The sequence below is a fragment of the Variovorax sp. HW608 genome, assembly GCF_900090195.1.
Classification (GTDB): Bacteria; Pseudomonadota; Gammaproteobacteria; order Burkholderiales; family Burkholderiaceae_C; genus Variovorax.
In genome coordinates this window covers 4,008,689-4,064,085 of record NZ_LT607803.1, presented here as the reverse complement: position 1 = coordinate 4,064,085, position 55,397 = coordinate 4,008,689, and the positions used below count along the sequence as shown (strand labels likewise).

The 55,397-nt window shown below is 67.9% G+C and carries 49 protein-coding genes, 1 pseudogene and 1 riboswitch (2 of these 51 running past the window's edge); of the genes and pseudogenes, 22 read left to right on the top strand and 28 right to left on the bottom strand.

What is annotated here, in order from left to right:
* From VAR608DRAFT_RS19175 to VAR608DRAFT_RS19155, 5 genes are all read left to right on the top strand, one after another.
* Positions 1-80, top strand: the end of a protein-coding gene (locus VAR608DRAFT_RS19175; RefSeq protein ID WP_088955491.1) for an electron transfer flavoprotein subunit alpha/FixB family protein. It extends 853 nt beyond the left edge of the window; 80 of the gene's 933 nt are visible here — the last part of the coding sequence; its start codon lies beyond the left edge, outside the window; its stop codon occupies positions 78-80.
* A gap of 26 nt (positions 81-106) precedes the next feature.
* Positions 107-1,078 carry an NAD(P)H-dependent flavin oxidoreductase gene (locus tag VAR608DRAFT_RS19170; protein ID WP_088955490.1) on the top strand — a complete coding sequence of 324 codons (972 nt, stop codon included), beginning with the start codon at positions 107-109 and terminating at the stop codon, positions 1,076-1,078.
* A gap of 86 nt (positions 1,079-1,164) precedes the next feature.
* Entirely contained in the window at positions 1,165-1,440 is a 276-nt protein-coding gene (locus VAR608DRAFT_RS19165) for a TRAP transporter small permease subunit (RefSeq protein ID WP_172843874.1), read from the top strand.
* A gap of 173 nt (positions 1,441-1,613) precedes the next feature.
* Positions 1,614-2,075 carry a tripartite tricarboxylate transporter TctB family protein gene (locus VAR608DRAFT_RS37135; protein WP_157731049.1) on the top strand — a complete coding sequence of 154 codons (462 nt, stop codon included), beginning with the start codon at positions 1,614-1,616 and terminating at the stop codon, positions 2,073-2,075.
* Between the two features lie 3 nt (positions 2,076-2,078).
* Positions 2,079-3,584 carry a tripartite tricarboxylate transporter permease gene (locus tag VAR608DRAFT_RS19155; protein ID WP_088955488.1) on the top strand — a complete coding sequence of 502 codons (1,506 nt, stop codon included), beginning with the start codon at positions 2,079-2,081 and terminating at the stop codon, positions 3,582-3,584.
* Between the two features lie 22 nt (positions 3,585-3,606).
* Here the strand turns inward: VAR608DRAFT_RS19155 and VAR608DRAFT_RS19150 are convergent, their stop codons facing one another.
* Together VAR608DRAFT_RS19150 and uvrA are read right to left on the bottom strand one after the other, a co-directional pair.
* Positions 3,607-4,653 (bottom strand): histone deacetylase family protein, encoded by a 1,047-nt coding sequence (locus tag VAR608DRAFT_RS19150; RefSeq protein ID WP_088958863.1) that lies wholly within the window; start codon positions 4,651-4,653, stop codon positions 3,607-3,609.
* Positions 4,654-5,227: 574 nt separating this feature from the next.
* The gene (uvrA, locus tag VAR608DRAFT_RS19145; RefSeq protein ID WP_231973572.1) at positions 5,228-11,047 is read right to left on the bottom strand and encodes an excinuclease ABC subunit UvrA; all 5,820 of its coding nucleotides are present in this window, start codon (positions 11,045-11,047) and stop codon (positions 5,228-5,230) included.
* Positions 11,048-11,197: 150 nt separating this feature from the next.
* On the opposite strand from uvrA, the gene VAR608DRAFT_RS19140 reads away from it, so the two are divergent.
* The 10 genes from VAR608DRAFT_RS19140 (at position 11,198) to VAR608DRAFT_RS19095 (ending at position 19,697) form a co-directional block, all read left to right on the top strand.
* Positions 11,198-12,112: a LysR substrate-binding domain-containing protein gene (locus VAR608DRAFT_RS19140; protein ID WP_088955487.1), complete on the top strand. Its 915-nt coding sequence runs from the start codon at positions 11,198-11,200 to the stop codon at positions 12,110-12,112.
* Positions 12,113-12,243: 131 nt separating this feature from the next.
* Positions 12,244-12,660, top strand: a complete 417-nt coding sequence (gene madL, locus VAR608DRAFT_RS19135; protein WP_088955486.1) for a malonate transporter subunit MadL — start codon at positions 12,244-12,246, stop codon at positions 12,658-12,660.
* Positions 12,661-12,680: 20 nt separating this feature from the next.
* Entirely contained in the window at positions 12,681-13,445 is a 765-nt protein-coding gene (gene madM / locus VAR608DRAFT_RS19130) for a malonate transporter subunit MadM (RefSeq protein ID WP_088955485.1), read from the top strand.
* A gap of 9 nt (positions 13,446-13,454) precedes the next feature.
* Complete coding sequence (gene mdcA, locus VAR608DRAFT_RS19125) at positions 13,455-15,140, top strand: malonate decarboxylase subunit alpha (protein ID WP_088955484.1); 1,686 nt, start codon at positions 13,455-13,457, stop codon at positions 15,138-15,140.
* A 161-nt stretch (positions 15,141-15,301) separates the two neighbouring features.
* Positions 15,302-15,643, top strand: a complete 342-nt coding sequence (mdcC, locus tag VAR608DRAFT_RS19120) for a malonate decarboxylase acyl carrier protein (protein ID WP_088955483.1) — start codon at positions 15,302-15,304, stop codon at positions 15,641-15,643.
* Positions 15,640-16,518, top strand: a complete 879-nt coding sequence (locus tag VAR608DRAFT_RS19115; RefSeq protein WP_088955482.1) for a biotin-independent malonate decarboxylase subunit beta — start codon at positions 15,640-15,642, stop codon at positions 16,516-16,518. The genes mdcC and VAR608DRAFT_RS19115 overlap by 4 nt, the downstream gene beginning before the upstream one ends.
* An 11-nt stretch (positions 16,519-16,529) precedes the next feature.
* Complete coding sequence (locus tag VAR608DRAFT_RS19110) at positions 16,530-17,231, top strand: biotin-independent malonate decarboxylase subunit gamma (protein WP_088955481.1); 702 nt, start codon at positions 16,530-16,532, stop codon at positions 17,229-17,231.
* Positions 17,232-17,239: 8 nt separating this feature from the next.
* Positions 17,240-17,923: a malonate decarboxylase holo-[acyl-carrier-protein] synthase gene (gene mdcG, locus VAR608DRAFT_RS19105; protein ID WP_088955480.1), complete on the top strand. Its 684-nt coding sequence runs from the start codon at positions 17,240-17,242 to the stop codon at positions 17,921-17,923.
* Positions 17,920-18,798 (top strand): triphosphoribosyl-dephospho-CoA synthase MdcB, encoded by an 879-nt coding sequence (gene mdcB / locus VAR608DRAFT_RS19100; RefSeq protein ID WP_088955479.1) that lies wholly within the window; start codon positions 17,920-17,922, stop codon positions 18,796-18,798. The genes mdcG and mdcB overlap by 4 nt, the downstream gene beginning before the upstream one ends.
* A complete protein-coding gene (locus VAR608DRAFT_RS19095; protein ID WP_088955478.1) occupies positions 18,795-19,697 on the top strand; it encodes a malonate decarboxylase subunit epsilon in 903 nt (300 codons plus the stop codon). The genes mdcB and VAR608DRAFT_RS19095 overlap by 4 nt, the downstream gene beginning before the upstream one ends.
* 93 nt (positions 19,698-19,790) lie before the next feature.
* Here the strand turns inward: VAR608DRAFT_RS19095 and VAR608DRAFT_RS19090 are convergent, their stop codons facing one another.
* The 13 genes from VAR608DRAFT_RS19090 to VAR608DRAFT_RS19030 all read right to left on the bottom strand — a co-directional run bounded on the left by VAR608DRAFT_RS19090 (position 19,791) and on the right by VAR608DRAFT_RS19030 (position 33,518).
* Positions 19,791-21,485 carry an MFS transporter gene (locus VAR608DRAFT_RS19090; protein ID WP_088955477.1) on the bottom strand — a complete coding sequence of 565 codons (1,695 nt, stop codon included), beginning with the start codon at positions 21,483-21,485 and terminating at the stop codon, positions 19,791-19,793.
* 145 nt (positions 21,486-21,630) lie between these two features.
* On the bottom strand, positions 21,631-22,272 hold the full coding sequence (locus tag VAR608DRAFT_RS19085; protein ID WP_088955476.1) for a 2-hydroxychromene-2-carboxylate isomerase: 642 nt from the start codon (positions 22,270-22,272) through the stop codon (positions 21,631-21,633).
* Complete coding sequence (locus tag VAR608DRAFT_RS19080) at positions 22,269-22,523, bottom strand: DUF1289 domain-containing protein (protein WP_088955475.1); 255 nt, start codon at positions 22,521-22,523, stop codon at positions 22,269-22,271. Before VAR608DRAFT_RS19080 ends, VAR608DRAFT_RS19085 begins: the two co-directional genes overlap by 4 nt.
* Complete coding sequence (locus VAR608DRAFT_RS19075) at positions 22,520-23,008, bottom strand: YbaK/EbsC family protein (protein ID WP_088955474.1); 489 nt, start codon at positions 23,006-23,008, stop codon at positions 22,520-22,522. Before VAR608DRAFT_RS19075 ends, VAR608DRAFT_RS19080 begins: the two co-directional genes overlap by 4 nt.
* Positions 23,008-23,928 (bottom strand): hydroxymethylglutaryl-CoA lyase, encoded by a 921-nt coding sequence (locus VAR608DRAFT_RS19070; RefSeq protein WP_088955473.1) that lies wholly within the window; start codon positions 23,926-23,928, stop codon positions 23,008-23,010. The genes VAR608DRAFT_RS19075 and VAR608DRAFT_RS19070 overlap by 1 nt, the downstream gene beginning before the upstream one ends.
* A gap of 22 nt (positions 23,929-23,950) precedes the next feature.
* Complete coding sequence (locus VAR608DRAFT_RS19065) at positions 23,951-24,880, bottom strand: 2-hydroxyacid dehydrogenase (protein WP_088955472.1); 930 nt, start codon at positions 24,878-24,880, stop codon at positions 23,951-23,953.
* 25 nt (positions 24,881-24,905) lie between these two features.
* Positions 24,906-26,900: an acetyl-CoA carboxylase biotin carboxylase subunit gene (locus VAR608DRAFT_RS19060; RefSeq protein WP_088958862.1), complete on the bottom strand. Its 1,995-nt coding sequence runs from the start codon at positions 26,898-26,900 to the stop codon at positions 24,906-24,908.
* A gap of 110 nt (positions 26,901-27,010) precedes the next feature.
* A complete protein-coding gene (locus VAR608DRAFT_RS19055) occupies positions 27,011-27,682 on the bottom strand; it encodes a DUF4126 domain-containing protein (protein ID WP_088955471.1) in 672 nt (223 codons plus the stop codon).
* 15 nt (positions 27,683-27,697) lie between these two features.
* Positions 27,698-28,489: an enoyl-CoA hydratase/isomerase family protein gene (locus VAR608DRAFT_RS19050; RefSeq protein WP_088955470.1), complete on the bottom strand. Its 792-nt coding sequence runs from the start codon at positions 28,487-28,489 to the stop codon at positions 27,698-27,700.
* Positions 28,486-29,001, bottom strand: coding sequence for a DinB family protein (locus VAR608DRAFT_RS19045; protein WP_088955469.1), 516 nt, complete (start codon positions 28,999-29,001; stop codon positions 28,486-28,488). The genes VAR608DRAFT_RS19050 and VAR608DRAFT_RS19045 overlap by 4 nt, the downstream gene beginning before the upstream one ends.
* A gap of 23 nt (positions 29,002-29,024) precedes the next feature.
* Positions 29,025-30,629, bottom strand: a complete 1,605-nt coding sequence (locus VAR608DRAFT_RS19040; protein WP_088955468.1) for a carboxyl transferase domain-containing protein — start codon at positions 30,627-30,629, stop codon at positions 29,025-29,027.
* A complete protein-coding gene (locus tag VAR608DRAFT_RS19035) occupies positions 30,626-32,329 on the bottom strand; it encodes an AMP-binding protein (protein WP_088955467.1) in 1,704 nt (567 codons plus the stop codon). The genes VAR608DRAFT_RS19040 and VAR608DRAFT_RS19035 overlap by 4 nt, the downstream gene beginning before the upstream one ends.
* Before the next feature lie 16 nt (positions 32,330-32,345).
* On the bottom strand, positions 32,346-33,518 hold the full coding sequence (locus tag VAR608DRAFT_RS19030) for an isovaleryl-CoA dehydrogenase (protein ID WP_088955466.1): 1,173 nt from the start codon (positions 33,516-33,518) through the stop codon (positions 32,346-32,348).
* Positions 33,519-33,646: 128 nt separating this feature from the next.
* Here VAR608DRAFT_RS19030 and VAR608DRAFT_RS19025 point away from each other — a divergent pair, with 128 nt between their 5' ends.
* Together VAR608DRAFT_RS19025 and VAR608DRAFT_RS19020 are read left to right on the top strand one after the other, a co-directional pair.
* Entirely contained in the window at positions 33,647-34,672 is a 1,026-nt protein-coding gene (locus VAR608DRAFT_RS19025; RefSeq protein ID WP_088955465.1) for an AraC family transcriptional regulator, read from the top strand.
* 125 nt (positions 34,673-34,797) lie between these two features.
* On the top strand, positions 34,798-35,001 hold the full coding sequence (locus VAR608DRAFT_RS19020) for a hypothetical protein (protein ID WP_157731048.1): 204 nt from the start codon (positions 34,798-34,800) through the stop codon (positions 34,999-35,001).
* Positions 35,002-35,046: 45 nt separating this feature from the next.
* Here VAR608DRAFT_RS19020 and VAR608DRAFT_RS19015 read toward each other — a convergent pair whose 3' ends face one another.
* From VAR608DRAFT_RS19015 to VAR608DRAFT_RS18990, 6 genes are all read right to left on the bottom strand, one after another.
* Positions 35,047-36,417 (bottom strand): patatin-like phospholipase family protein, encoded by a 1,371-nt coding sequence (locus tag VAR608DRAFT_RS19015; protein WP_088955463.1) that lies wholly within the window; start codon positions 36,415-36,417, stop codon positions 35,047-35,049.
* Positions 36,418-36,424: 7 nt separating this feature from the next.
* The gene (locus VAR608DRAFT_RS19010; RefSeq protein ID WP_088955462.1) at positions 36,425-37,117 is read right to left on the bottom strand and encodes an HAD family hydrolase; all 693 of its coding nucleotides are present in this window, start codon (positions 37,115-37,117) and stop codon (positions 36,425-36,427) included.
* Between the two features lie 39 nt (positions 37,118-37,156).
* Positions 37,157-39,040: a phosphomethylpyrimidine synthase ThiC gene (thiC, locus tag VAR608DRAFT_RS19005; RefSeq protein WP_088955461.1), complete on the bottom strand. Its 1,884-nt coding sequence runs from the start codon at positions 39,038-39,040 to the stop codon at positions 37,157-37,159.
* Between the two features lie 80 nt (positions 39,041-39,120).
* Positions 39,121-39,228, bottom strand: a riboswitch (TPP riboswitch).
* Between the two features lie 69 nt (positions 39,229-39,297).
* Complete coding sequence (locus VAR608DRAFT_RS19000; RefSeq protein ID WP_088955460.1) at positions 39,298-40,269, bottom strand: rhodanese-like domain-containing protein; 972 nt, start codon at positions 40,267-40,269, stop codon at positions 39,298-39,300.
* Between the two features lie 35 nt (positions 40,270-40,304).
* Positions 40,305-41,123, bottom strand: a complete 819-nt coding sequence (locus tag VAR608DRAFT_RS18995; RefSeq protein ID WP_088955459.1) for a DUF3047 domain-containing protein — start codon at positions 41,121-41,123, stop codon at positions 40,305-40,307.
* 169 nt (positions 41,124-41,292) lie between these two features.
* Entirely contained in the window at positions 41,293-41,730 is a 438-nt protein-coding gene (locus VAR608DRAFT_RS18990; RefSeq protein WP_088955458.1) for a YchJ family protein, read from the bottom strand.
* Positions 41,731-41,794: 64 nt separating this feature from the next.
* Here VAR608DRAFT_RS18990 and VAR608DRAFT_RS18985 point away from each other — a divergent pair, with 64 nt between their 5' ends.
* Complete coding sequence (locus VAR608DRAFT_RS18985; protein WP_088955457.1) at positions 41,795-42,553, top strand: helix-turn-helix transcriptional regulator; 759 nt, start codon at positions 41,795-41,797, stop codon at positions 42,551-42,553.
* Between the two features lie 24 nt (positions 42,554-42,577).
* Here VAR608DRAFT_RS18985 and iaaH read toward each other — a convergent pair whose 3' ends face one another.
* The 3 genes from iaaH to VAR608DRAFT_RS18970 all read right to left on the bottom strand — a co-directional run bounded on the left by iaaH (position 42,578) and on the right by VAR608DRAFT_RS18970 (position 46,600).
* On the bottom strand, positions 42,578-44,098 hold the full coding sequence (gene iaaH, locus VAR608DRAFT_RS18980) for an indoleacetamide hydrolase (protein WP_088955456.1): 1,521 nt from the start codon (positions 44,096-44,098) through the stop codon (positions 42,578-42,580).
* A gap of 85 nt (positions 44,099-44,183) precedes the next feature.
* Positions 44,184-45,314, bottom strand: a complete 1,131-nt coding sequence (locus VAR608DRAFT_RS18975; protein WP_088955455.1) for an acyl-CoA dehydrogenase family protein — start codon at positions 45,312-45,314, stop codon at positions 44,184-44,186.
* Positions 45,315-45,331: 17 nt separating this feature from the next.
* Positions 45,332-46,600 (bottom strand): glutamate carboxypeptidase, encoded by a 1,269-nt coding sequence (locus VAR608DRAFT_RS18970; protein WP_088955454.1) that lies wholly within the window; start codon positions 46,598-46,600, stop codon positions 45,332-45,334.
* 84 nt (positions 46,601-46,684) lie between these two features.
* Here VAR608DRAFT_RS18970 and VAR608DRAFT_RS38570 point away from each other — a divergent pair.
* Positions 46,685-47,712: pseudogene (locus VAR608DRAFT_RS38570) on the top strand (IS630 family transposase).
* A gap of 98 nt (positions 47,713-47,810) precedes the next feature.
* Here VAR608DRAFT_RS38570 and VAR608DRAFT_RS18955 read toward each other — a convergent pair.
* From VAR608DRAFT_RS18955 to VAR608DRAFT_RS18940, 4 genes are read right to left on the bottom strand one after another with little or no spacing between them, the layout of a single operon-like run.
* The gene (locus VAR608DRAFT_RS18955; protein ID WP_088955453.1) at positions 47,811-48,995 is read right to left on the bottom strand and encodes an acetyl-CoA C-acyltransferase; all 1,185 of its coding nucleotides are present in this window, start codon (positions 48,993-48,995) and stop codon (positions 47,811-47,813) included.
* A 24-nt stretch (positions 48,996-49,019) separates the two neighbouring features.
* A complete protein-coding gene (gene aceK / locus VAR608DRAFT_RS18950; protein WP_088955452.1) occupies positions 49,020-50,831 on the bottom strand; it encodes a bifunctional isocitrate dehydrogenase kinase/phosphatase in 1,812 nt (603 codons plus the stop codon).
* Between the two features lie 23 nt (positions 50,832-50,854).
* The gene (gene can / locus VAR608DRAFT_RS18945; RefSeq protein ID WP_088955451.1) at positions 50,855-51,553 is read right to left on the bottom strand and encodes a carbonate dehydratase; all 699 of its coding nucleotides are present in this window, start codon (positions 51,551-51,553) and stop codon (positions 50,855-50,857) included.
* Positions 51,554-51,602: 49 nt separating this feature from the next.
* Complete coding sequence (locus VAR608DRAFT_RS18940) at positions 51,603-51,998, bottom strand: MerR family transcriptional regulator (RefSeq protein ID WP_088955450.1); 396 nt, start codon at positions 51,996-51,998, stop codon at positions 51,603-51,605.
* A 96-nt stretch (positions 51,999-52,094) separates the two neighbouring features.
* On the opposite strand from VAR608DRAFT_RS18940, the gene VAR608DRAFT_RS18935 reads away from it, so the two are divergent.
* The 3 genes from VAR608DRAFT_RS18935 to VAR608DRAFT_RS18925 all read left to right on the top strand — a co-directional run.
* Positions 52,095-53,159 carry an MBL fold metallo-hydrolase gene (locus VAR608DRAFT_RS18935; RefSeq protein ID WP_088955449.1) on the top strand — a complete coding sequence of 355 codons (1,065 nt, stop codon included), beginning with the start codon at positions 52,095-52,097 and terminating at the stop codon, positions 53,157-53,159.
* Positions 53,156-54,481, top strand: coding sequence for a leucine-rich repeat-containing protein kinase family protein (locus tag VAR608DRAFT_RS18930; protein ID WP_088955448.1), 1,326 nt, complete (start codon positions 53,156-53,158; stop codon positions 54,479-54,481). The genes VAR608DRAFT_RS18935 and VAR608DRAFT_RS18930 overlap by 4 nt, the downstream gene beginning before the upstream one ends.
* A gap of 115 nt (positions 54,482-54,596) precedes the next feature.
* Positions 54,597-55,397, top strand: partial view of a pseudouridine synthase gene (locus tag VAR608DRAFT_RS18925; RefSeq protein WP_088955447.1) — the 5' portion only. Its footprint extends 111 nt past the window's final position; the window shows 801 of its 912 coding nt (coding positions 1-801); the start codon lies at positions 54,597-54,599; the stop codon falls past the right edge of the window.

Below are 55,397 nucleotides of genomic sequence, written 5' to 3'. Positions count from 1 at the left end.
CCCCGATCTTCTCGGTGGCCGACTACGGCCTCGTGGCCGACCTGTTCACGGCCGTGCCGGAGTTGGTGAAGGCACTCTGACCGCACCACACCCGAAAGGAAGCACCATGAAGACCCGCGTCACCGAACTGCTCGGCATCCGCTACCCGATCATCCAGGGCGGCATGCAATGGGTCGGGCTGGCGGAGCTCGCTTCGGCGGTCTCCAACGCCGGCGGCCTCGGCATCCTGACGGCGCTCACGCAGCAGACGCCCGACGACCTGCGCCGCGAGATCGAGCGCACGCGCACCATGACCGACCGGCCGTTCGGCGTGAACCTCACGATCCTGCCCGCGCTGAAGCCGCCGCCGTACGCCGAGTACGTGCAGGCCATCATCGACAGCGGCATCAAGATCGTCGAGACGGCCGGCAACAGCCCGCGGGACTTCATCGCGCAGTTCAAGGCGCACGACATCAGGATCGTCCACAAGTGCACTTCGGTGCGCCATGCGCTCTCGGCGGAGCGCAACGGCGTCGATGCCGTGTCGATCGACGGCTTCGAATGCGCGGGCCATCCGGGCGAGGACGACGTGCCCGGCCTCGTGCTGCTGCCGATCGCGGCGCGCGCGCTCAACATCCCGATCATCGCCTCGGGCGGCATCGCGGACGGGCGCGGCATGGCCGCGGCGCTGTCGCTCGGCGCCGAGGGCGTCAACATGGGCACCCGCTTCTGCGTCACGCAGGAAGCGCCGATCCACTACAACATCAAGCAGGCGCTGGTCGCGGCCTCGGAGCGCGACACCAAGCTGATGTTCCGCACCATGAAGAACACCGCGCGCGTGTTCAGGAACGCGATCTCCGAGGAAGTGGTCGCTACCGAGAACCGCCCCGGCGGCTGCCAGTTCGAAGACATCCGCCCGCTGGTCGCCGGCGTGCGCGGCCGGGCGGCGCTGCAGTCCGGCGAGGTCAATGGCGGCGTCGTTTCGGCGGGGCAGTGCATCGGCCTGATCGACGACGTGCCGACCTGCGCGGAACTGATCGAGCGCATGGTCCGGGAGTGCCGCGAGCACCTCGACCGGGCGCGCAGCTACTTCGACTGACGGGGTTGGGGGGGAAGCCGGCCCTCGGGGCCGGCTAAGGAAATCCCCCATGGATGCATGGTGATCGATCGTTAGGATCGATCACGATGACCACCCCCAACCAGTCCGACCCCGTGCTGGACGCCGCCAGCCCCCTCCGCCCCGAAATCGAAGCCGCCGACGAACCGGCGCGCATCCCGCTCGCCACCCTGGACTGGACGACCGTGGTCATCATGGGCCTCTTGGCCTGCATCACCTTCGCCAACGCCGCGCTGCGCCACTTCACCGCCCCCTCCTTCGCATGGACGGAGGAGTTCTCGGTGTTCCTCATGATCCTGCTCGCACTGATGGCCGGCTCGGCCGCCGTGGCACGCGCGAAGTAACGCGCGAATTAGGGCGCAACGCACCCGGAAAAAGCCCCGCGATGCGGGGCTTTTTCTCATTGGCCTTGGCATCCTCGCCCTACGTAATGTCCCCGATGACCGCGCTCCGAGCCTTCCTAGAATTCGGCGCGCCGGGCCGCTCGGGCTCGAAGCGAAAAAAGGGAGACGAAAAAATGAGAATCAGGATCGATCGGCGCGAGCTGACGTCTGCGGGATTGATGCTCGCCATCGGGCTGGCCACCATGGCCGGCGGATCCAACTACCACTTCGGCAGCGCGTCCCGCATGGGGCCGGGCTTCTATCCGATGCTGCTGGGCGCCTTGCTGTGCCTGGTGAGCCTGCTGATGGTGCTGTCGCCCTCGGCCGCGCCCGACACGTCACCGGAGGAAGCCCGGGGCGCACCCGAGTACCGCGCCTGGGCCTGCGTGACCGGCGGCGTGATCGCCTTCATCGTGCTCGGCAAATACGCCGGGCTGGTGCCCGCCACCTTCGGCCTGGTCTTTGTCTCGGCCCTGGGCGATCGGCGCAACACGTGGGTCACGGCCACGGTGCTGGGCCTGAGCATGAGTGCCTTGGCGGTGCTCGTGTTCTCCGTCCTGCTGAAGATCCAGTTCCCTCTCTTCTTCGGGGGCTGATCGATGGACGCACTGAACAACCTGTGGCAGGGCTTCGGGGTGGCCCTGCTGCCCAACAACCTGATGTGGTCCTTCATCGGCGTCTTCATGGGCAACCTGATCGGCGTGCTGCCCGGGATCGGCCCGCTGGCCGCCATCTCGCTGCTGCTGCCGGTGACCTACTCGCTCGACCCGACCGCCGCCCTGATGATGCTGGCCGGCATCTACTACGGCGCCCAGTACGGCGGCGCCACCACCTCGATCCTGCTGAACCTGCCCGGCGTCGCCTCGCATGCGGTGACCTGTCTCGACGGTCATCCCATGGCCAAGCAGGGCCGCGGCGGTGCGGCCCTGTTCATGGCCATGCTCGCCTCCTTCATCGGCGCCAGCATCGGCATCGCGCTGATGACCTTCTTCTCGCCGCTCCTGGTCGACGTGGCTTTCCGGTTCGGCCCGGCCGAATACTTCGCCATGATGCTGCTCGGGCTGCTTGCGGCCTCGACCCTGGCCAAGGGCTCGCCGCTCAAGGGCATCGCGATGGTGCTCGTGGGACTGATACTGGGTGTGGTGGGAACCGACGTGAACTCGGGCGTGGCGCGCTTCGCGCTCGACATCCCGGAACTGACCGACGGCCTGGCACTGGTCGCACTCGCCATGGGGCTGTTCGGCATCGCCGACACCCTGGCCAACGTCAACCGGATCGGCACCGGCGCGGTCGAGACCAAGGTCACGCTGCGCTCGCTGCGTCTGGCCAAGGGCGAGATGAAGCGCTCCTGGATGCCGATCCTGCGCGGCACGGCGATCGGCTCCTTCTTCGGCATCCTGCCCGGCACCGGTTCCACGATCGCCTCGTTCATCTCCTATGCCACCGAGAAGAAGGTCTCCAGGCATCCCGAGCAGTTCGGCCACGGCGCCATCGAAGGCATCGCGGGCCCCGAAGCCTCCAACAACGCGGCAGCCCAGACGGCCTTCATCCCCACCATGAGCCTGGGCATCCCGGGCGATGCCGTGATGGCCCTGATGCTGGGCGCCCTGATGATCCACAACATCCAGCCCGGCCCCCAGCTGATCAGCGAACACCCGCTGATCTTCTGGGGCCTGATTGCCAGCTTCTGGGTCGGCAACCTGCTGCTCCTGGTGCTGAACATTCCGCTCATCGGCATGTGGGTCAGGCTGCTCACGGTGCCCTACCGGATCATCTACCCCTGCGTGCTGTTCTTCATCTGCATCGGGGTCTACAGCGGCAACAACAACCTGTTCGACGTCGGCGTCGTCCTCGCGATCGGCGTCGGCGGCTATTTCACGACCCGGCTCGGCTTCGAGCCGGCGCCCGTGCTGCTGGGCTTCGTGCTCGGCCCGATGGTGGAGGAGAACTTCCGCCGCGCCCTGCTGCTCTCCAGGGGCGACCCGGGCATCTTCGTGACCCGCCCGATCAGCGCCGCCTTCGTGCTGGCGTGCTGCCTGATGCTCGCGGGCGTGGCTTATACGCGCTTGCGCAAGGGCCGCTCGGCACAGCGCGCGGCAGGCTGATCGTCATGCGCGCGGGCCGGGTTCAGCCCGCGTGCTGCATGAATCCCTCGAGCACGTTGACCGCATTTGCGCCCACCTCGGCCACCGCATAGCCGCCCTCGAAGACGAAGACGGTCGGCAGGCCGGCGCGCGCGAGGTCTTCGCCGATGCGCAGATAGTCGGGCGTGGCGAGCGTGAAGCCCGCGATCGGGTCGCCTTCGAAGGTGTCGAGGCCGAGCGAGACGACGAGCGCGCCGGCCTCGAACTTCGCAATGCCGCGCAATGCTTCCTTCAGCGCCTCGCGCCAGCGCGCGAATCCGGTGCCGCGCGGCAGCGGAAGGTTGTGGTTGAAGCCGAGGCCATCGCCCGCGCCGCGCTCGTCGGCATAGCCGAGGTAGTACGGATACTCGGTGTGCGGATCGCCGTGGATGCTGGTGAACTGCACATCGGCACGGTCGTAGAAGATGGCCTGGGTGCCGTTGCCGTGGTGGTAGTCGATGTCGAGCACCGCGACGCGCTCCACGCCCGCATCGCGCAATGCCTGTGCCGCAATGGCCGCGTTGTTGAGGAAGCAGTAGCCGCCGAAGAAATCCGCGCCGGCGTGATGCCCCGGTGGGCGCGTGAGCGCGAACGCGGCGCGCTCGCTGCGCAGCACGTGCGCCGCGGCGGTCAGCGCGCAGAAGGCGCCCGCACGGGCCGCCTGCCAGGTCCCGGCGGTCAGCGGCGTGCCCGCGTCGTACGAGAACAGGCCCATGCGCGCAGCGAAGCTCGCGGGCAGCACGTCGGAGCGGAAGGTGCGGATCGGCCAGTACGAAGGCAGCGCGTCGCGTTCGGCGTTGGCGGGGTCCAGCGCGATCCATTCGCTCCATGCACCGGCCAGGAAATCGAGGTAGCGCTGCGAATGAACTCGCGCGAATGCGGATTCATCCGATTCAACGGGCGATTCGATGGGCCCGAGGTTGCGCTCCTGCAATTCCCGCAGGACGTAGTCGGCACGCGCCGGGACCTCGAAGCACGGCAGCAGCTGACCCCGAAACATCTCGAACTTGCCGTGATGAACTGCGTGGAGGTGGTTGAAGACGGTGAGCATGGCGATAGGGTAGCGCTTGTCTTTCCGCTCGACCAATGGGCCGTCCTGATGGGTGGGGGTACTGAGATCGGAGGGGCGGTGGTGGGCGGTATGGGCTGGGCCGGCCGACGCCACCGGCCGCTTCGCGGCTGCCCTGCGCTGCTCACGGCACGCGGGGTCCGCGCGAAACTCGCTTCGCTCAGACACGCGCAGCCCTTTTTCCGCGTACCGCTGCGCTGCTCGGCGGCGTCTCAACGGCCGGCCCAGCCCATACCGCCCACCACCGTGGACACGGCAGGGAAAAACTGTCCACCTCTACTGGCACGGCGGTCACCGGGGAGCGGACCGCGACGTCGGAGCCGAACAATCCGTTGATCAATCACAGAGCCCGGTCTGCGATGCGGCGCTGCGGGCGCCTCTGCGCCGCCGAGGAGCGCAGCCTTTCGCGGATCAGGGCTCGCGCTTGTTTGAGCGAAGCGAGTTTGCGCGAGACCCCGCGAAAGGCGAGCACCGCAGGGCAGCCGCGAAGCGGCCGGCGCAGTGAAGCTCGCAGCGCCGCATCGCAGACCGGGCGGACGCCCCAGGGCCAACGGAATCAGGCCTCCCGCCGCAACCCTTCGGCTGACTCTTCCGCAACCGGCAAGGGCACGACCACCTTCGCCGAACGCCCCGCCCGCGCCAGCACGGGCGCCAGGGCCACGCCGGTGTGCGTGCGCAACGCCACGACGGCTTCCGGCGGCGCAGCAGCCACGATGCGCCCCCCCGCATTGCCGCCCTCAGGCCCCAGGTCGATCAGCCAGTCCGCCTCGGCGACCACGTCGAGATCGTGCTCGATCACCACCACGCTGTGCCCGCCGTTCACCAGCCGATGCAGCACATGGATCAGTTTCTCGACGTCGGCCATGTGCAGGCCGACCGTGGGCTCGTCGAGCACGTAGAGGGTGTGCGGCGTCTTGTTGCCCCGCCGCGTGACGTCGTCGCGCACCTTGCTCAGTTCGGTCACCAGCTTGATGCGCTGCGCCTCGCCGCCCGACAAGGTCGGCGAAGGCTGCCCCAGCGTGAGATAGCCCAGGCCCACGTCCTTCAGCAACTGCAACGGGTGGCTGATGTTCGGCATCGAGGCGAAGAACGCCACCGCCTCGTCGACCTCCATCTGCAACACGTCGCCGATGCTCTTGCCGCGCCAGCTCACCGCCAGCGTCTCGGGATTGAAGCGCGCGCCGTGGCACACCTCGCAAGGGACCTTCACGTCGGGCAGGAAGCTCATCTCAATCGTGCGCACGCCCGCGCCCTCGCAACCCGGGCACCGGCCCTCGCCGGTGTTGAAGCTGAAGCGCGCCGGACCATAGCCGCGCGCCTTCGCTTCCAGCGTGTCCGCGAACAGCTTGCGGATCGTGTCCCAGAAGCCGATGTAGGTGGCCGGGCAGCTGCGCGGCGTCTTGCCGATCGGCGTCTGGTCGACCTCGAGCACGCGGTCGATGGTCTCGTAGCCTTCGACCGCACGGCACCCGGCCCACGCGGGACGCTTGCCCGCCGCATCCGCATCGCGCCCCGCCTTCGTCATGCGCTGCGCCACGACGGCATGCACATTCGACAGCAGCACATCGCGCGCCAGCGTGGACTTGCCCGAACCGCTCACGCCCGTCACCGCGACCAGCCGCTTGAGCGGCAGCGACACCGTCACGTCCTGCAGGTTGTGCATGTCCGCGCCGCGCACCGTGAGCCAGTCCGGCGCACCGGGTTCAGGCGCCGGCACCGGCCGGCGCGCCTGCAGCGGATGCTTGATCGCATCGCGCAGATAGCGGCCCGTCTGCGAATCGTTCGCCGCCTGGATCTCGGCCACCGTGCCTTCGGCCACCAGGCGCCCGCCGCGCTTGCCCGCGCTCGGGCCGATGTCGATGATGTGATCGGCGCGGCGGATCGTGTCCTCGTCGTGCTCCACCACCACCAGCGTGTTGCCCTTGTCGCCCAGCTTGTGCAGCGCGTCGAGCAGGATCTGGTTGTCGCGCGCATGCAGGCCGATGGTCGGCTCGTCGAGCACGTAGCAGACGCCCTGCAGGTTGCTGCCGAGCTGCGCCGCGAGCCGGATGCGCTGCGCCTCGCCGCCGCTCAAGGTCGGCGCGCCGCGGTCGAGCGTGAGATAGCCGAGCCCCACCTCTTCGAGGAATTCGAGCCGGCTGCGGATCTCGGGCACGAGGTCGCGCGCGATCTCCGCCTCGCGCCCCGAAAGCTGCAAGCCCTCGAACCACACGCGGATGTCGCTCACGCTCATGCGCGCGAGCTGCGTGATGCCGATGCCGCCGTTGCCCGACGCATCCGAGGCGCCGAAGAGCACCGCGCGCGCGGTCGGATTGAGCCGCGTGCCCTCGCAGGTCGGGCACACCACGTCGCCCACGTCTTCGGCCTCGGGTTCGGCAAAGGTCTGCTCGCGCCCCTTCTGGTCGTCGGCCATCACCGAGTCGTCGTAGACCTTGCGCTGCTCCTTCGTGAGCTTGACGCCGGTGCCGACGCAATCGGGACACCAGCCATGCTTGCTGTTGTAGGAGAACAGGCGCGGATCGAGCTCGGCATAGCTGGTGCTGCACACCGGGCAGGCGCGCAGGGTCGAGAACACATGCGCACGCCCGATGCCGCGGGTCGGCGCGCCGGCCATCATCGCGCCGCGCAAACCGGTGAGATCGCTCAGCACGTGCACCACGCCCTTGCCATGCTCCAGCGCACGCGCAAGCGCCTGCCGCAGTTCGGTCTCCTGCGAGGGCAGAACGTCGAGGCTCGCCACCGGCAGCTCGATGCTGTGCTCCTTGAAGCGGTCGATGCGCGGGAAGCCCGTGGTCGGCAGGAATTCGCCGTCCACCCGCAGATGCGTGTAGCCGCGCGGACGCGCCCAGTCGGCCAGCTCGGTGTAGACGCCCTTGCGGTTGCTCACGAGCGGCGCGAGCAGTCCGATGTGCTGGCCCTTGAAGTTCTTCAGCAACTGCGCCGCGATGCTGTCCTGTGTCTGCGGCTGCACCGCCGCGCCGTCGTGGATGCAGTGCTGCACGCCGAGCTTCACATAGAGCAGCCGCAGGAAGTGCCACACCTCGGTGGTCGTGCCCACCGTGCTCTTGCGGCCGCCGCGCGACAGGCGCTGCTCGATCGCCACCGTCGGCGGAATGCCATACACCGCATCCACCTCGGGCCGGCCCGCCGGCTGCACGATGCTGCGCGCATAGGCATTGAGCGATTCGAGATAGCGCCGCTGCCCCTCGTTGAACAGGATGTCGAAGGCCAGCGTGGATTTGCCCGAGCCGCTGACGCCGGTCACGACGCTGAATTTGCCGCGCGGAACATCGACCGACAGGTGCTTGAGGTTGTGCTCGCGCGCATTGACGATCTGGATCGCATCGCGCCCCTGCACCGGCTGCGCATGGGCGGCATATTCGCGCGCCGCGCGCTCGGCCACCTTGAAGGCGCCGGGGCCGATCGCGAGTTCGTAGTCGGCCAGCGCCTCGCCGGTCAGCGAGGCGCGGTTCTCGCGCACCTGCTCGGGCGTGCCGACCGCGACGACCTGGCCGCCGCCCTCGCCGCCTTCGGGGCCGAGGTCGATGATCCAGTCGCTGGCTCGGATCACGTCGAGGTTGTGTTCGATCACCACCAGCGAATGCCCCGCATCGAGCAGCTTGCGCAGGGCGCGCATCAGGCGTGCGATGTCGTCGAAGTGCAGGCCGGTGGTCGGTTCGTCGAAGAGGAAGAGCTGGCCCTTGCGCGCCAGCGGCTGCTTGCTCGCGCTGCCGTTCTTCGCGGCCTCCGCAAGAAAGCCCGCGAGCTTCAGGCGCTGCGCCTCGCCGCCGCTGAGCGTCGGCACGGGCTGGCCGAGCTTCACGTAGTCGAGGCCGACATCGACGATCGGCTGCAGCATGCGCAGCACTTCGCGGTCCGCTTCGAACGTGGCGGCCGCCTCGGCCACCGTGAGTTCGAGCACGTCGGCCACGTTCATCGTGCGGCCCTTGCGCTCGATCGTGACTTCGAGGATCTCCGGCCGGTAGCGCTTGCCATCGCAATCGGGGCAGCGCAGGTAGACGTCGGACAGGAACTGCATCTCCACGTGCTCGAAGCCCGAGCCGCCGCAGGTCGGGCAGCGCCCGTCGCCGCTGTTGAAGCTGAACTTCGACGAGGTGTAGCCACGCTGCCGCGACAGCGCGGCGGTCGCGAAGATCTCGCGGATCGCGTCCCACGCGCCCACGTAGCTCGCGGGATTGGATCGCGCGGTCTTGCCGATCGGCGACTGGTCGACGAACACCACGTCGCTCAGATGGTCGGCGCCCAGCAGCCGGTCGTGCGCGCCCGGCGATTCGGTCGCGCGGCCGAAGTGCCGCATCAGCGCAGGCGCGAGCACGTCCTGCACCAGCGTCGACTTGCCCGAGCCGCTCACGCCGGTGATGCACACCAGGCGCGACAGCGGAATCTCCACCGTCACGTCCTTCAGGTTGTGCTCGCGCACGCCTTCGAGGATCAGGCGCGGCGTGTTGTCGCTCACCATGCGGCGGAAACCCATGCCGATCTGCTTGCGGCCGCCGAGGTACTGGCCGGTCAGCGTGTCGGCGTCGCGCAGTGCGTTGGTGCTGCCGTCGAACACCACGCGACCGCCGCGCACGCCGGGGCCCGGGCCCATGTCGATCACACGATCGGCCGCGAGCATCACGGCCGGGTCGTGCTCCACCACCACCAGCGTGTTGCCCGCATCGCGCAGGCGCAGCATCGCTTCGGTGATGCGGTTCATGTCGCGCGGATGCAATCCGATGCTGGGCTCGTCGAGCACGAAGAGCGTGTTCACGAGCGAGGTGCCGAGCGCGGTCGTGAGGTTGATGCGCTGCACCTCGCCGCCGCTCAGCGTGCGGCTCTGGCGGTCGAGCGTGAGATAGCCGATGCCGACGTCGTGCAGGTAGCGCAGCCGCGTCGTGATCTCCTCGAACAGCAGCTTGAGCGCCTGCACCTCGCCTTCGCTCGCGTTGCTCTGGTTGCCGTGGCTCTCCATGCCGTCGAAGAAGCGGCGCAGCCGCTCGATCGGCAGCAGCATCAGGTCGTGCAGGCACAGCCCCGGCAGCGCTTCGAGCTGCGCGCGCGACCACTTCGCGCCCTGCGGCATGAAGCGCTTCGAGGGCTCGAGCACCGCGTCGGCGTCTTCCTTGCTGCCGATGCGCCACAGCAGGCTTTCGAGCTTGAGCCGTGCGCCGGCGCAGGTCGGGCACGGCGTGTAGCTGCGGTACTTCGACAAGAGCACGCGGATGTGCATCTTGTAGGCCTTGCTCTCCAGGTAGCCGAAGAAGCGGCGGATGCCGTACCACTGCCGGCTCCAGTTGCCTTCCTTGTAGTTGGGCGTGCCCTCGATCACCCAGTGCCTCTGCGCGTCGGTGAGCTTGTTCCAGGGCGTGTCGCGCGGAATGCCGGCGGCCTCGGCGTGGCGCATGAGGTCGTCCTGCGCCTCTTTCCAGGCGGGCGTCTGGATGGTCTTGATCGCGCCGGCGCGCAAGGTGAGCTTGTCGTTCGGGATCACGAGGCCGAGGTCGACGCCGATCACGCGGCCGAAGCCGCGGCAGGTGTCGCAGGCGCCCACGGCCGAGTTGAACGAGAACATCGACGGGATCGGGTCCGCGTAGCGGATGTCGCTCTCGGGGCAATGCAGGCCGGTCGAAAACTTCCAAACATCTGGCTCAGCGCCCTCCTCCCCCGCCAGCGCATAGACGGTGAGCCGCCCGCTGCCACGCTTGAGCGCCACTTCGATCGCCTCGATCACGCGCGCGCGCTCGGCGCCGGCGATGCGGAAGCGGTCGGCCACCACGTCGAGCACCTTGCGCGGGCCGGTCGGCGTCGCGACCTCGCGCTCGGCCTGGACGCGCGTGAAGCCGCTCGCGGAAAGCCACTGCGTGACTTCGTCGGCGCTGGTGCTCGCAGGCAGCTCGACCGGGAAGGTCAACACCACCCGCGGATCGCCCGCCGCGGCCGCGCGCGAAACCAGCTCGGCATAGATCGAATCGGGCGAATCGTGCCGTACCGGCAGCGCGGTCTCGCGGTCGAACAACTGCGCCGCGCGGGCCAAGAGCAGCTTCAGGTGGTCGTTGAGCTCCGTCATCGTGCCGACGGTCGAGCGTGACGAGCGCACCGGGTTCGTCTGGTCGATCGCGATCGCGGGCGGCACGCCCTCGACCTTGTCGACCGCCGGCTTGTCCATGCGGTCGAGGAACTGCCGCGCGTAGGCCGAGAAGGTCTCGACATAGCGACGCTGGCCTTCGGCGTAGAGGGTGTCGAACACCAGGCTCGACTTGCCCGAGCCGCTCGGCCCGGTGACCACCGTCATCTCGCCGGTGCGGATGTCGAGATCGAGGTTCTGGAGGTTGTGCTGACGTGCGCCGCGAATGCGGATGGAGCCCTGTGTCATGAATGCCTTGCGGGATGGGGCAGACATTCTAGGAATTCGGGCGCGGCTTCGCTTGCGGTGGCCCAAGGCGAATCGCTTACACACCGACACACATCCGGCAGCGCCGCAAGCAGCCCACAATCCGGCTCAGATCCGACATCCCGCCAGTTCATGACATTCCTCGTCGACGAAGAAATCACCTTCCGCAAGCTGGAGATCCTGCTGGCCTTCATGGAGACCGGCAATCTCGCGCGCACCGCCGAAAAGCTCGACATCAGCACCGTGAGCGTGCATCGCGCCTTGCACTCGCTGGAGACGGGCGCGCGCTGCGCGCTGTTCCGGCTCGAAGGCCGCAACCTGCTGCCCACGGAAGCCGCCCGGGCGCTGGCCGACGTGGCGCGCGAGGTGGTGCGCACGATGTCCGAGGGCATCCGCGCCACGCGCGAAGTGGCGGGCTATTCGGCGGACCGCATCCGCATCGGTTCGCTCTATTCGCTGACCAGCCGCACCGTGCCGAAGGTCATCATGGGCATGAAGCTGCGCAAGCCCGATCTGCACACCGAGCTGGTGCTGGGCTCGAACGCCGACCTGCTGCAGAAGCTGCGCGACGGCGCGGTCGATGCGGTGCTGATGGCGATCCCCGACGAAGCGCCCGACGTCGAATCCGAGCCGCTCTTCGAGGACGACATCTTCTTCGCCGCGCCCGTCGGCTCGCGCTACGCGGAGATGGCCGAGGTCGACCTCGGCGCCTGCCGGCACGAGCGCTTCGTGAGCCTCTCCGAAGGCTTCGTGACCTACAACGGCTTCATGGCGTCGTTCCGCATCGCGGACTTCACGCCCGACGTGGTCATGCGCACCGGCGACATCTTCTCGCTCATGAACCTCGTGAGCGGCGACGTCGGCTATACGCTGCTGCCGGGGCGGGTGCGCGGGGCGCTGCCGCACAACGTGCGGCTGGTGCCGCTGCAGCCGAAATACCTCGTGCGCCAGACGATCGCCGTGAACTTCCTGCGCACCCGCGAGCGCGACCCGAACCTGCTGGCGCTGCTGGCGCTCTGCCGCAGCTCGAAGGCGGATCTGGCCTAAGGGTTTACCCACGATCGTTTCACAGCGCGTAAGCATCGCCGCTCCCCCTTAATTGATCCAGCAAGGGGCCACCGATACCTTCTGTCTCCACGACACCGCAGCTTCGAGCGGTGCATTTCCAGGAGACGCACATGATCATTTTCGGTACCGCCCTGCTGGCCGTCTGCCATCTGCTGGGCATCTTTCTCGGCGATCTGCTGGGCCAGGCGCTCGGCGTGAAGACCAATGTCGGCGGTGTCGGCATCGCGATGCTGCTCCTGATCTTCGCGCGGCTCTACATGCAGAAGCGAAACATGCTGCCCAAGCTGACCGAGCTCGGCGTGGAGTACTGGGGCGCGATGTACATCCCGGTCGTCGTCGCCATGGCGGCGCAGCAGGACATGGTGTCGGCGCTGCGCGGCGGCCCGGTCGCGGTGCTCTCGGCCATCGCCGCGGTGGTGGTCTGCGCCTGTGTCATTGCCGCGATCAACCGCTCCGAACGGCCGGAGGCGGAAGCGGAGACGACGCCGAAGCTCCACGACAACCCCCTGCTGACCGAAGCGGAATAACCGGATCGCGGAGCGACACCATGATCGAAATCCTCGAAAAAGCCGCCCTCCAGAATGGCCTCGTGACCGCCTTCGCGGTGGTCGGCCTGGTCATCCTGGTCTCGGGCCAGATTTCCCGCCGGCTGACCTTCGGCCGGGTGCACGGTTCGGCCATCGCGATCGTGATCGGCCTCGCGCTCGCCTACTGGGGCGGCACGCAGACCGGCGGCCACAAGGGCCTGGCCGACATGTCGCTGTTCGGCGGCATCGGCCTCATGGGCGGCGCGATGCTGCGCGACTTCGCGATCGTGGCGACCGCCTTCGAAGTGCAGGCCACCGAGGCGCGCAAGGCGGGCCTGATCGGCGCGGTGTCGCTGCTGCTCGGCACGGTGCTGCCCTTCGTCGTCGGCGCCGCCATCGCATGGAGCTTCGGCTACTCCGACGCGGTGAGCATGACCACCATCGGCGCGGGCGCGGTCACCTACATCGTCGGCCCCGTGACCGGCGCTGCCATCGGCGCGAGCCCCGACGTGATGGCGCTGAGCATCGCGACGGGGCTCGTCAAAGCCATCATCGTGATGGTCGGCACGCCGATCGCGGCGCGCTTCCTGGCCCTGAAGACACCGCGCTCGGCGATGGTGTTCGGCGGCCTCGCAGGCACCGTGAGCGGGGTGTCCGCCGGCCTCGCCGCCACCGACCGCAAGCTGGTGCCCTACGGCGCACTGGTGGCGACCTTCCATACCGGCCTCGGCTGCCTGATGGGCCCGTCGGTGCTGTTTTTTGCCACCAGGGCACTGGTGGGTTGAGGAATCCCCATGGATCGCATGAAGAACTGGAACACCAAGGCCGAGAACCGCGCCTCGCGCCTCGCGCGAGCGGCCCATGCCCTCGGCGCCGACCTGGCCGGCAAGCGCGTCGCCACCGAGGCGGTCGGCCAGCTGCTGGAGGCCGTGCTGGAGCCGGGCGACCGCGTCTGCCTCGAAGGCAACAACCAGAAGCAGGCCGACTTCCTGGCGCGCGCGCTGGTGCAGGTCGACCCGGCCAGGGTGCGCGGCCTGCACATGGTGCAGTCGGTGCTCGCGCTGCCGGAGCATCTGGACGTGTTCGAGAACGGCATCGCCGCGCGGCTCGATTTCAGCTTCTCGGGCCCGCAGGGCGGGCGGCTGGCCAAGCTGGTGTCGGGCGGGCGCATCGAGATCGGCGCGATCCACACCTACCTCGAACTCTTCGCGCGCTACTTCGTCGACCTCACGCCGCAGGTGGCGCTGGTGGCCGCGCACGCGGCCGACGCCGAGGGCAACCTCTACACCGGCCCCAACACCGAGGACACGCCGGTCATCGCGGAAGCCACCGCCTTCTCGGGCGGCATCCTGATCGCGCAGGTCAACGAGCTGGTCGACGGCAGGACCACCACGCTGCCGCGCGTGGACATTCCGGCCGACTGGGTCTCATTCGTCGTCAAGGCGCCGCGTCCCAACTTCATCGAACCGCTGTTCACGCGCGATCCGGCGCAGATCAGCGAGATTCAGGTGCTGATGGCGATGATGGCCATCAAGGGCATCTACGCCGAGTACGGCGTGCAGCGGCTCAACCACGGCATCGGCTTCGACACCGCCGCGATCGAGCTGCTGCTGCCGACCTATGCCGAGTCGCTCGGCCTCAAGGGGAAGATCGGCAGGCACTGGGCGCTGAATCCGCACCCGGCGCTGATTCCCGCGATCGAGGCGGGCTGGGTCGAGTCGGTGCACTCCTTCGGCTCCGAGCTGGGCATGGAGGACTACATCCGCGCGCGCTCCGACGTCTTCTTCACCGGCCCCGACGGCAGCCTGCGCAGCAACCGCGCGCTGTGCCAGGCGGCCGGCCACTATGCCTGCGACCTGTTCATCGGCTCGACCTTGCAGATCGACCTCGACGGCAACAGCTCGACCGCGACCCTGGGCCGCATCGCCGGCTTCGGCGGCGCGCCCAACATGGGCGCGGATGCGCGCGGCCGCCGCCATGCGAGCCCGGCGTGGCTCAAGGCCGGCCGCGAGGCACGCCATGGCCGCGGCGGCGCGGCCGGCACGCCGCGCGGGCAGAAGCTGGTGGTGCAGATGGTCGAGACCTTCCGCGAACACATGCAGCCGGCCTTCGTCGACAAGCTCGATGCCTGGCAGCTCGCGGAGCAGGCCGGCATGGAACTGCCGCCGATCATGATCTACGGCGACGACGTCACGCACATCCTGACCGAGGAAGGCATCGCCAACCTGCTCTTGTGCCGCACCGACGCCGAGCGCGAGCAGGCCATTCGCGGCGTCGCCGGCTACACGGCCATCGGCCTGGGACGCGACCGCCGCGCGGTGGAGAACCTGCGCGACCGCGGCGTGATCCGGCGGCCGGAAGACCTCGGCATCGATCCGCGCGAGGCCACGCGCAATCTGCTGGCCGCGCGCAGCATGCGCGACCTGGTGCGTGCATCAGGCGGCCTCTACGTTCCGCCCAAGCGTTTCAGAAACTGGTGAATGGAACTCACCCCCAGCCTCGCCCACTTCGTGTGGCTCAGACACCCCCTCTCCGGGGGCAACCCCGGCGGCCCGGCGAAGCCGGTTCCGCGGGGTTCCTGGCCTCGCGTGTTTCGGTTTCACGCGTCGCGCAAGACGCGCAACATCATGGAGCATTCGTCATGACCCTTCCCGCGGGGCTCGAAGCCCTCGATTTCTCCTTCACCGGCACACGCCCGGCCGGCGCCTTCGCGCCCGTGCTGGTGGGCGTCGTCGGCTCGGGCAACCTGGAGGTGCTGCTCGAAGCGGCCGGCGGCGACGGCTGCACCGTGCGCGTCGAGACCTCGGCGCGCGGCTTCGGGCCGATCTGGGAAGCCGTGCTCGGCGACTTCCACGCGCGGCATCCGCTGGCCGGCGTGCGCATCTCGATCAACGACATGGGCGCGACGCCGGCCGTCGTGAGCCTGCGGCTCGACCAGGCCGTGGCGGAACTGCCGGGCACGGCGCAAGGAGGACGGCCATGATCAGCTACGCCGAATGCTCGGCGCGCGAGCGGCTCGCGCGTGTGCTCGATGCCGGCAGCTTCCACGAATGGCTGCCGCCGTCCGAACGGCTGACCAGCCCGCATCTCGCGCAGCTCGGCGTGCCGTCTTCCTTCGACGACGGTGTCGCGATCGGCCGCGCGAAGCTCGGCGGGCTGGAGGTGTTCGTCGCGGCGCAGGAAGGCGCCTTCATGGGCGGCGGCGTCGGCGAGGTGCATGGCGCCAAGCTGGTGGGCCTGCTGCGACGCGCCCTGCGCGACCGCCCGGCCGCCGTGCTGCTTCTGGCCGAATCGGGCGGCGTACGGCTGCACGAGGCCAACGCGGGGCTGATCGCGGTGTCGGAAGTCATGCGCGCGGTACTCGACGTGCGCGCGGCCGGCGTGCCGGTGATCACGCTGATCGGCGGCGCCAACGGCTGCTTCGGCGGCATGGGCATCGTCGCGCGCTGCACCGACCACATCGTGATGAGCGACGTGGGCCGGCTCGCCATGTCGGGCCCCGAAGTGATCGAAGCCTCCTTCGGCGTGGAGGAGTTCGATTCGCGCGACCGCGCCCTCGTGTGGCGCACGACCGGCGGCAAGCACCGCTGGCTGACCGGCGATTGCGACGTGCTCGTCGAGGACGACGTGGCGGCCTTCCGCGCAGCGGCGCTCGATGCGATCGGTGCGGCTGCGCCCGTGACGCTCGACGCGCTCGAACGCGAACACGCCCTGCTCGCGGCGCGCCTCTGCCTGCTGCCGCCCGCGGACGAAGGTGGCGACGACGCGATCGCGCTGTGGTCGCGCCTGGGCATCGCCGACGCCGCGCGCATTCCCGAACTGGACGTGGCCGCCGTGCGCGCGCTGCGTCCCGCATGAGGAGCGAAACGATGGACTGGAACCTTCTCGCCACCCGGCTCTTCGGCGCCGACCACGGCATCGCCGCCGACGGCGATTTCCTGCACGGCAGCGCGCGCTTCGAGGGCCAGCCGATCACGGTGGTCGGCACCACGAACCACGCGCCCATCGGCGTGCGGCTGGCGCTGGCGCAGGCGCGCGTGGTGCTCGACACCGTTGCGCGGCATCCGGAGCGGCCGATCCTGCTCCTCATCGACACGCAGGGCCAGCAGCTGCGGCGGCGCGACGAGCTGCTCGGCATCAACCGCGCGATGGCGCACCTCGGCGCGAGCATCGATCTCGCGCGGCGGCGCGGCCATCGCGTGATCGGGCTGGTGTACGACCAGGCGCTGTCCGGCGGCTTCATCACCTCGGGCCTGATCGCCGATGCCTGCTATGCGCTGCCCGAAGCCGAGATCCGCGTGATGCGCATCCCCGCGATGGCGCGCGTGACCAAGCTGCCCGAGGCGATGCTCGAAGCGCTGTCGAAATCGAATCCCGTGTTCGCACCCGGCGTGTCGAACTACGTCGCCATGGGCGGCGTGCGCGCGCTGTGGGAAGGCGATCTGGCCGCCGCCCTGCGTGACGCGCTGGCGCACACGCCCAGGGAGGACATGCGCGCCATCGACGGCGCCGCGCGCGGCGGGCGCCGCCTCGCCGCCGCCATCGCACAGCGCGTGCTGGACGCCGCCTGAGACGCGCCATGATGCCGCTGCGCCGCCATCGGCTGGCCTTTCTCTCGGACGCAGGCTGGGCCGGCGTCCGCGCCCGGGCCTGGGACGCACAGGCGCAGGCCTGCATCGACCACTGGGCCGCACATCGCCTGCCGCTCGTGGTCACGCGCCAGCCCGCGGACGCATCGGGCGATCGGCCGATCGCGCTCGGCCTGCCGGCGCCGCTGCAATGGGATCGGCGACGCCTCGCGGTCCAGGTGCCCCGCAATGCGCTCGCGTGGTTCGACGAGTTCCCGCGCTTCGGCGATGCCGCCGGCCTGCTGCCGCGCATTCCCCGTGCGGCCTGGCGAATGCTGGGCCGGCAACTCGCGGCTTGCGATGCATCGGCACGCATCTACGGCGCCTACGGCTGGCAGTTGCTGACCGGACTCCCCTACGTGCGCGAGAGCTCCGATATCGACCTGTGGATCGGCGTGCGCGATGCCGAGCAGGCGGACACCGTCGCGCACCACCTCGAACGCTTCGCGCCCCGCCATCCGCGGCTCGATGGCGAACTGGTCTTCGAGGACGGCACCGCCGTCGCATGGCGCGAATGGCATGCCTGGCGCGCAGGCCGGGCGCGGCACCTGCTCGTGAAGCGCCTGCACGGCGCATCGATGGCGGATGCGTCCTTCGTGCGCAGGTATGCACCAGCGCTGGAGATGGCGGCATGACCGTGCTCGCGAAGTTGCGCTACGCGCATCAGGCGACGCATGCGCCGCACCTCACTCCGGCCGACATCGGACGCGCCGCGACGCTCGCGCTGCACGACGAACTCGAACTCGCACCCAAGCCGGGGCTGGTGTCCTTCATCGACAGCGGCAGCCATGACGACATGGACGCCCACACCTTCATGCAGAGCCTGTTCGCGCTGCGCCACTACTTCGTGCAGATCGCGGCCCTGGGCGAGGCCCACGCGCCCTTCGAAGCATTGGAGCGCTGCGGCATCGCGGCCGAAGCGCGGATGCTCGCGGCCACCGGCGGCATCAACACGCATCGCGGTGCGATCTTCACGCTCGGCCTTCTTTGCGCATCCGCGGGTGCCCTGGTGCGCGACGGCCAAGCACCCTGCCCGGCTGGGCTGCGCGCTGCGCTGCATCGGCATTGGGGCGACGCGCTCCATGCGCGCAGCCGCCGCGTATCGATGTTGCCCGGCGGCATTGCCGCGCGCCGATACGGACTGCGCAGCGCCTCGGAAGAAGCAGCGCTCGGATTCCCCGTGCTGTTCGACATCGCCGTGCCGGCAATCGATGCAGCGACGAAGCGCGGGCTGGACTCGCAGCGCGCACGCCTCGATACGCTGTTCGCGATCATGGCTTCGCTCGACGACAGCAACCTCGCGCATCGCGGCGGCCTCGCGGGATTGCAGCACGCGCGGCACGCGGCGCGCGGTTATCTCGAACGCGGTGGCGCGGCGCACGATGAAGACTTCGATGCCGCATGGGCCATCCATCGCGATTTCGTGGCGCGGCGTTTGTCACCCGGCGGCGCGGCCGACACGCTGGCAGCGGCCTGCTGGATACGGCGCATCTGCGCGCGTCTGGCATGAGCTACGCGCTGATCTTCTCGGGCCAGGGCATGCAGCATCCCGCCATGCTGGCCTGGCTGGCTGAAGATGATTTGCTGCGAGGCGTGCAACGCCGGCTGGGCCACGACTGGCGCGAGCGCCTGCGCGATCCCGATTGGGCAGGCCGCAACGCGAATGCCCAGCTGCTGCTCACCGGGGCGGGGCTCGCCGCCTGGACTGCACTTGCGCCGCACCTGCCCGCGCCGGCGGTGGTCGCAGGCTACAGCGTCGGCGAAGTGGCGGCTTTCGCGGCCGCCGGCGTCTATGACGCACCGACCGCCATCGAACTGGTGCAGCAGCGCGCGGATCGGATGGACCGCGATGCCGAACGATGCGCCTGCGGCCTGATCGCGGTGAGCGGCCTCGGGGCCGAGGTGCTCGATCGCCTGTGCGCGGACTTCGGTCTTGCAGTGGCGATTCGCAACGATCCGGTCAGCGTGGTCCTCGGCGGCCCCAGGGCAGCGCTGGCGCCTGCGGCCGATGAAGCGCAAAGCCTCGGCGGCCATGTCACGCGGCTCAATGTCCACGTGGCGTCGCACACGCCATGGATGAGCGACGCAGCGCGCTCCTTCGAAGCCCTGCTCGCCGCGCGCACGCTCGAAGCGCCGCGACTCCCTTTGCTCAGCAACGTCGCCGGCCGCGTTCGCGATGCCGATCAGGCCCGGGCCGCACTCGCGCGCCAGATCGACCACACCGTGCGCTGGGACGAGTGCATGGAGGGCATCGCGTCACGGCGCGTACGATGCGTGCTCGAGATCGGTCCCGGGCAGGCGCTGGCGCGCATGTGGAACGAGCGGCACACGGAAATCCCCGCACGCTCGGCGGATGAATTCCGCAGCATCGAGGGCGTGATCCGCTGGATCGAGCGGCACGCCGACTGAGCGAGTTGCGCCGCGTTTCTGTGGATAAAAAGAAAAAGCCCCGAGCCGTTGCCAGCACGAGGCCTTTGGTCTTAGCACGGGGGCTGAGGACGCTCAGTCATTTGCGTAGATATCGACGTCCTTCGTCTCGCGGACAAAGATCGTGCCGATCACCAGCGTCACCGCAGCGATCACGATCGGATACCACAGGCCGTTGTACATGTTGCCGGTGCTGGCCACGATCGCGAACGCGGTGGTGGGCAGCAGGCCGCCGAACCAGCCGTTGCCGATGTGATAGGGCAGGCTCATCGAGGTGTAGCGGATCCGCGTGGGGAACAGTTCCACCAGCATGGCGGCGATCGGGCCGTAGACCATCGTCACCAGCAGCACCAGCCAGAACAGCAGCGCCACGGTCAGGACCTTGTTCATCTTGGCGGGGTCGGCCTTGCTCGGGTAGCCGGCGGACTTGAGCTGCTCGGTCACGCTCTTCTTGAAGGCGGCGATTTCCTTGCTCGATGCTTCGTCGAACTTGTGGTTGACCACGTTGCCGGCCGGCGAGGTGATCGCCACCTCGCCGATCTTCACCACGGCCGGTGAGCCGGCCGGGGCGTCGATGCGCTCGTAGCTCACCGAGTTCTGCACCAGGAAGCGCTTGGCGATGTCGCAGGAGCTGCGGAAGTCGATTTCGCGCGCCACCGGGTTGCCCTGGAACGAGCAGGAGCTCGGGTCGGCGGTGACCGTGACGCCCGCGGTGGCCTGGGCCTTCGCGAGGTCGGGGTTGGCGGCTTCGGTCAGCATCTTGAAGACCGGGAAGTAGGTCACCACCGCCAGCAGGCAGCCGGCCATGATGATCGACTTGCGGCCGATCTTGTCGGACAGCGTGCCGAACACCACGAAGAACGGCGTGCCGATCAGCAGCGCGGCCGCGATCATCAGGTTGGCGGTGGTCGCGTCGACCTTGAGCTGCTGCGTCAGGAAGAACAGCGAGTAGAACTGGCCCGAATACCAGACCACGGCCTGGCCGGCGGTGAGGCCGAGGAGCGCCAGGATCACGATCTTGAGGTTCTTCCACTGGCCGAAGGACTCGGACAGCGGCGCCTTCGAGGTCTTGCCCTCGGCCTTCATGCGCTGGAACGCCGGCGACTCGGACAGCGACAGGCGGATCCACACGGAGATGCCCAGCAGCAGGATCGAGACGAGGAACGGAATGCGCCATGCCCAGTCGGCGAAGGCGGCCTCGCCCACGCCTTCGCGCACGCCGAGGATGACCAGGAGGCTCAGGAACAGGCCGAGCGTGGCGGTGGTCTGGATCCACGAGGTGTAGGCGCCGCGCTTGCCGTGCGGCGAGTGCTCGGCCACGTAGGTGGCCGCACCGCCGTACTCGCCGCCGAGCGCGAGGCCCTGCAGCAGTCGCAGCGCGATGAGGATCACCGGCGCCGCGACGCCGATGGTGGCGTAGCTGGGCAAGAGGCCGACGATGAAGGTCGACAGACCCATGATCAGGATCGTGACCAGGAAGGTGTACTTGCGCCCGATCATGTCGCCGAGACGGCCGAACACGATGGCGCCGAAGGGACGCACCAGGAAGCCGGCCGCGAAGGCGAGCAACGCGAAGATGAAGGCCGCGCCGGCCTCGAGGCCGCTGAAGAACTGCTTGGCAATGATCGCCGCGAGCGAACCGTAGAGGTAGAAGTCGTACCACTCGAACACCGTTCCGAGGGAGGAAGCGAAGATGACCTTCTTCTCCTCGCCGGTCATGGGACGGGGCGTGCCCGTGGGCACTCCTCGTGAATCTAGTGTGGCTGCCATGTCGTCTCCTTCTAGTGTTTGCGCCCACGGCGTGGGACATCATGCATTCTTGGAGCGCCGACTGACCCGAGGCTGTCGCCAAACTTAATCGTGGCTGACAACCTAGGGTCTAACCCGCGGATTGCTTTTCAGCCTGCAGAAAATATCAGCGATTGCTGCGACGCAACGCAGGGCGCTGGTCAGCAGTGGCCCACTCAGCGCTGTCGAACCAGTCGTCGCCGGCGAGGTAGGCGCGCAGCATGCCGAGGCCATCGAAACCCCAGAACTGCCGGCCGTCGACCTCGAAGGTGGGCACGCCGAACACGCCATCGGCAATCGCTTCGTCGGTGTTCTGCTTGAGTTGCGCCTTCACCTCGTCGCCCGCCGGATCGCGCAGCAGCCGCAGCTGAGCGGCCAGCGCAGCGAGCCGGGCTTCGTCGCCGGGATCGCCGCCGCTTCGCCACAGGTCGCGGAAGATCGTCTCGGTCACGTGGCGGTTGATGTCGCCATCGGTCGACGTCGCAAGCGCCAGCCGCAGGTAGGGCAGCGGATTGAAGGGATGCGTCGCCGGCATCTGCACCGGAATGCCCCTCTCGCGGCCCAGCCAGAGGATGTGCCGGTAGGTCCACGTGCGCTTCGGCGCAATCTCGGCCGGACCGAGCTGGCCATGGTGCTTGAGCAGCGCACCGAAGAGCAGCGGCCTGTACGCCACGTTGTAGGTCAGCCCTTCGAGCGCCTGCGGCAGATGCTCGAAGGCGAGATAGGCATACGGCGAGATGAAGTCGAGATGGAAGGTGATGTGCTTCATGGCTTGTCTCCGGCGCCGGCGAGGAAGCCGGCCTCGGCGCGCAGCTCGATCGCGCGCCACACGCCGCGCTTGTCCGCATCGCCCATGCGGCTCCACGCCGCGATCTCGTCGATGGTGCGGAGGCACCCTTCGCAGAAGCCGCTCTCGGGGTCGATGCGGCAGATCGAGATGCAGGGCGACGGGACGCCGCTCGCCACAGCTCGCGCAGCGACGGCGCGTTCGACGATCGAAGGCACGGCTTCGGTGGTCACACGACGTCGGCGACGGGAGCGCCGGTGAGTCCTTCGAGATCCTGCGGACGCAGCCGCACCACCGCATGCGGATGGCCTGCCGCGGCCCAGATCTCGTCGAAGCGGAACAGCTCGCGATCGATCAGCATCACCGGCTCGGTCGCATGCCCGAACGGCGACACGCCGCCGATCGAAAAACCGGTGCGCGACTTCACGAAGTCCGCGTCGGCGCGGCCCAGCTTGCCGACGATGGCCTCGACCTTCTTCTCGTTCACGCGCCTGTCGCCCGAGGTCACGACCAGCACCGCGCTCTCGTCGGACTTGCGGCGGAAGACGATGCTCTTGGCGATCTGCCCGAGCTCGATGCCCAGCGCATCGGCCGCCTGCTGCGCGGTGCGCGCGGCATCGTCGAGCATGCGCGGCGAATGGGGATGGCCCTTGTCCTGCAGCACCCGCGCGACGCGCTGCACGCCTTCGGGCAACGAAGTCAATTCAGCGCCACACATCAACCATTCCTCTTCGTACGGATCGCCTTCGATGCGCGCGAGTTCGGCTCGCGGCCCAGCGCATCGCTGATGTACACGCCCGCATCGATCAGCTTGTCGAGATCGATCCCGGTCTCGATGCCCATGCCGTGCAGCATGTAGACCACGTCCTCGGTCGCGACGTTGCCGGTCGCGCCCTTGGCGTAGGGACAGCCGCCCAGGCCCGCCACCGAGGATTGGAAGTTCCACACGCCCAGTTCCAGCGCGGCCAGCGTATTGGCGAGCGCCTGGCCGTAGGTGTCGTGAAAGTGGCCCGAGACCTCGTCGATGCCGAAGTGCGCGAGCGTGGCCTCGATGGCGCGCTGCACCTTGCGCGGCGTGCCCACGCCGATCGTGTCGGCCACATCCACGCGCTGCACGCCGATGCCCTTCATCAGCCTGGCGAGGTAGTCCACCTTGTCGGGTGCGATGTCGCCCTCGTAGGGACACCCCACCGTGCAGCTCATGGCGCCCCGCACCTGGACGCCCTTGGCGCGTGCGGCTGCGGCGACGGGCGCGAAACGCTCGATGCTTTCGGCGATCGAGCAGTTGATGTTCTTCTGGCTGAAGGCCTCGCTCGCGGCGCCGAACACCACGATCTCGTCGGGCCATTCCTCGCGCGGTGCGGCGCTCGCGGCCTCGAAGCCCTTCATGTTCGGCGTCAGCACCGAGTAGCGCACGCCCGGCTTGCGCCGGATGCCGTGCATCACCTCGGAGTTGTCCGCCATCTGCGGGACCCACTTGGGGGAGACGAAGCTGGTGACCTCGATTTCCCGCACGCCGGCGTCCTGCAGGCGATGCACGAGGCCGATCTTGACCTCGGCGGGCACCGGCTGCTTCTCGTTCTGCAGACCGTCGCGCGGGCCGACGTCGACGATCCTGACCTTGCTGGGAAGTTTCATGGGGGAGTTCTCCGTGAACGGATCAGTATCCGCGTTCCGTGTCGACCACGCCGGCAATGGGTTCTCCGCGCACCATCGCGCGGATCTTGCCGGCGATCTGCGCGATCGATGCTTCGCGCATCGTGCGCGCCGAGCCGTGCGGCGTGACGTTGATCTTCGGGTGCCGCCAGAAGGGATGCTCGGCAGGCAGCGGCTCGACCTCGAACACATCGAGCGTCGCGCCCGCGAGTTGCCTGCTGTCGAGCAGCGGGATCAGGTCGGCTTCCACCAGATGCGCGCCGCGCGCGACGTTGATGACATAGCCGCCCGGTTGGCCGCCGTTGATCTTCGAGAGCGTCTCGCGGTTCATGATGCCGCGCGTGTCGGGCGTCAGCGGCAGCAGGTTGACCAGCACGCGGCTCGCGCCGAGGAAGGCATCGAAGTTGCTCTCGCCGGCAAAGCAGCGCACGCCGGGCAGATCCTTCGGCGAACGGCTCCAGCCGTTGACCGGAAACTCGAAGTGCCGAACCGCCTTCGCGACCCGCTCGCCAAGCACGCCGAGCCCCATGACGCCGACCGGAAAGTCCTCGCGCTCGCGCGGCTTGCGGAAGCTCCAGCGGCCCGCACGCGACTCGGCCTCGTAGGCATCGAACTCGCGGAAGTGCCGGATCAGGTAGTGGCAGACATACTCGGCCATCTGCACCGCCATGCCTGCGTCGTCGAGCCGCACGATGCGGGTCCGGGGCGGCACCTTGAGCTTGAGCAGCGCATCGACGCCGGCGCCGATGTTGAAGAGGCCCTGCAGCCCGGGCTGCTCGTCCAGCATCTGCTGAGGCGGCGCCCAGACGACTGCATGGTCGGCCGGCGCGGCGCCGGGTTGCCAGTTCTCCACCTCGGCCTCGGGGAAAGCGGCGCGAAGCCCTTCGATCCACGCATCGGGACGAAGATCGGTCAGGCACACCAGGATTCGCATTCGGGAAGTCATCCCCCGAGCTTAATCAACCAGCAATCCGAAGCAGCTCCGCGCCCTCGGTGACCTGGTCGCCCGGCGCGAAGAGTAACTCCTCGACCGTGCCATCGGCGGGTGCGGCGATGGTGTGCTCCATCTTCATCGCCTCCATCACCGCGAGCGCCTGTCCGCGGCTCACCTTGTCGCCGGCCTTGACCGCAAAGGACACCACCTTGCCCGGCATCGGCGCGGTGAGACGCCCGCCTTCGGCATGGGTGTCGCCGGCATGCGCGAGGCGATCGATGGCGGTGATCCTCGTCGCGCCATCGGCAGCGAAGACGTGCGCCGTCGACTGATCCTCGTAGACATTGAGCGTGTGCCGGTGGCCGTTGAACATCAGTTCGACTTCGCCCGTCGGGAAGCTGCCGATCTCCAGCGGACCCGAGACATCGCCGACGCTGAGCGCAAGCGCGCCGTCGTGCAGGTAGCGCAGCTCGGCGGTCTTCGTCTCGCCGCGGAATTCGAATTCGAAAGGCCGCGTGGCGGTGCCGTGCGACTGCCAGCCGTCGCGACGGCTGAAGGGATCGGCATTGGCGGTCGCCCGCTCGGCGAGCAGCGTGTTCGCGATCGATGCCGCGGCCGCGAGCGGCAGGCCCAGCGGCTCCTGGTCGAACAGCACTGCGCGCTCGCGCTCGATCAGCGCGGTGTCCAGCTTCGCATTGGCGAAGGAATCGGTGCGCAGGATGCCGCGCAGGAACTGCACATTGGTCGCCACGCCCACGATGTGGGTCTGCGCCAGCGCCTGGTCGAGCCGCGCGAGCGCCTCTTCGCGGGTCGCGCCGTGCACGATGAGCTTGGCGATCATGGAGTCGTAGAAGGGCGAGATGACGCCGCCTTCGCGCACGCCGTCGTCGATGCGCACACGGCTGCGCTGGAAGGCGGTCGCGTGCGGCTTGCGGTAGACGTGCAGCGTTCCGGTGGCGGGCAGGAAGTTGTTGTCGGGGTTCTCGGCGCAGATGCGCGCCTCGATCGCATGGCCGTGGATCTGAAGCTGCTCCTGCTTGAGCGGCAGGGGCTCGCCAGACGCCACGCGCAGTTGCCACTCGACGAGGTCGAGGCCCGTGATCGCCTCCGTCACCGGATGCTCCACCTGCAGGCGGGTGTTCATCTCCATGAAGAAAAAACTCATGCGGCCGTCGTCGCGCTGCTCGACGATGAATTCCACCGTGCCTGCGCCGACATAGTTGACCGCACGCGCGGCCGCCACCGCCGCTTCGCCCATCTGCCTGCGCATCGCCTCGGTCATGCCGGGCGCGGGGGCTTCTTCCAGCACCTTCTGGTGCCGCCGCTGCACCGAGCAGTCGCGCTCGAACAGGTAGACATAGTTGCCGTGCGTGTCGCCAAAGACCTGGATCTCGATGTGGCGCGGGCGCTGCACGTACTTCTCGATCAGCACCGCGTCATCGCCGAAGCTGTTGATCGCCTCGCGCTGGCAGGAGGCGAGCGCGGCGGCGAAATCGCCCCTCTTCTCGACGATGCGCATGCCTTTGCCGCCGCCGCCCGCGCTGGCCTTGATGAGCACCGGATAGCCGATGCGGTCCGCTTCGCGCTGCAGCAGCTCGGGGTTCTGGTCTGCGCCGTGGTAGCCGGGCACCAGCGGCACGTCGGCCCTTTCCATCAGTTGCTTGGATTCGGCCTTCAGGCCCATCGCCTTGATCGCCGAAGGCGGCGGGCCGATGAAGACCAGTCCGGCATCGGCGCAGGCCTGCGCGAACTCCTCGTTCTCGCTCAGGAAGCCATAGCCGGGGTGCACCGCTTCGGCCCCCTTGGCCTTCGCGGCTTCGAGGATCTTTTCCCAGCGCAGGTAGCTGTCCTTCGGCGCGCTGCCGCCGAGGTGGACCGATTCGTCGCAGGCGCGCACGTGGCTGGCATGCGCGTCGGCGTCCGAGTACACCGCGACGCTGCGCACTGCCATGCGACGCGCGGTCGCCGCCACTCTGCAGGCGATTTCACCGCGGTTTGCAATCAGGATCTTCTTAAACATGCTGCGCCCCCGCGGTGAAATCGCCTCCGCACGCTTCGCGTGCCATGCAATTTGGCTCTGCCGCTGCGCCGCTTCGCGGCTGGTCTCCACGGTTTGCGATCAGGATCTTCTTAAACATTCGATGAGTCTCCAGGGGGATTCTTCTTGAGCTGGAACGCCGGCGTCACGCCGGGATCGGGCCGCCCGCTGAAGATGCGGGCGACACGGCCAAAGAGCGATCGCAGGAACCGCCAGCTCTTTCGGATCAGCCACACGCTGAGCACGAGCACGGCGATGAAGAGAATGCCGAACACCAGCGGATGCACGACCGCGAGCCACAGGCCGGTCGGCACCAAGCCGTCCTCCACCAGCGACGCGCCGATGTTGCTGAACGGTTCGGGCGACGTGTTGATCGCCGCGCGGGTGGTGGCCTTGGCGGCATGCGCAGTGGCCGCGAAGCCGCCGCCCAGCAGCGCCGCCACGAGCGCCATCGCCGCATGGTCGGCACCGAACACAGCCGCTGCCAGAGCGGCTCCGGCGGGGATGCGGATCACGGTGTGGACCATGTCCCAGAGCGAATCGAGGCCGGGGATCTTGTCGGCGAAGAACTCGACGAAGACCATGAAGCCGCTTGCAACCAGTACCACTGGATGCGCCAGAAGCTGCAAGCCCCCCGGAAGCTGGACCCAGCCGAGATAGCCCGCAAGCCCCGTGAGCAGCACCACGAGGTACAGCCGCACGCCGCTGGCCCAGCCCAATGCCGCGGCCAGAGCCAGCAGTTGGGGCATGTCCAGCGAGTCCATGATCCGTCCGATGCTTCAGGCGAGCCACGAAGGCTTGCGCTTTTCGAGGAAGGACCGCACGCCTTCGCGGCCTTCTTCGCTCGCGCGGATGTCGGCGATGCCCTGAACCGTCTTCGCGATCAGCGCGTCGTCGATCTCCTGCCCTGCCACGTCCGCGATCAGCGTCTTGCAGGCACGCACCGCCGCCGGGCTCGCGCTGGTCAGCGCCTTCACGATCTCGGCCACCTTGGCGTCGAGTGCATCGGCTGGCACCACTTCATGCACGAAGCCGATGCGATGCGCCTGCGTCGCGTTGAAGCGTTCCGCCGTCAGGAAATAGCGTTGCGCCGCGCGCGTGCCCATCGCGCGCAGCACGTAGGGGCTGATGGTGGCCGGGATCAGGCCGATCTTCACTTCGCTCAGGCAATACCACGCGGTGTCCACGCTGACCGCGACATCGCATGCGGCCACGAGCCCCATGCCGCCCGCGTACACATCGCCCTGCACGCGCGCGATCACCGGCTTCGGGCTTTCGTGGATCGCGCGCAGCATCGCGGCGAGGTTGCCGGCATCGGCGAGGTTCTCTGCATGCGTGAAGTCCGCCGCGCGCCGCATCCAGTTGAGGTTGGCGCCGGCGCAGAAGGCCGGTCCGTTCGCGCCGAGCACGATCGCGCGCACCGCGGGCGCCGCAACCGCCTCTGCGAACGCATCGCCGAGCTCGCGGATGACCACGTCATCGAACGCATTGCGCAGCTCGGGCCGGTTGAGCCAGATGCGCGCGACCGCGCCTTCGATGGACAGTTCGAGTGTGGTGAACGATGTGCTCATGTCGGGGAACGTGCCTCTTGTTGAAGGAGATAGACCCAGTCGAGCTCGGGTCCGGGGTGGACCATGGCCGTCAGCGCCGCCGTGAGCTGGCCGCGGTGATGGGTCGCATGGTTGAAGACATGGCCGAGCGCCGGCGCGAAGGGGATGCGCACCTCTTCGCCGTTGTTGCGCACATAGACCAGCTCGCCATCGAAGCGATCGGGCGTGAGCGTCGCGAGCCACGGGCTCCAGCGCATCACCGCCTCGCCGAGCGCCTTGCACACTTCGGCGCGTTCCTGATGCAGTTCCGTGTCCAGCGGCACGCGCAGCGAACGCCCTTCGGCGAAGCGAGAGAACCAGATGTTGTCGGTCAAGAGAAGATGGTTCACCGTGCGGTGCACCGACCGGAAGTACAGGCCGCAATCGCGGTGCCAGTCATCGTCCGAAAGCCCGCGCAGATTCGTGTCGATCAGCTTGTGCGTGGCCCAGACGTGATAGCGCGCGAGGCTCGCGAAGTAGTTCGGCAGTGTCATGACGGACCCCTTCCTTCTATGTCTTACATGCGGAAGACACCGAACTTCGGCTCGGCGATCGGCGCGTTGCGCGCGGCGGCGAGCCCCAGCGCCAGCACGCGGCGCGTGTCGGCAGGGTCGATGATGCCGTCGTCCCACAGGCGCGCGGTGGCGTAGTACGGATGGCCCTGCAGCTCGTACTGCTGGCGGATCGGCGCCTTGAAGGCTTCTTCCTCCTCCGCGCTCCATTGGCCGCCCTTGGCCTCGATGCCGTCGCGCTTGACGGTGGCGAGCACGCTCGCGGCCTGCTCGCCGCCCATCACGCTGATGCGCGCATTCGGCCACATCCAGAGGAAGCGCGGCGAATAGGCGCGGCCGCACATGCCGTAGTTGCCCGCGCCGAAGCTGCCGCCGATGATGATCGTGAACTTGGGCACGTTGGCGGTGGCCACTGCGGTCACCATTTTGGCGCCGTGGCGCGCGATGCCTTCGTTCTCGTACTTGCGCCCGACCATGAAGCCGGTGATGTTCTGCAGGAACACCAGCGGGATCTTGCGCTGGCAGCACAGCTCGATGAAATGCGCGCCCTTCTGCGCCGATTCGGAGAACAGGATGCCGTTGTTGGCGACGATGCCCACCGGCATGCCCTCGATCTCGGCGAAGCCGCACACCAGCGTGTTGCCGTAGCGCGCCTTGAATTCGTGGAACTCGCTGCCGTCGACGATGCGGGCGATGATCTCGCGCACGTCGAAGGGCTTGCGGGTGTCGACGGGGATCACGCCGTAGAGCTCCTCCGCAGGATAAGCGGGGGCGCTGACCACGGAAGGACCGGGCGCTTGCGCCCGGTTATCCCCTAAATTTTTTACGGCGGTGCGCGCGAGTGCGAGCGCATGCAGGTCGTTCTGCGCCAGGTGATCGGCCACGCCCGAGAGCCGCGTGTGCACGTCGCCCCCACCCAGGTCTTCGGCCGTCACGACCTCGCCGGTCGCCGCCTTCACCAGCGGCGGGCCGCCCAGGAAGATGGTGCCCTGGTTCTTGACGATGATGCTTTCGTCGCTCATCGCCGGCACATACGCGCCACCCGCGGTGCACGAACCCATCACCACCGCGATCTGCGCGATGCCCTGCGCGCTCATGTTCGCCTGGTTGTAGAAGATGCGGCCGAAGTGCTCGCGGTCCGGGAACACCTCGTCCTGGTTCGGCAGGTTCGCGCCGCCCGAGTCGACCAGGTAGATGCACGGCAGGCGGTTCTGCTCGGCGATCTCCTGCGCCCGCAGGTGCTTCTTGACGGTCATCGGGTAGTAGGTGCCGCCCTTCACCGTCGCGTCGTTGCACACGATCATGCAGTCCACGCCGCTCACGCGGCCGATGCCGGCGATCAGGCCCGCGCCGGGCGCTGCGCCGTGGTACATCGCGTGCGCGGCGAGCGGGGAGATCTCCAGGAACGGCGTGCCGGGGTCGAGCAGTTGCGCGACACGGTCGCGCGGCAGCAGCTTGCCGCGTGCGGTGTGCTTGCTGCGCGCGGCCTCGCCGCCGCCGGCCTCGACCTTGGCGAACTGGGCGTGCAGGTCGTCGACCAGCGTGCGCATCGCGCTGGCATTGGCCTGGAATTCGGCCGAACGGGCGTTGAGTTTCGTCTCCAGCTTCATGCGGTTCTTTCTTCGTCGAGGCCCAGGCGGCCCTTCATCGCTTCGCGGATCTTGAACTTCTGGATCTTGCCGGTCACCGTCATCGGGAATTCGGTGACGAACTCGATGTAGCGCGGCACCTTGTAGTGGGCGATCTGGCCCTTGCAGAAGTCGCGGATCTCGTCGGCGGTCACGCTCTGGCCGGGCTTGGCGATGATCCACGCGCACAGCTCTTCGCCGTACTTCTTGTCGGGCAACCCGACCACCTGTACGTCCTGCACCTTCGGATGCCGGTAGAGGAACTCCTCGATCTCGCGCGGATAGATGTTCTCGCCGCCGCGAATCACGAGGTCCTTGATGCGGCCGACGATGTTGACGTAGCCCTCGTCGTCCATCGTCGCGAGGTCGCCGGTGTGCATCCAGCCGTCCGCGTCGATGGCCTCGCGCGTCTTCTCCGGGTCTTCCCAGTAGCCGTGCATCACCGAATAGCCGCGCGTGCAGAACTCGCCCGAGCTGCCGCGCGGCACGATGTCGCCGCTGATCGGATCGACGATCTTGATCTCCAGCTGCGGCTGCACCGTGCCGACGGTGGAGACGCGCTTTTCGAGCGGCGTATCGGTGGAGCTCTGGCAACTCACCGGGCTGGTCTCGGTCATGCCGTAGGCGATGGTGATCTCGCGCAGGTGCATCTGCTCCACCACGCGCTTCATCACTTCGGTCGGGCACGGCGAGCCGGCCATGATGCCGGTGCGCAATGTCGAAAGGTCGAACTCCCTGAAGCGCGGGTGGTCGAGCTCGGCGATGAACATCGTCGGCACACCATGCAGGCCGGTGCACTTCTCGTCCTGCACCGTCTGCAGCACCGTGATCGGGTCGAAGCCGTCATTGGGGTAGACGATGGTGCTGCCGTGCGTGATGCACGCGAGGTTGCCCAGCACCATGCCGAAGCAGTGATAGAGCGGCACCGGGATGCAGAGGCGATCCTTTGGCGTGAGCTTCATGCATTCGCCGATGAAGAAGCCGTTGTTGAGGATGTTGCGGTGCGTGAGCGTCGCGCCCTTCGGGAAGCCGGTGGTGCCGCTGGTGAACTGGATGTTGATCGGGTCCGTCGCCTTCAGCGTCTTCGCGGTGGCCGCGAGCTTGGGGTCGTCGGCCGAACCGCTTTCGAGCAGCGCCGAGAAGCGCACCAGCCCCGGCAGCTCGCCGCTGTCGGCCGGGGTATCGATCCACGCCACGGTGCGCAGGTGCGGCAGGCGCGCGGCCTTGAGTTCACCGGGCTTCGATGACGCGAGCTCGGGCGCCAGCTCGCGCAGCATGCCGACGTAGTCGCTGGTCTTGAAGCTCTTCATCGTCACCAGCGCCTTGCACGCGACCTTGTTGAGCGCGTATTCGAGCTCCGAGGTTCGATACGCCGGGTTGATGTTGACCAGGATGATCCCGGCCTTGGCGGTCGCGAGCTGCATCAGCACCCACGGCACGTTGTTGTGCGACCAGATGCCCACGCGGTCGCCGGGCACGAGGCCGAGCTTCAGCAGCGCACTTGCAAGGCGGTTCGACTCGCGCTGGAGCTCAAGATAGCTCAGGCGCTTCTTTTCATGCGCGCTGACCAGCGCATCGCGGTCACCTTGCCGCGCCGCCATGTCGTCGAAGAAATCGCCGAGGGTCTGCTCGATCAGCGGCACGTCGGTGGCGCCTTGCGCCAGGCTCAGCTTCGAGGTCATGTGCGCCTCCTTCGGATCAGGCGGTTTCGGAGAACAGCTCGCGGCCGATCAGCATGCGGCGGATCTCGCTGGTGCCGGCGCCGATCTCGTACAGCTTGGCATCGCGCCACAGCCGCTCGACCGGGAATTCCTTGGTATAGCCCACGCCGCCGAGGGCCTGGATCGCCTCGCCGGCCATCCAGGTGGCCTTCTCGGCCGAATAGAGGATTGCGCCGGCCGCATCCTTGCGGAAGGTGCGCGCATGGTCGTTGCGGTCGCAGGCCTTGCCGACCGCGTAGACGTAGGCGCGCGTGGCCTGCCAGGTCGAATACATGTCGGCCACCTTGCCCTGCATGAGCTGGAACTCGCCGATGCTCTGGCCGAACTGCTTGCGCTCGTGGATGAAGGGCAGCACCGTATCCATGCACGCGGCCATGATGCCGAGCGGGCCGCCGGAAAGCACCGCGCGCTCGTAGTCGAGGCCGCTCATCAGCACCTTGGCGCCCATGCCCTCGCCGCCGAGCACGTTCTCTTCAGGCACCTCGCAGTTGTCGAAGAAGAGCGGGAAGGTGTTCGATCCGCGCATGCCGAGCTTGTCGAGCTTGCTGCCGGCCGAGAAGCCCTTGAAGCCCTTCTCGACGATGAAGGCCGTCATGCCGCGCGCGCCCATCTCGGGCTCGGTCTTGGCATAGATGACCAGCGTGTCGGCGTCGCCGCCGTTGGTGATCCACATCTTGCCGCCGTTGAGCACGTAGCGGTCGCCCTTCTTCTCGGCGCGCAGCTTCATGCTGACCACGTCGGAGCCGGCATTGGGCTCGCTCATCGCGAGTGCGCCGACGTGTTCGCCGCTCACCAGCTTGGGCAGGTACTTCTTCTTCTGCGCCTCGCTGCCATTGCGGTGGATCTGGTTCACGCACAGGTTGGAGTGCGCGCCGTACGACAGGCCGACCGAGGCCGACGCGCGCGAGACCTCTTCCATCGCCACGATGTGCGCGAGGTAGCCGAGCTGGGTGCCGCCGTATTCCTCGCTCACGGTCATGCCGTGCAGGCCGAGGTCGCCGAGCTTCTTCCAGAGGTCGTGCGGGAAGAGGTTGTCGCGGTCGATGGCGGCCGCGCGCGGCGCGATTTCTTCGGCGGCGAAGTGCTGGATCGCGTCGCGCAGCGAATCGATGGTCTCGCCCAGGTCGAAGTTCAGGCCGGGATCGTGCATGGGGTTGTCTCCTTTCGGGTCGTCGGCGGCGCGCGGAAAGTCGTGCGCGGAAAGCCGCAGCTTACGCCGTGTGCCGTTGCAATTGGCGCCACAATGGTTGCAAATCCAGCCACCATGTTCACCTCTCGATGAGCTCGTCCCCGCTTCGCGGCTCCAGCCGCGCCGCCACCCCGATGGCCTTTGTCAGAGCCATTGTCCGAGGCTACGAGCGCTACGGGATGGACCCCGCCGGCGCCCTGGCGGAGGCACAGATTCCGCCGCATGAGATCGAAAATCCCAACGCCCGCGTGACGGCCGCGCAGTTCGAGACGCTGTCCGGCCACGCGATGCAGGAACTCGACGACGAGGCGCTCGGCTGGTTCTCGCGCCGGCTGCCGTGGGGCACCTACGGCATGCTGTGCCGGGCCTCGAACGCCTCGCCCGACCTCGGCGTGGCGATCAAGCGCTGGTGCCGGCACCACCGGCTGCTGACCGAGGACATCACGCTCGACCTCGACGTGGCGGACGGGCTGGCCACGCTGACGATCACCGAACACCGCGACCTGGGCGTCTTCCGCGAGTTCTGCCTCGTCTCCAGCCTGCGCTTTTTGCACGGCTATGCCTGCTGGGCGATCGATTCGCGCGTCTCGCTCAGCGCGGCCTCGTTCCCGTTCGAGGCGCCGCCGCACCGCGACGCCTATCCACTGATGTTCGGCGGCGAACTGCGCTTCGGCGCCGACCGGGCCCGCTACAGCTTCGACGAACGGTACCTCGCGATGCCGCTGCTGCGCGACGAGCGCGCGCTGCGGACGATGCTGCGCCGCGCCCTGCCGCTGACGGTGCTGCAATACCGGCGCGACCGGCTGCTGGGCCAGCGCGTGCGCGAGCTGTTGCGCACCCGCGGGCCGGAAGCCGGCAACGCCGAATCGATCGCCGCGCTGCTGAACCTCTCCACCCGCACCCTGCACCGGCAGTTGCAGGAAGAAGGCATGTCGCTGCAGACGCTGAAGGACGAGGTCCGCCACGAACTGGCGGCGGAGCAGCTCCGGCGCACCGAGCGCCCGATCAAGCAGATCGCACTGGCGGTGGGTTTCCGCAACGAAAAGAGCTTTTCCCGTGCATTTCGCGCCTGGAGCGGGCTGACGCCCGGGGCGTTCAGGCGCCGGGATCTGTAACAGCGCGGCGGGTGACAATTGCGTTGCACTTTTCAGGGGCTAATCCGTGAACAATTGCGCGCCGGATGCACTCCAGGAGTGGCTCGCAGCCCGGCGACGCCTCCAGCCAGCCCTACGATTACCAAATGCAACAAATTCCCGACACCAACAGTTCCGACTTCGCGGATCTCATGGACTTCATCGCCACGTCGGGACGCACGCGCAACGGCGCCTTCGTGAACGAGAACGCCGACCGGCTCGTCATGGACATGTGGGCCGGCCGCGCCCAGGCGATGACCCAGTCGCTCGTCGCGATGGCCAAGGCCTCCTCGGTGCTCGGCAAGCACTGATTTCCCTCTCCGGGCGGCCCTCGCCGCACCCCGCCCGCGTCCGGTTCAATCGTCCTTCACGCCCAGCGACCGCTTCAGCGCCTGGAAATCGGCCGAACGCTGCAATGCGCTTCGACCGGCGGCGATCAGCCGGGTGACCTCCTCGTCGCTGATCGAGAACGCGGTCGGCACTTGTAACAACCGAAGCCGCAACTCGCCATCCGCCGCATCGCGCAGGTTGGCCTGCACCACATGGATCTCGGCGTCGGGCGCGAAGGCGTCCGCGCCGGTGCCGCGGCGGCGCAGGTCCTCGCGCCACTGCCTGGCGGTATCCAGAAGGAACTCCTGTGTCTCGAGCGTGGCGCGCGCACCGGCGCCGAAAAGCAGCGTGTCCGCCACCTGGCGGATGCCGGGCACCTCGCCGCTCTGGTCGATGTTGTTCGCCGGATCGCGCGCGGAGTTCACGCTGATCACCACCAGCTTGTGGACGCTGCCGGGCGGGATGCCGACCTCCTCGAAGCTCTCGGCCAAACCGCCGCCGAGCAGCGCCCGGTCGAGCAGCCGCCGCACCGCGAGGTTGTCGGCCACGCCCCCGTCGACCAGGTGGATGAAAGGCCGCGCCTGGGCGTCGAGGTAGCTGTTCGCCTGCATGCGGAACATGCGCGCCCGGTAGTTCACGCCGCCCACCGTCGCGAGCCGGGGCGTGATGCCCCGGTCGCGGCAGACCTGGGCGTGGTTCTTGAGCGTCAGGGGGCTCAGGAGGACCGGCACCGCCGACGAGGCCGCGACAGCGAACGACAGCGGCACGCTTTGCAGATCGGAGCAGATCAGCTCGAACTGGTCCTGCGTGAACTCGAACGGGGTTCCGAGCGACATGTCCGTCGCCGCGATCACCAGTTGCGGGTGCCGCGGGTCGTTCTCGAGGTCGCCATAGGTCTTGCCCTGGTAGATCTCGTCGAGCCGCCGCGCGAGCAGGTGCGCGCGGCCGTACCAGGGCGATGTCAGGTCATGCAGGCTGCTCGGCCGCAGCGCCTTCAGGATGAGGCTGTTCTGGAAGTTCTGGCGCAGGAAGGCGCTTTCGAAGTTCGGCAGCCCCAGGACGCCGAAGGCGGCGTAGTACGCCGCCAGGATGCTGCCGCCCGACACGCCACTGATGACGTCGGTGGCATCGAGCAGATCGGTCTCGCGGCCGTTCAGCTGGAACCGGGTGTGGTGGAGCTCCTCGAGCACGCCGTAGCCGAAGGCCGCCGCGCGCGCGCCGCCGCCGGACAGCGTGACCGCGACGAGGATGGTCGGATCGCGCTGCGCCGTCGAGATCACGACCGATCGCGGCGGCGGGGTCTCGGGCAGGGGCTCGTTGATCCATGGCCGCAGCGACGAGCAGGCCGAAAGGCACGCGGCGACCAGGACGACCCAGAGCGCGCGCAGGGCCCGCATGGGAATCTCAGGCGGGCACGAGACGCCAGCCGGAAAGCAGCCCGGGGAGCTCTGCCATGTCGGTGAACACATGTGCCACGCCGACCGCGCGCAAGGCCTCGGGCCCGCTGTGGCCCAGGTCGCTCGGGCTGTAGCCGAAGACCGTGGCGCCGGCCGCGACCCCGGCGCTGGCGCCGGTGACCGTGTCCTCGACCACCGCGCAGCGCGCCGGATCGACGCCGAGCGCCTGCGCCGCGGCGAGGTAGACGTCGGGCGCGGGCTTGGAACGCGGCATTTCGTGCCCGCTGAACACGCGCCCCTCGAAGCAGTCGAGGATGCCGATCTTGTCGAGCTGCAGTTCGACCTTGAAGCGATCGGCGCCCGAGGCGCAGGCGATGCGGCCGTCGAGCGCCGCATGCAGCCCGCGGACGGCCATCTCGGCGCCGGAAATGGCGACCAGTTCGCGCTCCAGCGCGATGTTGCGCCGCTCGCGGAAGCCGACCAGCCATTCCGGCGTCAGCGTGAAGCCGGTGCGCGCCTCGATCAGCGTCGCCTCGTCCTTGACCGCCTTGCCGGTGAAGATGCGCATGCATTCCTCAGCGCTCAGCTCCCAGCCCAGTTCGCCGAGCATTTCTGCCAGGACGCGATTGGTGATGGGCTCGGAGTCGACCAGGACGCCGTCGCAATCGAAAAGGACGGCGTCGAAGGGGAAGGCATTCATAAAGGGCGATCGTATCAACGAAGCCCTTTCAGCCCGATGTCAGACGACGGGCTTGACGGGGATGTAGATCTCGCCCCCGCCGGCCTTGAATTCGGCCGATTTCCCGGCCATGCCCTCCTCGACGGCCGCGTTTTCGTCCAGGCCCTTCTGCGCCGCGTATTCGCGCACTTCCTGCGTGATCTTCATCGAGCAGAACTTCGGCCCGCACATCGAGCAGAAGTGCGCCACCTTGCTGCTGTCCTTGGGCAGGGTCTCGTCGTGGAATTCGCGCGCGGTGTCGGGGTCGAGGCCGAGGTTGAACTGGTCCTGCCAGCGAAAGTCGAAGCGCGCCTGCGAGAGCGCGTCGTCGCGCGCCCGCGCGCCCGGGTGGCCCTTGGCGACGTCGGCCGCATGCGCCGCGATCTTGTAGGCGATGATCCCCTGCTTCACGTCGTCGCGGTCCGGCAGGCCCAGGTGTTCCTTCGGCGTGACGTAGCAGAGCATCGCGGTGCCGAACCAGCCGATCATCGCGGCGCCGATCGCGCTCGCGATGTGGTCGTAGCCCGGCGCGATGTCGATCGTCAGCGGGCCGAGGGTGTAGAACGGCGCTTCGTGGCAGTGCTTCAACTGCTCGTCCATGTTGGCCTGGATCAGGTGCATCGGCACATGGCCCGGGCCTTCGATCATGGTCTGCACATCGTGCTTCCAGGCGATCTGCGTGAGCTCGCCGAGCGTGCGCAGCTCGGCGAACTGCGCCTCGTCATTCGCGTCCGAAGCGCAGCCGGGGCGCAGGCCGTCGCCGAGCGAGAAGCTCACGTCGTACGCCTTCATGACCTCGCAGATCTCCTCGAAGTGCGTGTAGAGGAAGCTCTCCTTGTGATGTGCGATGCACCACTTGGCCATGATCGAGCCGCCGCGCGAGACGATGCCGGTGCGCCGGTTGGCCGTGAGATGGATGAAGGGCAGCCGCAGCCCCGCGTGGATGGTGAAGTAGTCGACGCCCTGCTCCGCCTGCTCGATCAGCGTGTCGCGGTAGATCTCCCAGGTGAGGTCCTCGGCGATGCCGCCGACCTTCTCCAGCGCCTGGTAGATCGGCACCGTGCCGATCGGCACCGGGCTGTTGCGCACGATCCAGTCGCGCGTGGTGTGGATGTTGCGGCCGGTGGAAAGGTCCATCACGTTGTCCGCGCCCCAGCGGATCGCCCACACGAGCTTCTCGACCTCTTCCTCGATGCTGGAGGTCACGGCCGAGTTGCCGATGTTGGCGTTGATCTTGACCTTGAAGTTGCGGCCGATCGCCATCGGCTCGACTTCCGGATGGTTGATGTTGGCGGGGATGATCGCGCGGCCGCGCGCCACTTCGTCGCGCACGAACTCGGGCGTGATGATCTTCGGGATGCTCGCGCCCATCGGATTGCCGGCCAGGCGCTTCTCGCGCGCGGCATCGGCCAGGTATTCGGCCATCCATTCGCGGCGGCCGTTCTCGCGCAGGGCGACGTATTCCATCTCGGGCGTCACGATGCCGCGGCGCGCGTAGTGCATCTGCGTGACGTTGGCGCCGGCCTTCGCCCGGCGCGGCGTGCGCTGCAGGCTCGCCGCACCGGCGCGCAGTTCGGCGATGCGCTCGGCATCGCGGTCGGCGTGCGTGGCGCCGTCGTCGATGGCCTTGTGGATCCGGCCTTCGTAGCTTTCGGTGTCGCCGCGCTCGGCGATCCACGCTGCGCGCACGCCGGGCAGGCCGCGACGCACGTCGATATCGACCGAGGGATCGGTGTACGGGCCAGAGGTGTCGTAGAGCGACACGCACTCGCCGTTGGTCAGCAGCACGTCGCGCACCGGCACGCGCAGATCGGGCCGGCTGCCGGTGATGGCGCTCTTGGTGGAAGCAGGGAAAGGCTCACGGGTCAGCGTGAGGAGGGAGGCGAACTTGTCGACTGCGTTCATGCGGGGCACTCCTGGTGAGGGTCAACGGGGTGCTCCGCAATCGCTCCATGGACGACACCCGCTCGGATGACGGGAAACGTGACGGGAGTCGCAGCTCTTCTTTCGCTGGGATGAACCAGATCAAGTTCGCGGGTTCGGCCGCCTGGCCATCTCAGTGCGCTTCTTTGCGCACACCCCGGAGCGGGGGGAATTTTAGGCGCTGGCCGCGCGGGCGATCAAGCGACTCGCCCCGAAGTCAGCCGTGAGTCAGACAGCGATCAGGCGGGATGGGCGACGGCCATCGGCGCAGCGGCCACCGGCGCTTCCTCGACGCCGCCGGTCCCGGCCATCCAGGCATCGATGCCGCCCGCGAGCACGCGAACGCGAGGCACGCCCGCGGCCACGAAGAGCCGCGCCGCGGCGATCGCACCGCCATCGTCCGGGCAGTCGCAGTAGACGACGAGCTCGCGGCCATCCGCGAAGCCATCGATGCGCGACGGGATGTGCTTGAGCGACACGCCGATCGCACCGGGAACCACGCGGCCGTCCAGGAGACGCGCTTCGTCGGAACGCACGTCGATCACCGTCACGTCGGCGCCGGCCCCGAGCGCGGCACGCAGGGCGCCCACTTCGATGCGGTCGATGTCATCCGCCTGCAAGGCGATCCGGCGCTGCCAGTAGCGCCAGGCGACGAAGGCGCCGAGCAGCACCGCGAACACCGCTGCCGCGGTCAGGCCCACGCTCGAGAACACCGCCAGCACATCCTGGATCGCGGCATGGAACACACGCCCGACCAGCAGGAAGCCCACGGTCCAGATCAGCGCGGCAAGCGTCTCGTAGGAAAGAAAGCGAAGGTTCGACATGCCCAGCGCACCCGCCATCGGCGGCGCCACCACCGACACGCCCGGCACGAACTTGGCCGCGATCAGCGACAGGCCACCCCAGCGGCCGATGATGTTCTCGCTGCGCTTGACGCACGAATCCGCCGACAGCGAGATGCGGCACAGGAGCCGCATCACGCGATAGCCCCAGTGGCGTCCGGCCAGGAACCATGCACCATCGCCCAGGATGTTGCCGACCACCGCCGCCAAGGTCACCGCAAGGAACGACACCTCGCCGCCGACCGTCAAGCCACCGGCCACCACCAGGAAGGGAACGGCGGGCACCGGCGCACCCAGCCGCGCCGCCAGCGTGGCGACGAACACCAGGGCCGAGCCCTGGCTGGCGAGGAGTGCAACGAAGTCGTTCATTTCGGGTGCCTGGAGGTCGATGGTTGAATGGTCTGCTATTCCCCTTGCTTCGGCTGGCTCGCCGCTTCCTGCGTCGAAGGCGCGCCGTGCAACTCGAGGTCGGAGAAATACGCGATGCCGTGGCCGTGCGTGTTGTCCGAATCGGCCGAGATCGCGACCGCCACGATGTCGGGCACCGTGTCACCGGCTTCGCCGCCGAACGCACGCTTGTAGTCCGCGAGCAGGTTGCGGCGTTCCGCGACCCAGGTGCCGGGCTTGGACGTCGCGCCCGATTCGAGAATGATCATCTGCACCCGCTTCGTGAAGGCATTCGTGAGCTCCGTGCCCTTGGCTTCCTTGTTGTCCCAGACGTAGCACAGCGCTTCGCTAGGCACGTCCTCGCCGGTGGCCTTGCGCGCCAGCGCGAGGCGTGTGCGCTCGCCCACCGGCAGCTTGTCGGTCGGGAAGTCGAAGAACACGCAGACCTTCGCCGCGCCGTCGTCGCCCGCGCGGGTGCGCAGATCGGCGCCCTCCACGAATTCCTCGACACGCCAGCGCCAGGCCAGCATCGCGTTGTTGTTCAAGGGCAGATGGGCCGGATGGACGAGGTTGCCGTACGACTGGTCCGCATCCACCTTGAGGACGCGCTTGCCGTCTTCCTGGACCACTTCGAAGCGTGTCGGAGCCTTGTTGGGCAGCGTGGTGAAGCGCCAAGGCTGCGGCGCCTGCCCGCCCTGGGCACTGGAAAAAGGCGTCAGCAGCGGCGCATCGCCGGCCGCATAGGCCGAAGGTGCAGCCAGCAGCGCCGCCGCCAGCGACAGCGCGGATGCGATGCCCTGCCACTGCGCACTACGAACCTTCTTGTCAATCGCCATGTTGCCCTCTTGCCTCGTGTTGTTGATCTTGGGGCAAGGCGCTTTGGACGCTTTAACCCACAGGGACGAAGTGTGAGGGCGCGGCACCGGAAGATAAATAGGCCAAAAGGAATCGGACTGTATCGCTCGCGTGCACAATCGCACGCCGCCGAGCACGAAGACGAGCGGGTCAGCGCAGATCGCCGTCCAGGTAGTACCAGCGATTCAGCTCGCCGTCAGGCTCGCGCACGAAGCGGCTGCGTTCGTGCAGGCGGACGGCGGCGCCGGACCTGCCACGCTGGCGGGCGACGAATTCCACTTCCGCATGATCGGCGTCGCGAGGCGAATGGGTGCGCACATCCAGCCCCAACCATTTGACACCCGGCTCGAAATCCAGCGTCGCAGGCCGTGTCGAGACGTGCCACGTCGCGAGCAGATAGTCCGCGCGTTCACGCACGAACGCCGTGTAGCGCGACCGCATGAGCGATTCGGCATCCGGTGCGGGTGTGTGCTCGAAATCGTCGACATAGCGGCCGCAGCACTGCGCGTAGGGCAGCAAAAGCCCGTTGCGATCGCGGCGCCCACAAGGGCAGGGAGCGAGGGCGGGGCCCGAAGAGGAAGCAGACATGCAGAACCGTGATTGGCAAACCGTCGCGTATTGTGCAGACTGCGCCCGTCATGGAGCGGCGGCGATGTACCTGAGTGCTTCGGAGCAACACGCACTGCGCAGCATCTTCGCGCTGCTCGCGGAGGACCAGAGCGAGCGCGAGATCCGCGAGCGCACCGGCTGGGCCTTGCTCGACCTGCTGCGGGCAGACCAGTTCGCCTCCTTCGTCTGGGACGCCGAAAGCGACACCTTCGGCGGCCGGGTCGCGCTGAACATGGACCCGGCCAACCTGGACCGCTACACCCGCTGGCATCAGTACCACGATCCGATCACCTTCGTCCTGCAGGCGCGCCGACACGCCACCCGCGTCACCGAGGTGATGCCTCAGCGCGATCTGATGCGAACAGCGTTCTTTACCGACTTCCTCTCGCGCGACGGTCTGCACTGGGGCATGAATCTCCACGCCTTCCACGGCGACCGCGCACTGGGCGACCTGCGCATCTGGCGCCGCCGGCACCGCGGCGACTTCAGCGAGCACGACAAGGCCCTGCTCGACCTGATCGAGCCGGCCTTCGTGGGAGCGCTGCAACGCGCGCAGCGCATCGCTCCGGCGAAGACCGCGTCCACGGCCGGCGAGACCGCGCCCGCGTGGTCGCGCCTGAGCGAACGCGAGCGCGAGGTCGCGGCCGCCGTGTGCCAGGGTCTCACCGACAAGGACATCGCGCGGCACATGGGCCTCGGGGTGCCGACCATCCGCACCTATCTGCGGCGCATCTTCGACAAGCTCGGCATCGATCGCCGTGCGGCGCTGGCCGGACTGGCGGGGCGGGATCGCCCCTCCTGAGGTCCGCGGCGATCCCGGTTGCGGCTACTTCGCCGGTGCCGGCAGCCGTCCCAGCAGGGGCTCGATCGCGAGGCCGAGCGCAAGCAGCCTGCGATCGCTCCCGGCCGGCCCATCCAGTTCCAGCCCGACCGGAAGTCCGCTAGCGGCGCCCAGTGCCGCCGGCAGTTGAAGGCCCGGAATGCCCGCATTGCCGCCGGGATCCGTGTTCTGGATCAGGGCGACGAAGTTCTCGACGCTGCTGGCCTCCGGCGTGGCCGCGAGCGCCACGCGCGGCACCGTCGGGAACACCAGCGCATCCAGCCTGTTGTTCGTGAAGGTGTCGCGATAGAGCCTCTGCAGCGCCGGGCGGGCTACGCCCATCGCGTTCTCGTAGGCAGGCTTGGCGTCCACCACGCCGTTCGGCGCCGGCAGCTTGCGCGGGATGATCAGGCCGTCGAAGGTGCCCTTGACGTCCGGGCTGACAACGCCGGCGGCCAACTGCGACAGATCGACGCCGGTGCGGTACCTGGCAAGGTAGGCCCCGATGTCGTCATGCGCCTCGTAGAGGGCAACCGGAAAGCCGACCGCGCCGTTCAGTTCCGTCAGCTTCGGCATGTCCACGTCCACCAGCGTGACGCCGGCCGCGCGCAGCTTGGCGAGCGCCGCATCGACAGCCGCGCGCGTATCGGCATCGAGGTTCGCGTAGAAGGCCTGCACCACCCCGAGCCGCACACGCTTCAGGCTGGCGGGCTTGACCGCCGTCCCGCCGGCGATGACGCGATCGAGCAAAGCCACGTCGGCCACCGAGACGGCCATTGGCCCCGCCGTGTCGCGCGTGTGAGAGATCGGGGCGATGCCCTCCTGCGAGTAACGCCCCACCGTCGGGCGCAGCGAAGCACAGCCGTTGAAGGCGCATGGAATGCGCACCGAGCCTCCGGTGTCGGTGCCCAGACCGGCCGGCGCCATGCGCGCGCCGAGCGCCGCGCCAGTGCCGGAGGAAGATCCTCCCGCGATGCGGCTGCTGTCGTAGGCATTGCGCACGCCGACCTCCGGTCCGGTCTGGAAGGCAGGGTTGTAGCCCGTGACGCCGAAGGCCAGTTCATGCATGTTCGTCTTGCCCAGCACGATCGCACCGGCCGAGCGCAGCTTGGCGACCACCGGCGCGTCAGCGGCAGGCACGAAATTCTTGAGCGCGGGAGTACCGGCCGTCGCGGGCAGGCCCTTCACCTGGATGTTGTCCTTCACGACCACCGGCACCCCGGCCAGCGGCGGGCAGGTGCCTCCCGGCTTGCGCGCCGCATCGGCCGCGCGCGCCGCCTTCAGCGCGCCGCCTTCATCCAGCGTGATGAACGCATTCAGCTGCGGTTTTGCCTTCGCCTGGGCGATGTAGGCCGACACCAGTTGCTCGCTGCTGAGCGAACCGGCGCAGATTTGCCGCGCGGCCTCGCTGGCCGTCAGCGTGGCCAGATCGGGAGCGGCGGATTGCGCCCATGCGGGAATACCGGCAGCGGCGCTGCAAAGAACCGCCGCCGCACGCAGGGTGGAAGGGGACAACGATCTGGGCATGGCAGAACCTCCGACAAGGGGCCCCCATGCTGCGCCGCTGCGCGTCGCTTGTCTGTCATCGAAATCGATGACAGCGGCTGCGCCGTCAGGCCAGCGCGCGCTGGATCAGCAGCTTCTGGATGTCCGAAGTGCCTTCGTAGATCTGGCACACGCGCACGTCGCGGTAGATGCGCTCCAGCGGGAAGTCGTTGACGTAGCCGTAGCCGCCCAGCGTCTGGATCGCGGCGCTGCACACGCGCTCGGCCATCTCGCTCGCGAACAGCTTGGCCATCGCCGCTTCCTTCAGGCAGGGCAGGCCCGCATCGCGCAGGCTCGCGGCGTGCCAGATCAACTGGCGGGCGGCCTCGATCTGCGTCGCGCATTCGGCGAGCCGGAAGCCCACCGCCTGCTGCTCGAAAATCGAACCGCCGAAGGCCTGGCGCTCCTTGGCGTAGTTGACCGCGAACTCGAAGGCGCTGCGCGCCATGCCCACGCTCTGCGCGGCAATGCCTATGCGCCCTCCTTCGAGCGCGCCGAGCGCGATCTTGTAGCCCTCGCCTTCCTGGCCGATCAGGTTCTCGGCCGGGATGCGGCAGCCGTCGAAATTGATCTGTGCGGTGTCGCTCGAATGCTGGCCCAGCTTGTCTTCGAGCCGCGCGACCTTGTAGCCCGGCGCATCGGTCGGCACGATGAAGGCGCTCATGCCGCGCTTGCCCGCGCCCTTGTCGGTGACCGCGATCACGATCGCGACCTGCCCGTTCTTGCCGCTGGTGATGAACTGCTTCACGCCGTCGATCACATAGCCCTCGCCGTCCTTGCGCGCGCTGGTGCGCAGCGACGAGGCATCGCTGCCCGCCTGCGGCTCGGTGAGGCAGAAGGCGCCCAGCATCTTTCCCTGCGCCAGCGGCTGCAGCCATTGCTTCTTCTGCGCCGCATTGCCGTAGCGCATCAGGATCGCGTTGACCGGGCAGTTGGTCACGCTGATCGCGGTGCTGGTGCCGCCGTCGCCGGCGGCGATCTCCTCGAGCACCAGCGCGAGCGTCAGGTAGTCGAGCCCCGCGCCGCCGTCTTCCTCCGGCACGCAGATGCCGTAGGCGCCCAGCGCCGCCAGGCCCTCGTGGGCCGCCTTGGGAAAACTGTGGTCGCGGTCCCATTGCGGCGCATGGGGCCAGAGTTCGGCCTGCGCGAAGGCGCGCACGGCATCGCGGATCGCTTCCTGGTCGGTGCTGAGCAGCATGGTGGGCTCCTTCTTCTTCAGTGCATGGCGTGTCGCGCTTCGTCGCCTTGGCCGAGGTCCATGATCAGCTTGCCGGCCATGTACAGGCGGCGCGGGATCGCGCTGGTGTCGACGTACTCGGCCTTGTCGCTGTGGTAGCCGAAGCCCGGCAGGCCCAGGCTCTCGATGACCGGCTTGCCCGAGAGCGCCGCATAGGCCGCATCGGTGCCGCCGCCGGTGCGCTCGATCACCGCGAGCTCGCCGCCGGCTTCCTTGTAGTAGGCCACCGCCTTGTCGACCAGCTTGCGGCCGCCTTCGCCGGCATTGAAGGCCGGGCGGCCGCGGGTGACGAGCACCTTCACGTCGGCATCCGGCAGCTTCTTCTTCTGCGCACGCGATTCGAGCGTCTTCATTGCGGCTTCGAAGTCCTCGTTCTTCGCGTAGCGCACGTCGGCATTGAGCGTGGCGCTCGCCGGGATGATGTTCGACACCGCACCGGCCTTGGCGATGGTCCAGTTGAAGCGCAGGCCCTTGGCCTTGTCGTCGATGTCCATGGTGCGCAGCACGAGGTCCGAGGCCTCGACCAGCGCGTTCACGCCGAGCTCCGGCGCCGCACCGGCATGCGAAGCCTTGCCGGTGATGTTGACCTGCACGTAGGCGATGCCCGAGGTGCCGAGCGAGAGGTCTTCCTTGCCCGCGCCGGTGGGCTCGAAGGAGAGCACGTAGTCGGCCTTCGCGGCTTCTTCCTGGATCAGGTCGCGCGAGCCGAAGGAGCCCTTCTCCTCGTCGGTGTTGAACAGCACCGTGATGCTGCCGAAGTCATCGAAGCCGCGCGCCTTCAGCAGCTTGAGCGTATGGATGATCACCGCGTTGCCGCCCTTGTCGTCGGCGATGCCGGGGCCATAGGCCTTGTCGCCTTCGATGCGGAACGGCGCCTTGGCGAGGATGCCCTTGAGGTAGACCGTGTCCATGTGCGAGATCAGGAGCAGGTTCCTGCCGCCCTTGCCCTTGATCTTGCCGACGATGTTGTCGCCGACCACGATGCCGGCCGACTTGCTGCGCGTGACGCTGAAGCCGAGCGACTTGAGCTGGCCTTCGAGGTACTTGCCGGCCGACTCGAGGCCTTCCGCATCGCCGGTGCCGGTCTCGATGTCGACCAGGTTCTCGAGCGTCTTGATGACCGCCGGCTTTTCAGCCGTGGCGGCATCGAACAGGGCCTGGTCGCGGGTCTGCGCGTGAGCGGCGGAGGCGAGGAATACGGAAGCGAACAGCGTCGCGATGGCGCTGCGGGTAAAGGCCGGATGCATGAACGGGTTTCTCCTCGATGGACAGGTTTTCGATTCTATTGATATTTCCATAAATCATGACAACCGTTGAGCGCCTCATGCGTTATGCCTCCAGGAACAACGCTGGAGACTATCGGCATGGTGCAAAAGCGATTGAGCGAGGCGGCGAAGAGGCGATTGCGGGCCGGGCGAATGCTGCTGGCCGGCAAGAGTTGTGCCGAAGCAGCGCTGGCTGTCGGGGTGGCTCGGCAAACCGTGCACACATGGAAGCGCCTGCTCGATGAAGGCGGTATCGACGCGCTGCGAGCCGTGCCCGAACGCGGGCGTCCGGCCCAGTTGGATGAGGGGCAACTGGCAGCCGTGCGCGCGGTCCTCCTGCAAAGCCCGACCGAGCATGGATTTGCCACCGAGTTGTGGACGCTCAAGCGCGTGGGCGCTGTCATCGAGCGCATGTACGGCGTGCGCTTTGGCCAGACGCAGATCTGGCGGATTCTGGGCAGCTTGGGCTTCAGTGTGCAAAAGCCCGAGAAGCGCGCCATCGAGCGCAACGAAGAGGCGGTGCGCAGTTGGAAACGCAGGACCTGGCCGGCCCTCAAAAAAAGGCCCAGCGACAGGGACGGCTGATCGTCTTCGTGGACGAGTCCGGCCTGAGCGAACGCCCCACCCGAGTGCGCACCTGGGCACCCCGGGGACAGACACCCATCATCCAGTTCCATTTCAACTGGACTCACGTCTCGGTCATCGCCGGACTCACGCGCACCAACTGCATGTTCCGGCTGCACGAGGGCAGCATCAAGAAGGAAGAGATTGTCGAATTCCTGAAGGCGCTGAAGGCCCACCTGAAGCAACCGCTGCTGGTCATCTGGGATGGTTTGAAGGCGCACCGCAGTCGCCTGGTGCGCGACTACCTGGACAGCCTTGGCGGACACATCCAGATCGCGTTCCTGCCGCCGTACGCGCCCGACCTCAATCCGGTGGAATACCTGTGGGCCTGGCTCAAGCGCCATGCGCTGGCCAACTATTGCCCCAACGACCTCGCCCAGCTTCACAGCGCCGCGCGCAACAAGCTCAAGAGTGCCCAGAAGCGCCCCTCGATCATCGCCGCTTGCTGGATGCAGGCCACGCTTTGGTGATGTCATGAATTACGGAAACCTCAATAGGTAGCAGCAAAAAAGAGCCCGCACCATCACACGACAGTGCGGGCCGCGGCCGTCACGGGGCCGCGAAAAAATCAGACCAGCTCGATCGCCACGGCCGTGCCTTCCCCGCCGCCGATGCACAGCGTCGCGACGCCGCGCTTCTTGCCGCGCTGCTGCAGCGCATGGATCAGCGTCACCATGATGCGCGCGCCGCTGGCGCCGATCGGGTGCCCGAGCGCACAGGCGCCGCCGTTCACGTTGACGATCTCGTGCGCCACCGACAGCTCGTGCATCAGCGCCATCGGAACCACCGCGAAAGCCTCGTTGACTTCCCACAGGTCGACGTCCTTCACGCCCCAGCCGGTCTTCTTGAACAGCTTGGCGACCGCGCCCACCGGTGCGGTGGAGAACCACTCGGGCTGCTGCGCGTGCGTGGTGTGCGCCACGAGGCGCGCGATCGGCTTGGCGCCGTACTTCTTCGCCGTGCTCTCGGTCATCATCACCAGCGCCGCAGCGCCGTCGTTGATCGACGAGCTCGATGCGGCGGTGATGGTGCCGCCGTCCTTCTTGAAGGCGGGCTTGAGCGTCGGGATCTTGTCGATCTTGACCTTGCCCGGGCCTTCGTCGATCTCGATCACCGTCTCGCCGCCACGGCCCTTGACGGTCACCGCGGCGATCTCGGCCTTGAAGGCGCCCGAGGTGGTCGCGGCCTTGGCGCGCTCGACGCTCGCGATCGCGAAGGCGTCCTGCTGCTCGCGCGTGAACTTGTACTTGGCCGCGCAGTCCTCGCCGAAGGTGCCCATCGAGCGGCCCGGCTGGTAGGCGTCTTCCAGGCCGTCGAGCATCATGTGGTCGAAGATGCGGTCGTGGCCCATGCGGTAGCCGCCGCGGCCCTTGAGCATGAGGTAGGGCGCATTCGTCATGCTTTCCATGCCGCCGGCCACCATCACTTCGTGCGTGCCCGCGAGCAGCATGTCGTGCGCCAGCATGGCCGCCTTCATCGCCGAGCCGCACATCTTGCTGAGCGTGACCGCGCCGGCGCTGTCGGGCAGACCGCCCTTGTAGGCCGCCTGCCGCGCCGGCGCCTGGCCCTGGCCCGCCATCAGGCAGTTGCCGAACAGCACTTCGCCCACGCTGTCGCCGCTGATGCCGGCGCGCTCGATGGCGGCCTTGATCGCCACGCCGCCGAGGTCGTGCGCCGCGAGGGAAGAAAAGTCTCCCTGGAAGCCGCCCATCGGGGTGCGGGCGGCGCCGACGATCACGATCGATTCGCTCATGGAAGTTGCTCCTTCAGATAGTTGTCAGAAATAGGGTTCGTGACCCACGTGCTTGAAACGCTGGGCCTCGTCATAGGGGAAGACATCGAGCATCTGGCCCGCCTGGATGCGCTCCTTGTGGCTTTGCCAGAAGGCCGCGTCGAGCAGGTCCGCGTGGTGGCTCATGAAGGCCTCGCGCACCGCGGGGTTGCCGAGAAGGAAGGGGCCGAAGGTCTCGGGGAACACATCCTTGGGCCCGACCGCGTACCAGACCTCGCCGCTCATTTCGTCTTCCTCGTGGCGCGGCGCGGGCACCTTGCGGAAGTTGCAGTCGGTCAGGTATTCGATCTCGTCGTAGTCGTAGAACACGACCTTGCCGCCGCGCGTGACGCCGAAGTTCTTGAACAGCATGTCGCCCGGAAAGATGTTCGCGGCCACCATGTCCTTGATCGCATTGCCGTACTCCACCACCGCATGCTCCAGCTGCTTGCTCGCGCGATGGGCATGCTCGGGCTGGTCGAGCAGGTCGAATGCCTCCTGCAGGTAGATGTTGAGCGGGATCATGCGCCGCTCGATGTAGCAGTGCTTGAGCACCACTTCCATTTCCCCGTTGCCGTCGCGGTCGCCGATCTCGAGCTGGCTCGGCGCGAAGCGCTTGATCTCCTCGATCAGCTCGGGCTCGAAGCGGTCGAGCGGAAAGCCGACGTTGCTGTACTCCAGCGTGTCGGCCATGCGGCCCACGCGGTCGTGCTGCTTCACCAGCATGTACTTGCTCTTGATCTGCTCGCGCGTGGTGTCCTTCTGCAGCGGGAAGTAGTCCCGGATGACCTTGAACACGTACGGGAACGACGGCAGGTCGAACACCAGCATCACCATGCCCTTGATGCCCGGCGCGCTTCTGAACTTGTCGCTCGAATAGTTCAGGTGGGAGAGGAAGTCGCGGTAGAAGAGGGTCTTGCCCTGCTTGGCGAGCCCGAGCGCGTTGTAGATCTCGGCGCGCGGCTTGCGCGGCATCAGCGAACGCAGGAACTGCACGTAGGCCGAGGGCACTTCCATGTCGACCATGAAGTAGGCCCGCGCGAAGCTGAAGAGCATCTGCAGGTCTTCCTCGCCGAAGAGCACCGCATCGATGTAGAAGCGATTGTCCGCATCGTGCAGGATCGGCAGCGCGAACGGCAGCTCGGTGAAGCCGTTGATGATCTTGCCGACCACGTACGCGCCCTTGTTGCGATAGAAGAGCCCTGACAGCACCTGCAGCTGGAAGTTGGCGCGCAGCTTCACCTGGTGGAAGCGGCCCAGGATCGCGGTCGCCACGCGGCCGGCATCGCGCTCCAGATTGGCGTAGCGGCCCTGCAGGCGATAGTCCAGCAGCATCGACTGGATCATCCCGGGCAGCGACTCGGGCGTCGGGTAGTAGGCGCGGTAGGTCGGTGCGCCGCGCGGCTCGATGTACTCGGTGCTGATCGCGGGCCGCACGAAGATGAAGTCGTTCTGGAAGTACGCGCGGTGCAGGATCTTGGTCGTGACCGAATTGAAGAAGGTCTCGGCCAGCTCCGGCTGGTGATGATCGACCAGGAGGCCGATGAAGTGCAGCTTGACCTGGTGCCAGACATCCATCGGCTGGTCGCCGGCCTTGAATTCCTTTTCGAGCCGCGCCACCGCTTCGCCCACCCGCAGGTCGTAGAACTCGATGCGCTCGCGCTGCGCGCGCTGCTGGCCGTGCCAGTCTGCGGTCTCGAAGCGATGCTTGGCGCGCGCCGACTCGGCACGAAACAACCGGTAGTGGCGGTCGAACCCGTCCCGCATCGCCCTGGCGATGTCGTAGGCAAGCGGCGAATCGAGGCGCTGCGGGAACATGGGGCGATGGGGTGCGTGTCGGACTACTTGATGTACTCGGAGCTGCCGTCCGTCGGCTTGCTCCACTTGTAGCGGATGCGCTGCACGGCGGCGCGGTAGAGGTTTTCCATCGGCTTGCTGCCGTCGACGGTGATCTCCAGATCCTGGATGAGCCCGTCGTGCACGCCGAAGGCCCAGCCGTGGATCGTGACCGACTGGCCGCGCGCCCATGCGTCCTGCATCACGGTGCTGACGGCGACGTTGATCACCTGCTCCGCCACGTTGAGTTCGCACAGCGCATTGGCGCGCGCCGCCTCGGGCAGCGTATCGAGCATCACGTGGTGGCGGTCGCGCACGTCCTGGATGTGGCGCAGCCAGTTGTCCGCGATGCCGATGCGCGCACCTTCCAGTGCGGCCTGCACGCCCGAGCAGCCGTAGTGGCCGACCACCATGACGTGCTGCACCTTGAGGCGCTCCACCGCGAACTGGATCGCCGAGAGCGCATTGAGGTCCGAGTGCACCACGATGTTCGCGACGTTGCGATGCACGAAGATCTCGCCCGGCTCCAGGCCGGTGATCTGGTTCGCGGGCACGCGGCTGTCCGAGCAGCCGATCCACATGTACCTGGGCGTCTGCTGCTTCACCAGGCTGGAGAAGAAGCCGGGGCGGTCCCGCTCCATGCGCGCGGACCAGGCGCGGTTGTGGGCGAACAGGTCTTCGAGGTTGTCAGAGGTGTTGTCCATGGGTGTCCGTCGTGGTGATGGGGTGGTGGATCGGGGGTGTTCCGGTGGGTCAGCGCGCCTTCGGCTTCTCGGCGCGCGCGAGTGCGGCGCGGGCCTTCTTCTCCTGCGCGCGGATCTCGTCGAGGTTGGCCTGCAAGTCCGAAAGCTGCGCCTCGAGCTGCTGGCGGTGGTTGCCCAGCACGCCCAGGAAGCGCTGCAGCTGCGCTGCGGTGTCGCGCGGGCTGTCGTACATGTCGAGGATTTCCTTCGCCTCGGTGAGCGTCAGGCCGAGCCGCTTGGCGCGCAGCGTCAGCGTCAGCCGGGCGCGGTCGCGCGCGCTGTAGACGCGCTGCAGCCCCGCCCGCTCGGGCGCAAGCAGGCCCATGTCCTCATAGAAGCGGATCGCCCGCGTGGTGAGCTCGAACTCCTTGGCAAGCTCGCCGATGGTGAAGGTTTGTGACGGCATGTAATCGGGATCGGAACGAGTGCGACAGCGCGATCGGGGCGCACTGCCTACAATGATGGCTCCTTGCCATGACGTTTACGTTAACGTCAATCGTACATGAACCTCCTCGAACGCGAACTCAAATACCCCCTCGGCGACACCCTGCCCGCGCCCGGCGAAGCGATCGAAGTAGCTCCCGGCGTGCGCTGGATCCGCATGGCGCTGCCCTTTGCGCTCGACCACATCAACCTCTGGCTGCTGCGCGACAACATCGACGGCGTCGAGGGCTGGTCGGTGGTCGACACCTGCATTTCGCACGACGCCGCACGCGCGCAATGGGAACAGATCTTCGCGACGCAGCTCGAAGGCCTGCCCATCCTGCGCGTCATCGTCACCCACATGCACCCCGACCACATCGGGCTCGCCGACTGGCTCTGCAGGCGCTGGAAGGCGCCGCTGTGGATCAGCTCCACCGACTACCACGTCGCGCGCGTGCTCACGGTCGCGGGCGACACGCTGGCCGGCGGCGATGCAGCGGCGGACTTCTTCGCGTCGCACGGCCTCGTCGAACCCGAATCGGTCGCCAAGATCCGCGCGCGATCGAGCTACTACGCGAACATGGTGCCCGCCGTGCCTTCGTCCTTCGTGCGGATGATGGACGGCGACGTCGTGCGCATCGGCGGCCGCGCGTGGCGCTGCGTCAGCGGCTACGGCCATGCGCCGGAGCACATCGCGCTCTACTGCGAAGAGCTCAACGCGCTGCTCGGGGGCGACATGATGCTGCCGCGCATCTCGACCAACGTGAGCGTCTACGCGGGCGAGCCCGAGGCGAATCCGCTCAGGCTCTTCCTCGACAGCATCGAGCGCTTCAAGCAACTGCCGGTGGACGTGCTGGGCCTGCCCGCGCACGGCAAGCCCTTCATCGGCGTGCATCGCCGCGTCGAGCAGCTCAGGGAACACCACCGCGACCGGCTCGCCGAGTTGCTCGAAGCCTGCGTCGCCAAGCCCCAGAGCGCGGCCGAGGGGCTGCCGATCCTCTTCAAGCGCGCGCTCGATCTGCACCAGATGACTTTCGCGATGGGCGAAACCGTCGCGCACCTGCACCTGCTGTGGTTCTCCGGCCAGTTGCAGCGCCGGCGCGGCGCCGACGGCGTCTATCGCTTCGGCGCCTTCGAACAATGAGCCTGCTGGACCCGCTGCGCGCGGGCCAACTCGAGGGAACGCGGCGGCTGGACCTCCGGGGCTGCGGCCTTCGCGAGTTGCCGCGCGAAGTCTTCGACCTCGCCGACACGCTGGAAGTGCTCGATCTCTCGGGCAATGCACTCGGCACGCTGCCCGATGACCTGCACCGGCTGACGCAACTGCGCGTGCTGTTCTGCTCCGACAACCCGTTCACCGAAATGCCGGCGGCGCTGGGCCGATGCGCCCGGCTCGACATGGTCGCCTTCAAGGCCAACCGCATCCGCAGCGTGCCGGCCGCATCGCTGCCGCCGCAGTTGCGCTGGCTGATCCTCACCGACAACCAGATCGAATCGCTGCCCGCCGAGCTCGGCCGCCGGCCGCGCCTGCAGAAGCTGATGCTCGCGGGCAATCGCCTGCGCGCGCTGCCGCCCGAAATGGCCGCCTGCCAGGCGCTGGAGCTGGTCCGCATTGCCGCCAACGAATTCGACGCCCTGCCCGCATGGCTGCTTTCGCTGCCGCGCCTCTCGTGGTTGGCCTTCTCGGGCAATCCGTTCGACGACGGGCCGGAGCTTGCGGCGATGAACGCGGTGCCGACCGAAGCGGTTCCATGGCGGCAGATCTCGCTGCGCCACAAGCTCGGCGAAGGCGCCTCCGGCGTGATCCATCAGGCGGATTGGCAGCGCGCCGACGGCAACACGCAAGCCGTCGCGGTCAAGCTCTTCAAGGGCGAGGTGACCAGCGACGGCTGGCCGCACAGCGAAATGGCCGCATGCATCGCGGCCGACAGGCATCCGAACCTCATCGAAGTCCTGGGCCGCATCCACGACCACCCCGAAGGCACACCCGGCCTCGTGCTCAAGCTGGTCGATCCGGCCTTCCGCAACCTGGCCGGTCCGCCGAGCCTGCAATCGTGCACGCGCGATGTGTATGCCGACGACGCGCGCTGGTCCGTCGGGGCCGCGTGGCGCATGGCGGGCGGCATCGCTTCGGCCGTCGCGCAACTGCACGCGCACGGCATCGTGCATGGTGACCTGTACGCGCACAACATGCTCTGGAACGGCGAAGGCGATGTGATGCTCGGCGACTTCGGCGCGGCGTGCTTCCTGCCGCGCGACGACGAGGCGACCAGCCGCACGCTGCAACGCATCGAAACGCGCGCCTTCGGCTGCCTGCTCGAAGAGCTGCTGGCGCATTGCGAACCTGCTGCAGGAGGCGGAGAGGCGCGCCACGAGCTGCTCACGCAGCTGCAGTCGCGCTGCATGGATGCGAACATCGCGGCCCGCCCGGCTTTCTCGGAAATCGCCTCTCTCCTCCTCGCATGAGCCGCCCGGCCGTTCCGAAGGCGAATCCCGAAGCGCCGCTGCGCGAGGGTAGTCCAGTGAGCCGCCCGGCCATTCCGAAGGCGAATCCCGAAGCGCTGCTGCGCGCGGTACTCCAATGACCCTGCGCGCACTGCCGCTCCCCGTGCGAGACGGCGTCGGCCCGAGCTGCGTGGTGCTGCCCGCGGGCGACTGGCCGACCGTGCTCGACTACTTCGTGCACCGCTTCACCGCCGTCACGCGAGCGCAATGGCAGTCGCGCATGGGCGCGGGCGAGGTGGTCGACGCACATGGCGTGCCGATCACCGAAACGCGGCGCTTCGAAGCGCAGCTGCGCATCTACTACTACCGCCAGCTCGATTCCGAGCCCCGCGTGCCGTTCGAGGAGCAGGTGCTCTTTCACGACGAGCACCTGCTCGCGGTGGACAAGCCGCACTTCCTCTCGATCTCGCCGGTCGGCAAGTACGTGCAGGAAACGCTGCTGGTGCGCCTCAAACGCAAGCTGGGCATCGACGAACTCGTGCCGCTGCACCGCATCGACCGCGAGACCGCCGGCGTCGTCCTCTTCTCGGTGCAGCGCGCCAGCCGCGGCGCATACGTCCAGCTCTTCGCCGAACGCATGATCGAGAAGCGCTACGAGGCGATCGTGCATCGCAGCGCCGACTTCGCGCCGCCCGCGGTGCGGGTCAGCCGCCTCGAAGACGACGACACCCACTTCATGCGCATGCGCGAAGTCCCCGGCGAGCCCAATGCGAAGACGCGCATCGAAGTTCTCGGCACCGGCACGGACTGGGCGCATCTGTCGCTCTCCCCCGTCACCGGCCGGCGGCACCAGTTGCGGGTGCATTGCCAGGCGCTCGGCATGCCGATCCGCAACGACGCCATCTACCCCGTGCTGCGCCCCGAAGGCTGCGACGAC

Excerpts from the sequence above, each read along its gene's own strand:
- VAR608DRAFT_RS18990 (WP_088955458.1), bottom strand. The coding sequence starts at position 41,730 with ATGTCTGCTTCCTCTTCGGGCCCCGCCCTCGCTCCCTGCCCTTGTGGG.
- VAR608DRAFT_RS19110 (WP_088955481.1), top strand. The coding sequence starts at position 16,530 with ATGGACTGGAACCTTCTCGCCACCCGGCTCTTCGGCGCCGACCACGGC.
- madL (WP_088955486.1), top strand. The coding sequence starts at position 12,244 with ATGATCATTTTCGGTACCGCCCTGCTGGCCGTCTGCCATCTGCTGGGC.
- VAR608DRAFT_RS18940 (WP_088955450.1), bottom strand. The coding sequence starts at position 51,998 with ATGCCGTCACAAACCTTCACCATCGGCGAGCTTGCCAAGGAGTTCGAG.
- uvrA (WP_231973572.1), bottom strand. The coding sequence starts at position 11,047 with ATGACACAGGGCTCCATCCGCATTCGCGGCGCACGTCAGCACAACCTC.
- mdcG (WP_088955480.1), top strand. The coding sequence starts at position 17,240 with ATGATGCCGCTGCGCCGCCATCGGCTGGCCTTTCTCTCGGACGCAGGC.
- iaaH (WP_088955456.1), bottom strand. The coding sequence starts at position 44,098 with ATGCCCAGATCGTTGTCCCCTTCCACCCTGCGTGCGGCGGCGGTTCTT.
- VAR608DRAFT_RS19055 (WP_088955471.1), bottom strand. The coding sequence starts at position 27,682 with ATGGACTCGCTGGACATGCCCCAACTGCTGGCTCTGGCCGCGGCATTG.
- VAR608DRAFT_RS19075 (WP_088955474.1), bottom strand. The coding sequence starts at position 23,008 with ATGTGTGGCGCTGAATTGACTTCGTTGCCCGAAGGCGTGCAGCGCGTC.
- VAR608DRAFT_RS19030 (WP_088955466.1), bottom strand. The coding sequence starts at position 33,518 with ATGCACGATCCCGGCCTGAACTTCGACCTGGGCGAGACCATCGATTCG.
- VAR608DRAFT_RS19025 (WP_088955465.1), top strand. The coding sequence starts at position 33,647 with ATGAGCTCGTCCCCGCTTCGCGGCTCCAGCCGCGCCGCCACCCCGATG.
- VAR608DRAFT_RS19140 (WP_088955487.1), top strand. The coding sequence starts at position 11,198 with ATGACATTCCTCGTCGACGAAGAAATCACCTTCCGCAAGCTGGAGATC.
- VAR608DRAFT_RS19010 (WP_088955462.1), bottom strand. The coding sequence starts at position 37,117 with ATGAATGCCTTCCCCTTCGACGCCGTCCTTTTCGATTGCGACGGCGTC.
- mdcB (WP_088955479.1), top strand. The coding sequence starts at position 17,920 with ATGACCGTGCTCGCGAAGTTGCGCTACGCGCATCAGGCGACGCATGCG.
- VAR608DRAFT_RS19155 (WP_088955488.1), top strand. The coding sequence starts at position 2,079 with ATGGACGCACTGAACAACCTGTGGCAGGGCTTCGGGGTGGCCCTGCTG.
- VAR608DRAFT_RS19035 (WP_088955467.1), bottom strand. The coding sequence starts at position 32,329 with ATGACCTCGAAGCTGAGCCTGGCGCAAGGCGCCACCGACGTGCCGCTG.
- VAR608DRAFT_RS19040 (WP_088955468.1), bottom strand. The coding sequence starts at position 30,629 with ATGAAGCTGGAGACGAAACTCAACGCCCGTTCGGCCGAATTCCAGGCC.
- VAR608DRAFT_RS18930 (WP_088955448.1), top strand. The coding sequence starts at position 53,156 with ATGAGCCTGCTGGACCCGCTGCGCGCGGGCCAACTCGAGGGAACGCGG.
- VAR608DRAFT_RS19085 (WP_088955476.1), bottom strand. The coding sequence starts at position 22,272 with ATGAAGCACATCACCTTCCATCTCGACTTCATCTCGCCGTATGCCTAT.
- VAR608DRAFT_RS19015 (WP_088955463.1), bottom strand. The coding sequence starts at position 36,417 with ATGCGGGCCCTGCGCGCGCTCTGGGTCGTCCTGGTCGCCGCGTGCCTT.
- thiC (WP_088955461.1), bottom strand. The coding sequence starts at position 39,040 with ATGAACGCAGTCGACAAGTTCGCCTCCCTCCTCACGCTGACCCGTGAG.
- can (WP_088955451.1), bottom strand. The coding sequence starts at position 51,553 with ATGGACAACACCTCTGACAACCTCGAAGACCTGTTCGCCCACAACCGC.
- VAR608DRAFT_RS18985 (WP_088955457.1), top strand. The coding sequence starts at position 41,795 with ATGTACCTGAGTGCTTCGGAGCAACACGCACTGCGCAGCATCTTCGCG.
- VAR608DRAFT_RS19065 (WP_088955472.1), bottom strand. The coding sequence starts at position 24,880 with ATGCGAATCCTGGTGTGCCTGACCGATCTTCGTCCCGATGCGTGGATC.
- VAR608DRAFT_RS19050 (WP_088955470.1), bottom strand. The coding sequence starts at position 28,489 with ATGAGCACATCGTTCACCACACTCGAACTGTCCATCGAAGGCGCGGTC.
- VAR608DRAFT_RS18975 (WP_088955455.1), bottom strand. The coding sequence starts at position 45,314 with ATGCTGCTCAGCACCGACCAGGAAGCGATCCGCGATGCCGTGCGCGCC.
- VAR608DRAFT_RS18955 (WP_088955453.1), bottom strand. The coding sequence starts at position 48,995 with ATGAGCGAATCGATCGTGATCGTCGGCGCCGCCCGCACCCCGATGGGC.
- VAR608DRAFT_RS19150 (WP_088958863.1), bottom strand. The coding sequence starts at position 4,653 with ATGCTCACCGTCTTCAACCACCTCCACGCAGTTCATCACGGCAAGTTC.
- VAR608DRAFT_RS19090 (WP_088955477.1), bottom strand. The coding sequence starts at position 21,485 with ATGGCAGCCACACTAGATTCACGAGGAGTGCCCACGGGCACGCCCCGT.
- VAR608DRAFT_RS18970 (WP_088955454.1), bottom strand. The coding sequence starts at position 46,600 with ATGCATCCGGCCTTTACCCGCAGCGCCATCGCGACGCTGTTCGCTTCC.
- VAR608DRAFT_RS19170 (WP_088955490.1), top strand. The coding sequence starts at position 107 with ATGAAGACCCGCGTCACCGAACTGCTCGGCATCCGCTACCCGATCATC.
- VAR608DRAFT_RS19020 (WP_157731048.1), top strand. The coding sequence starts at position 34,798 with ATGCAACAAATTCCCGACACCAACAGTTCCGACTTCGCGGATCTCATG.
- VAR608DRAFT_RS19045 (WP_088955469.1), bottom strand. The coding sequence starts at position 29,001 with ATGACACTGCCGAACTACTTCGCGAGCCTCGCGCGCTATCACGTCTGG.
- VAR608DRAFT_RS19095 (WP_088955478.1), top strand. The coding sequence starts at position 18,795 with ATGAGCTACGCGCTGATCTTCTCGGGCCAGGGCATGCAGCATCCCGCC.
- VAR608DRAFT_RS37135 (WP_157731049.1), top strand. The coding sequence starts at position 1,614 with ATGAGAATCAGGATCGATCGGCGCGAGCTGACGTCTGCGGGATTGATG.
- VAR608DRAFT_RS19070 (WP_088955473.1), bottom strand. The coding sequence starts at position 23,928 with ATGAAACTTCCCAGCAAGGTCAGGATCGTCGACGTCGGCCCGCGCGAC.
- VAR608DRAFT_RS18935 (WP_088955449.1), top strand. The coding sequence starts at position 52,095 with ATGAACCTCCTCGAACGCGAACTCAAATACCCCCTCGGCGACACCCTG.
- VAR608DRAFT_RS18995 (WP_088955459.1), bottom strand. The coding sequence starts at position 41,123 with ATGGCGATTGACAAGAAGGTTCGTAGTGCGCAGTGGCAGGGCATCGCA.
- VAR608DRAFT_RS19165 (WP_172843874.1), top strand. The coding sequence starts at position 1,165 with ATGACCACCCCCAACCAGTCCGACCCCGTGCTGGACGCCGCCAGCCCC.
- VAR608DRAFT_RS19000 (WP_088955460.1), bottom strand. The coding sequence starts at position 40,269 with ATGAACGACTTCGTTGCACTCCTCGCCAGCCAGGGCTCGGCCCTGGTG.
- mdcC (WP_088955483.1), top strand. The coding sequence starts at position 15,302 with ATGACCCTTCCCGCGGGGCTCGAAGCCCTCGATTTCTCCTTCACCGGC.
- madM (WP_088955485.1), top strand. The coding sequence starts at position 12,681 with ATGATCGAAATCCTCGAAAAAGCCGCCCTCCAGAATGGCCTCGTGACC.
- VAR608DRAFT_RS19060 (WP_088958862.1), bottom strand. The coding sequence starts at position 26,900 with ATGTTTAAGAAGATCCTGATTGCAAACCGCGGTGAAATCGCCTGCAGA.
- VAR608DRAFT_RS19115 (WP_088955482.1), top strand. The coding sequence starts at position 15,640 with ATGATCAGCTACGCCGAATGCTCGGCGCGCGAGCGGCTCGCGCGTGTG.
- mdcA (WP_088955484.1), top strand. The coding sequence starts at position 13,455 with ATGGATCGCATGAAGAACTGGAACACCAAGGCCGAGAACCGCGCCTCG.
- aceK (WP_088955452.1), bottom strand. The coding sequence starts at position 50,831 with ATGTTCCCGCAGCGCCTCGATTCGCCGCTTGCCTACGACATCGCCAGG.